49 protein-coding genes (1 of these 49 only partly in view) are annotated in these 55,926 nt (G+C 70.9%); 27 read left to right on the top strand and 22 right to left on the bottom strand.

Features of this window, described 5'->3' with window-relative positions; genetic code table 11:
* Positions 1-2,618, bottom strand: the 5' portion of a protein-coding gene (uvrA, locus tag SM757_RS14500) for an excinuclease ABC subunit UvrA (RefSeq protein WP_322466003.1). The gene continues 3,052 nt to the left of window position 1, outside the view; the window shows 2,618 of its 5,670 coding nt (coding positions 1-2,618); the start codon lies at positions 2,616-2,618; the stop codon falls past the left edge of the window.
* Between the two features lie 329 nt (positions 2,619-2,947).
* Between uvrA and SM757_RS14495 the strand changes: the two genes are divergently transcribed.
* The 4 genes from SM757_RS14495 to SM757_RS14480 all read left to right on the top strand — a co-directional run bounded on the left by SM757_RS14495 (position 2,948) and on the right by SM757_RS14480 (position 6,401).
* Positions 2,948-3,385 carry a response regulator gene (locus SM757_RS14495; protein ID WP_218011490.1) on the top strand — a complete coding sequence of 146 codons (438 nt, stop codon included), beginning with the start codon at positions 2,948-2,950 and terminating at the stop codon, positions 3,383-3,385.
* Between the two features lie 99 nt (positions 3,386-3,484).
* Positions 3,485-4,489, top strand: coding sequence for a Bug family tripartite tricarboxylate transporter substrate binding protein (locus SM757_RS14490; protein WP_322466002.1), 1,005 nt, complete (start codon positions 3,485-3,487; stop codon positions 4,487-4,489).
* A gap of 137 nt (positions 4,490-4,626) precedes the next feature.
* Complete coding sequence (locus SM757_RS14485; protein ID WP_322466001.1) at positions 4,627-6,174, top strand: malonate--CoA ligase; 1,548 nt, start codon at positions 4,627-4,629, stop codon at positions 6,172-6,174.
* 5 nt (positions 6,175-6,179) lie between these two features.
* On the top strand, positions 6,180-6,401 hold the full coding sequence (locus SM757_RS14480; protein WP_084267692.1) for a cysteine-rich CWC family protein: 222 nt from the start codon (positions 6,180-6,182) through the stop codon (positions 6,399-6,401).
* A gap of 18 nt (positions 6,402-6,419) precedes the next feature.
* On the opposite strand, the gene SM757_RS14475 is transcribed toward SM757_RS14480, so the two are convergent.
* From SM757_RS14475 to SM757_RS14455, 5 genes are all read right to left on the bottom strand, one after another.
* Positions 6,420-7,556: a hypothetical protein gene (locus SM757_RS14475; protein WP_322466000.1), complete on the bottom strand. Its 1,137-nt coding sequence runs from the start codon at positions 7,554-7,556 to the stop codon at positions 6,420-6,422.
* Positions 7,557-7,712: 156 nt separating this feature from the next.
* Complete coding sequence (locus SM757_RS14470) at positions 7,713-8,048, bottom strand: BON domain-containing protein (protein WP_066339059.1); 336 nt, start codon at positions 8,046-8,048, stop codon at positions 7,713-7,715.
* Between the two features lie 185 nt (positions 8,049-8,233).
* Positions 8,234-9,532, bottom strand: coding sequence for a glucarate dehydratase family protein (locus SM757_RS14465; RefSeq protein WP_322465999.1), 1,299 nt, complete (start codon positions 9,530-9,532; stop codon positions 8,234-8,236).
* Positions 9,533-9,700: 168 nt separating this feature from the next.
* Positions 9,701-10,675: a Bug family tripartite tricarboxylate transporter substrate binding protein gene (locus tag SM757_RS14460; RefSeq protein ID WP_322465998.1), complete on the bottom strand. Its 975-nt coding sequence runs from the start codon at positions 10,673-10,675 to the stop codon at positions 9,701-9,703.
* Between the two features lie 131 nt (positions 10,676-10,806).
* The gene (locus SM757_RS14455) at positions 10,807-11,835 is read right to left on the bottom strand and encodes a LacI family DNA-binding transcriptional regulator (protein WP_322465997.1); all 1,029 of its coding nucleotides are present in this window, start codon (positions 11,833-11,835) and stop codon (positions 10,807-10,809) included.
* Positions 11,836-11,942: 107 nt separating this feature from the next.
* On the opposite strand from SM757_RS14455, the gene SM757_RS14450 reads away from it, so the two are divergent.
* Positions 11,943-12,248, top strand: coding sequence for a hypothetical protein (locus tag SM757_RS14450; protein WP_066339050.1), 306 nt, complete (start codon positions 11,943-11,945; stop codon positions 12,246-12,248).
* Between the two features lie 17 nt (positions 12,249-12,265).
* Here SM757_RS14450 and SM757_RS14445 read toward each other — a convergent pair whose 3' ends face one another.
* Positions 12,266-12,856: an IMPACT family protein gene (locus tag SM757_RS14445; RefSeq protein WP_322465996.1), complete on the bottom strand. Its 591-nt coding sequence runs from the start codon at positions 12,854-12,856 to the stop codon at positions 12,266-12,268.
* 129 nt (positions 12,857-12,985) lie between these two features.
* Here SM757_RS14445 and SM757_RS14440 point away from each other — a divergent pair, with 129 nt between their 5' ends.
* Positions 12,986-13,147 (top strand): oxidoreductase-like domain-containing protein, encoded by a 162-nt coding sequence (locus SM757_RS14440; protein ID WP_066339084.1) that lies wholly within the window; start codon positions 12,986-12,988, stop codon positions 13,145-13,147.
* 92 nt (positions 13,148-13,239) lie between these two features.
* Positions 13,240-14,220, top strand: coding sequence for an MBL fold metallo-hydrolase (locus tag SM757_RS14435; protein WP_066339044.1), 981 nt, complete (start codon positions 13,240-13,242; stop codon positions 14,218-14,220).
* A 42-nt stretch (positions 14,221-14,262) separates the two neighbouring features.
* Here SM757_RS14435 and SM757_RS14430 read toward each other — a convergent pair whose 3' ends face one another.
* Together SM757_RS14430 and SM757_RS14425 are read right to left on the bottom strand one after the other, a co-directional pair.
* Positions 14,263-14,604: a hypothetical protein gene (locus SM757_RS14430; RefSeq protein ID WP_066339041.1), complete on the bottom strand. Its 342-nt coding sequence runs from the start codon at positions 14,602-14,604 to the stop codon at positions 14,263-14,265.
* A gap of 66 nt (positions 14,605-14,670) precedes the next feature.
* Positions 14,671-15,576: a trypsin-like serine protease gene (locus SM757_RS14425; RefSeq protein ID WP_322465995.1), complete on the bottom strand. Its 906-nt coding sequence runs from the start codon at positions 15,574-15,576 to the stop codon at positions 14,671-14,673.
* A 302-nt stretch (positions 15,577-15,878) separates the two neighbouring features.
* On the opposite strand from SM757_RS14425, the gene SM757_RS14420 reads away from it, so the two are divergent.
* The 3 genes from SM757_RS14420 to SM757_RS14410 all read left to right on the top strand — a co-directional run bounded on the left by SM757_RS14420 (position 15,879) and on the right by SM757_RS14410 (position 17,993).
* A complete protein-coding gene (locus SM757_RS14420) occupies positions 15,879-16,202 on the top strand; it encodes a hypothetical protein (RefSeq protein ID WP_066339031.1) in 324 nt (107 codons plus the stop codon).
* Positions 16,203-16,327: 125 nt separating this feature from the next.
* Positions 16,328-17,056, top strand: coding sequence for a carbonic anhydrase (locus SM757_RS14415; RefSeq protein WP_322465994.1), 729 nt, complete (start codon positions 16,328-16,330; stop codon positions 17,054-17,056).
* A gap of 19 nt (positions 17,057-17,075) precedes the next feature.
* A complete protein-coding gene (locus tag SM757_RS14410; RefSeq protein WP_322465993.1) occupies positions 17,076-17,993 on the top strand; it encodes an alpha/beta hydrolase in 918 nt (305 codons plus the stop codon).
* A gap of 37 nt (positions 17,994-18,030) precedes the next feature.
* On the opposite strand, the gene SM757_RS14405 is transcribed toward SM757_RS14410, so the two are convergent.
* The 5 genes from SM757_RS14405 to cobA all read right to left on the bottom strand — a co-directional run bounded on the left by SM757_RS14405 (position 18,031) and on the right by cobA (position 25,493).
* Positions 18,031-21,786 carry a ribonucleotide reductase N-terminal alpha domain-containing protein gene (locus SM757_RS14405; protein WP_322465992.1) on the bottom strand — a complete coding sequence of 1,252 codons (3,756 nt, stop codon included), beginning with the start codon at positions 21,784-21,786 and terminating at the stop codon, positions 18,031-18,033.
* 239 nt (positions 21,787-22,025) lie between these two features.
* On the bottom strand, positions 22,026-22,508 hold the full coding sequence (gene ubiT, locus SM757_RS14400; RefSeq protein WP_322465991.1) for a ubiquinone anaerobic biosynthesis accessory factor UbiT: 483 nt from the start codon (positions 22,506-22,508) through the stop codon (positions 22,026-22,028).
* On the bottom strand, positions 22,505-23,443 hold the full coding sequence (locus SM757_RS14395) for a U32 family peptidase (RefSeq protein ID WP_322465990.1): 939 nt from the start codon (positions 23,441-23,443) through the stop codon (positions 22,505-22,507). Before SM757_RS14395 ends, ubiT begins: the two co-directional genes overlap by 4 nt.
* A gap of 5 nt (positions 23,444-23,448) precedes the next feature.
* Positions 23,449-24,462, bottom strand: coding sequence for a ubiquinone anaerobic biosynthesis protein UbiU (gene ubiU, locus SM757_RS14390; protein ID WP_322465989.1), 1,014 nt, complete (start codon positions 24,460-24,462; stop codon positions 23,449-23,451).
* Between the two features lie 212 nt (positions 24,463-24,674).
* Positions 24,675-25,493 carry a uroporphyrinogen-III C-methyltransferase gene (gene cobA, locus SM757_RS14385; protein ID WP_322465988.1) on the bottom strand — a complete coding sequence of 273 codons (819 nt, stop codon included), beginning with the start codon at positions 25,491-25,493 and terminating at the stop codon, positions 24,675-24,677.
* Positions 25,494-25,646: 153 nt separating this feature from the next.
* On the opposite strand from cobA, the gene SM757_RS14380 reads away from it, so the two are divergent.
* The 12 genes from SM757_RS14380 (at position 25,647) to SM757_RS14325 (ending at position 42,267) form a co-directional block, all read left to right on the top strand.
* Positions 25,647-27,395 (top strand): cytochrome D1 domain-containing protein, encoded by a 1,749-nt coding sequence (locus tag SM757_RS14380; RefSeq protein ID WP_322465987.1) that lies wholly within the window; start codon positions 25,647-25,649, stop codon positions 27,393-27,395.
* 130 nt (positions 27,396-27,525) lie between these two features.
* Positions 27,526-27,840 (top strand): c-type cytochrome, encoded by a 315-nt coding sequence (locus SM757_RS14375; RefSeq protein ID WP_322465986.1) that lies wholly within the window; start codon positions 27,526-27,528, stop codon positions 27,838-27,840.
* A 14-nt stretch (positions 27,841-27,854) separates the two neighbouring features.
* On the top strand, positions 27,855-28,181 hold the full coding sequence (locus SM757_RS14370) for a c-type cytochrome (RefSeq protein WP_322465985.1): 327 nt from the start codon (positions 27,855-27,857) through the stop codon (positions 28,179-28,181).
* Positions 28,178-29,398 (top strand): cytochrome D1 domain-containing protein, encoded by a 1,221-nt coding sequence (locus tag SM757_RS14365; RefSeq protein WP_407655760.1) that lies wholly within the window; start codon positions 28,178-28,180, stop codon positions 29,396-29,398. Before SM757_RS14370 ends, SM757_RS14365 begins: the two co-directional genes overlap by 4 nt.
* A gap of 91 nt (positions 29,399-29,489) precedes the next feature.
* Positions 29,490-30,482 (top strand): siroheme decarboxylase subunit beta, encoded by a 993-nt coding sequence (gene ahbB, locus SM757_RS14360; RefSeq protein WP_322465984.1) that lies wholly within the window; start codon positions 29,490-29,492, stop codon positions 30,480-30,482.
* Complete coding sequence (gene ahbB, locus SM757_RS14355; RefSeq protein WP_322465983.1) at positions 30,475-31,554, top strand: siroheme decarboxylase subunit beta; 1,080 nt, start codon at positions 30,475-30,477, stop codon at positions 31,552-31,554. Before ahbB (SM757_RS14360) ends, ahbB (SM757_RS14355) begins: the two co-directional genes overlap by 8 nt.
* A gap of 2 nt (positions 31,555-31,556) precedes the next feature.
* Positions 31,557-32,762 carry a heme d1 biosynthesis radical SAM protein NirJ gene (gene nirJ / locus SM757_RS14350; protein ID WP_066338996.1) on the top strand — a complete coding sequence of 402 codons (1,206 nt, stop codon included), beginning with the start codon at positions 31,557-31,559 and terminating at the stop codon, positions 32,760-32,762.
* A 259-nt stretch (positions 32,763-33,021) separates the two neighbouring features.
* On the top strand, positions 33,022-34,602 hold the full coding sequence (locus tag SM757_RS14345; RefSeq protein WP_322466027.1) for a cytochrome D1 domain-containing protein: 1,581 nt from the start codon (positions 33,022-33,024) through the stop codon (positions 34,600-34,602).
* A gap of 173 nt (positions 34,603-34,775) precedes the next feature.
* Positions 34,776-36,050 (top strand): UDP-galactopyranose mutase, encoded by a 1,275-nt coding sequence (gene glf, locus SM757_RS14340; RefSeq protein ID WP_322466026.1) that lies wholly within the window; start codon positions 34,776-34,778, stop codon positions 36,048-36,050.
* 4 nt (positions 36,051-36,054) lie between these two features.
* Positions 36,055-38,235, top strand: a complete 2,181-nt coding sequence (locus tag SM757_RS14335; RefSeq protein ID WP_322465982.1) for a family 1 glycosylhydrolase — start codon at positions 36,055-36,057, stop codon at positions 38,233-38,235.
* A gap of 422 nt (positions 38,236-38,657) precedes the next feature.
* Positions 38,658-40,460 (top strand): methyl-accepting chemotaxis protein, encoded by a 1,803-nt coding sequence (locus SM757_RS14330; RefSeq protein ID WP_322465981.1) that lies wholly within the window; start codon positions 38,658-38,660, stop codon positions 40,458-40,460.
* A gap of 235 nt (positions 40,461-40,695) precedes the next feature.
* On the top strand, positions 40,696-42,267 hold the full coding sequence (locus SM757_RS14325; RefSeq protein WP_322465980.1) for a methyl-accepting chemotaxis protein: 1,572 nt from the start codon (positions 40,696-40,698) through the stop codon (positions 42,265-42,267).
* A 38-nt stretch (positions 42,268-42,305) separates the two neighbouring features.
* Here the strand turns inward: SM757_RS14325 and ccoG are convergent, their stop codons facing one another.
* From ccoG to SM757_RS14295, 6 genes are all read right to left on the bottom strand, one after another.
* Positions 42,306-43,727: a cytochrome c oxidase accessory protein CcoG gene (gene ccoG, locus SM757_RS14320; RefSeq protein ID WP_322465979.1), complete on the bottom strand. Its 1,422-nt coding sequence runs from the start codon at positions 43,725-43,727 to the stop codon at positions 42,306-42,308.
* A gap of 134 nt (positions 43,728-43,861) precedes the next feature.
* Complete coding sequence (locus SM757_RS14315) at positions 43,862-44,341, bottom strand: RrF2 family transcriptional regulator (protein ID WP_322465978.1); 480 nt, start codon at positions 44,339-44,341, stop codon at positions 43,862-43,864.
* Between the two features lie 4 nt (positions 44,342-44,345).
* Positions 44,346-45,551 carry an NnrS family protein gene (locus tag SM757_RS14310; protein WP_322465977.1) on the bottom strand — a complete coding sequence of 402 codons (1,206 nt, stop codon included), beginning with the start codon at positions 45,549-45,551 and terminating at the stop codon, positions 44,346-44,348.
* Positions 45,548-46,654 (bottom strand): hypothetical protein, encoded by a 1,107-nt coding sequence (locus SM757_RS14305; protein ID WP_238455711.1) that lies wholly within the window; start codon positions 46,652-46,654, stop codon positions 45,548-45,550. Before SM757_RS14305 ends, SM757_RS14310 begins: the two co-directional genes overlap by 4 nt.
* Positions 46,655-46,671: 17 nt before the next feature.
* Positions 46,672-47,028, bottom strand: coding sequence for a metal-sulfur cluster assembly factor (locus SM757_RS14300; RefSeq protein ID WP_066333717.1), 357 nt, complete (start codon positions 47,026-47,028; stop codon positions 46,672-46,674).
* Between the two features lies 1 nt (position 47,029).
* Positions 47,030-47,299 (bottom strand): DUF2249 domain-containing protein, encoded by a 270-nt coding sequence (locus tag SM757_RS14295; protein WP_066333714.1) that lies wholly within the window; start codon positions 47,297-47,299, stop codon positions 47,030-47,032.
* 191 nt (positions 47,300-47,490) lie between these two features.
* Here SM757_RS14295 and SM757_RS14290 point away from each other — a divergent pair, with 191 nt between their 5' ends.
* The 5 genes from SM757_RS14290 to SM757_RS14270 all read left to right on the top strand — a co-directional run bounded on the left by SM757_RS14290 (position 47,491) and on the right by SM757_RS14270 (position 53,281).
* Positions 47,491-48,486 carry a recombination-associated protein RdgC gene (locus tag SM757_RS14290; protein ID WP_322465976.1) on the top strand — a complete coding sequence of 332 codons (996 nt, stop codon included), beginning with the start codon at positions 47,491-47,493 and terminating at the stop codon, positions 48,484-48,486.
* A 48-nt stretch (positions 48,487-48,534) separates the two neighbouring features.
* Complete coding sequence (locus SM757_RS14285) at positions 48,535-49,863, top strand: erythromycin esterase family protein (protein WP_322465975.1); 1,329 nt, start codon at positions 48,535-48,537, stop codon at positions 49,861-49,863.
* Between the two features lie 201 nt (positions 49,864-50,064).
* Positions 50,065-50,457 (top strand): TraR/DksA family transcriptional regulator, encoded by a 393-nt coding sequence (locus tag SM757_RS14280; protein WP_066333708.1) that lies wholly within the window; start codon positions 50,065-50,067, stop codon positions 50,455-50,457.
* 244 nt (positions 50,458-50,701) lie between these two features.
* Positions 50,702-52,405, top strand: a complete 1,704-nt coding sequence (gene ybaL, locus SM757_RS14275) for a YbaL family putative K(+) efflux transporter (RefSeq protein ID WP_066333706.1) — start codon at positions 50,702-50,704, stop codon at positions 52,403-52,405.
* Between the two features lie 192 nt (positions 52,406-52,597).
* A complete protein-coding gene (locus SM757_RS14270; RefSeq protein ID WP_066333704.1) occupies positions 52,598-53,281 on the top strand; it encodes a PEP-CTERM sorting domain-containing protein in 684 nt (227 codons plus the stop codon).
* A 115-nt stretch (positions 53,282-53,396) separates the two neighbouring features.
* On the opposite strand, the gene SM757_RS14265 is transcribed toward SM757_RS14270, so the two are convergent.
* A complete protein-coding gene (locus tag SM757_RS14265; RefSeq protein ID WP_066333701.1) occupies positions 53,397-54,092 on the bottom strand; it encodes a Crp/Fnr family transcriptional regulator in 696 nt (231 codons plus the stop codon).
* A gap of 209 nt (positions 54,093-54,301) precedes the next feature.
* The coding region (locus tag SM757_RS14260) for a nitric oxide reductase activation protein NorD (protein ID WP_322465974.1) at positions 54,302-55,926 on the bottom strand (1,625 nt) is incomplete at its 5' end.

Genomic DNA, 55,926 nt, shown 5'->3' with positions numbered 1-55,926 from the left:
TCGGCCAGGAAGCCCGCCAGTTTCAGCCGCTGCGCCTCGCCGCCGGAGAGCGTGGGCACGGGCTGGCCCAGGCGCAGGTAGTCCAGGCCCACGTCCACGATGGGCTGCAGCGCGCGCGCCACCTCGCGGTCGCCGCGAAAGCGCTGCAGCGCCTCGCTGACGGTCAGCTCCAGCACGTCGGCCACGCTCAGCTCGCCGCCCGTCACTTCGGCGGGCAGGCGGCGCTCGATCTTCACGTCCAGGATTTCGGCGCGGTAGCGGCGGCCTTCGCAGTCCGGGCAGCGCAGGTACACGTCCGACAGGAACTGCATCTCCACGTGCTCGAAGCCGGAGCCGCCGCAGGTTGGGCAGCGGCCGTCGCCGGCGTTGAAGCTGAACATGCCCGCGCCATAGCCGCGCTCGCGCGCCAGCGGCGCCTCGGCAAAGAGCTTTCGGATCTCGTCGAAGGCGCCGACGTAGCTGGCGGGGTTGGAGCGCGCGGTCTTGCCTATGGGGCTTTGATCGACGAACACCGCGTCGGAGAGCATGTCCGCGCCGAGCAGCTGGTCGTGCTCGCCGGGCGCTTCGGTGGCCTTGCCGAAGTGGCGGGCCAGGGCGGGGTACAGCACGTCCTGCATCAGCGTGCTCTTGCCGGAGCCGGAGACGCCGGTGACGACCACCAGGCGCTGCAGCGGGAAATCGACCGTGACGTTCTTGAGGTTGTGCTCGCGCGCGCCTTCGAGGATGAGGCGCGGCGTGCTGTCGCTGACGAAGCGCTTGATGCTGCCGCCGACGTGCTTGCGCGCCCCCAGGTAGGCGCCGGTGAGCGTATCGGCCTGGCGGGCGGCGTCCGGCGTGCCGTCGAAGACGATGCTGCCGCCGCGCTCGCCGGGGCCGGGGCCCATGTCGATGAGGCGGTCGGCGGCCAGCATCACCGCCGGGTCGTGCTCCACCACCACCAGCGTGTTGCCCGCGTCGCGCAGGCGCTGCATGGCCTGCACGATGCGGTCCATGTCGCGCGGGTGCAGGCCGATGCTGGGCTCGTCCAGGACGAACAGCGTGTTCACCAGGGAGGTGCCCAGCGCCGTGGTCAGGTTGATGCGCTGCACCTCGCCGCCGGAAAGAGACCGGCTTTGCCGGTCCAGCGTCAAATAGCCCAGGCCCACGTCGCAGAGGTAGCGCAGCCGGGTGCGCACCTCGTCGAGCAGCAGCTCCATGGCGGCCTGTTCGGCCTGCGGCTTGTCCTGCACGCCGGCCTCGATGCCGTCGAAGAAGCCGCGCAGGCGCTGCAGCGAGAGCTGCATGAGGTCGTGCAGGTGCAGGCCCGGCAGCGCTTGGAGCTGCTCGCGGGTCCAGTCCACGCCCTTGGGCATGAAGCGCTTTTCAGGCGGCAGCACCGCGTCGGCCTGTGCCTTGGTGCCTATGCGCCACAGCAGCGCCTCGGTCTTGAGCCGCGCGCCGCGGCAGCTTGGGCACTCGGTGTAGCTGCGGTACTTGGACAGCAGCACCCGGATGTGCATCTTGTAGGCTTTGCTCTCCAGGTAGTCGAAGAAGCGGCGCACGCCGTACCACTGCTTGTTCCACTGGCCGTTCCAGTTGGGCGAGCCGCCCAGCACCCAGTCCTTTTGCGACGGGGAGAGCTGCGACCAGGCCGTGTCGCGCGGGATGCCGGCCTCGCCGGCGTACTTGATCAGGTCGTCCTGGCACTCCTTCCACGCGGGCGTCTGCATGGGCTTGATGGCGCCGCCGCGCAGCGTCTTGCGCTCGTCGGGGATGACCAGGCCCATGTCCACGCCGATCACGCGGCCGAAGCCCTTGCAGGTTTCGCAGGCGCCGAAAGGCGAGTTGAAGGAGAACAGCGAAGGCTGCGGCTGGGCGTAGCGGATGTCGCTCTCGGGGCAGTGCAGCCCGGTGGAGAACTTCCACAGCTCCTCGCCCCCGTCCTGGAGCACGTAGACGGTGAGCCGGCCGGTGCCGCGCTTGAGCGCCAGCTCGATGGCCTCCATGGCGCGCACCTGCTCCACGTTGCCGATGCGGAAGCGGTCGGCCACCACGTCCAGCAATTTCCGCTCGCCCACGGTGCGCTCGGCCTGCACTTTCGTGAAACCGCCGGCGGCCAGCCACTGCTCGACCTCCTCGGCACTGGTGTTGGCGGGCAGCTCCACGGGGAAGGTCAGGGCCAGGCGCGGGTCGCCGGACGTGGCGGCGCGGCGTTGCATCTCGGCGTAGATGGACTCCGGCGTGTCGTGGCGCACGGGCAGCGCGGTCTGCCGGTCGAACAGGTCGGCGGCGCGGGCGAACAGCAGCTTCAGGTGGTCGTTGAGCTCCGTCATCGTCCCGACCGTGGAGCGGCTGGTGCGCACGGGGTTGGTCTGGTCGATGGCGATGGCCGGGGGCACGCCCTCGACGCGGTCCACGGCCGGGCGGTCCATGCGGTCCAGGAACTGGCGCGCGTAGGCGCTGAAGGTCTCCACGTAGCGGCGCTGGCCTTCGGCGTAGAGGGTGTCGAACACCAGGCTGGACTTGCCCGACCCGCTTGGGCCGGTGACCACCGTCATCTCGCCGGTGCGGATGTCCAGGTCCAGGTTCTTCAGATTGTGCTGGCGCGCGCCGCGGATGCGGATGACTCCGGAACTCATGGATGGGTCTTTTCAGAAAAAGGCGGAAGATTCTAGGACTGTATAAAAAAACACCCCTGGGCAGGGTTGCCACGCAGGGCCCCAGAATTGCCCAGGAGAGCAATCCCGCGGCCTGATGGACGGGGACCGAATACAAGGTTTAACGTTTCGGCTTTTTTGCCGAAATGGACCTAAATGCTTGATGCGACAAGAAAAAACCTGGGCAAGCTTCCGGGGCCGTCAACAAGGGGGCCGGTGCTAGCATGGGCGCCGACTGCGTGCTTACGCGGTACGTGCCGGCAGACCAGGAAAGACCCCCGGCCATTTCGGGCACCCGCATGGAGAACTGCATGAATTCGGTGCCACAAGCGCCCGCCACTGATGCCGTTGGAACCTTGGCCGCCGGTCCGGTGCTGCTGGTCGAGGACCATCCGGTCAATCAGATGATTGCGCTGGAGATGCTCAAGGCGCTTGGGCTGGAAGTGCTCACCGCGGACGACGGCGCGCAGGCGCTGGAGCGCTGCGAGGCCATGCCGCCGCGCCTGGTGCTCATGGACCTGCAGATGCCGGTGATGGACGGGCTGCAGGCCACGCGCCGGCTGCGCGAGATGCAGCAACAGGGGCGGCTGCCGGGCTTCCCCATCCTGGCGCTCACCGCGCACGCCCTGGCCAGCGACCGCGAGATGGCCCTGGCCGCCGGCATGGACGACTACCTCACCAAGCCCATCGTCTTCGAAACCCTGCGCCGCGCCCTGGCGCGCTGGCTGCCGGAGCTGTCGGCCGGTTGATACGCCTGCATACACTTGCGGCCGCCGGGCCGCAGCCCGGCACCCCCACCCTCATTCCATGAAGCCTTTGCCACGCAGCAGGGCCGCCGGAGACAAACCATGACCACTGGACGCACGCGGCTGGCCTGTGCCGCCGCAGCCTTTTCCTGGGCCTGCCTGCCCGCTTGGGCACAAACCGCCACCTCGGCTGCCGGCCCAAGTGCCGGCTGGCCCACCAAGCCGGTGACGGTGATCGTCCCCTTCCCCGCCGGCGGCGGCACGGATGCCTTCGCCCGCCCGCTGTTCGCGCAGCTCAGCAAGCAGTTGGGCAAGCAGTTCGTGATCGACAACAAGGGCGGTGCCGGCGGCACCGTGGGCGCGGCGCTGGCGGCGCGGCTGCCAGCCGACGGCCACAGCTTCTTCATGGGCGGCGTGCACCACGCCATCGCCCCAGCCATGTACCCCAAGCTGGACTACAGCCTGGAAGCCGATTTCATTCCCGTGGGCCTGGTTTCCAGCGTGCCGCAGGTCATCGTGGTCAACGCAAGCAGGCCGGCAGCCTCCGACCTGCCCGGGCTGTTGCAGCGGCTGCGGAGTAAACCGGGCCAGTTGAACTACGGCTCGGCCGGCAACGGCACCTCGCACCACCTGGCCGGCGAGCTGTTCAAGCTGCAGACCAAGACCTTCATCACCCATATCCCCTACCGCGGCGCGGGCCCGGCGCTGCAGGACCTGATGGCCGGGCAGGTGGACATGATGTTCGACGGCCTGGGCAGCTCGGCCGCGCACATCCGCAGCGGGCGGCTGAAGGCGCTGGCCGTGGCCGGCGAGCGCCGCGCGCCCGGCTTCCCCGACATCCCCACCGCGCGCGAGCTGGGCGTGCCGGACTATGTGGTGAGCACCTGGTACGGCCTGTGGGCGCCCAAGGGCACGCCGCGCGAGTCCGTGGAGCGCATGCAGGCCGAGCTGAAGAAGGCGCTGGAGTCGCCGGAGCTCAAGGCCGCCTGGACCAGCTTGGGCAGCGAGACGCCCAACGTCTGGGGCGAGGCCTTCGGAGCCTACGCGGCCAAGGAAACCCGGCGTTGGGCCGATGTCGTGAAAAGCTCCGGCGCGCGCATGGAGTGATGGTTCAAACCGCCCCCGCCGGGCCGCCGCGGCGCGGTGCTTGGCATGATCGCGGGTTCGCCAAGTTCGCCGTCCGAGACGGGCCGGCGCTCCACAGGCGCCCGTCCCTGCTGCCCCCAGACCTGTTTTTCCAGACCATGAGCAACCTCTACGCCGCGCTGCGCGCGGGCTTTCCCGCCGACCTGGACCGCTGCGCCATCGAAGCGCTGGACGCCCCCGGCGGCCCGCTGCACTACACCTGGCGCGACATCGAGCGCGGCAGCGCCATGATCGCCAACCTGCTGCAGGGCCTGGACCTCGCGGCCAGCAGCGACGGCGTGCCGCCGCGCGTGGCCGTGCAGGTGGACAAGAGCGTCGAGGCGCTGATGCTCTACCTCGGCGTGCTGCGCGCCGGCATGGTCTACCTGCCGCTGAACAACGCCTACCAGGCGGCCGAGGTCGAGTACTTCATCGGCAATGCCGAGCCGGCCGTGGTGGTGTGCGCGCCGCGCAACTTCGGCTGGGTCAGCCGCACGGCCTTCAACGCGGGCGCCCAACACGTGTTCACCTTGGGCGAGGAGCGCGACGGCACGCTGCTGCAGCGCGCGTCGGTGCAAAGCGACGAGCAGATGCCCGTGGAGCGCGGCGCCGACGACCTGGCGGCCATCCTCTACACCAGCGGCACCACCGGCCGCAGCAAGGGCGCCATGCTCAGCCACGGCAACCTGCTGAGCAACGCGCAGGTGCTCAAGGACTACTGGGACTGGCAGCCCGGCGACGTGCTCATCCACGCGCTGCCCATCTTCCACGTGCACGGCCTGTTCGTGGCCTCGCACGGCGCGCTGCTCAACGGCAGCACCATGCTGTGGCTCAACAAGTTCGACCCGCGCACGGTCGTGTCGCTGCTGCCGCGGGCGACCGTCTTCATGGGCGTGCCCACGCTGTACGTGCGCCTGCTGGCCGACGCGGGCCTCACGCGCGAGGCCTGCAGCCGCATGCGCCTGTTCATCTCCGGCTCCGCCCCGCTGCTCATAGACACGTTCACCCAGTGGCAGCAGCGCAGCGGCCACACCATCCTGGAGCGCTACGGCATGAGCGAGACGGCCATGCTGACCTCCAACCCCTGCAAGCCGCAGGACGGCGAGCGCCGCGGCGGCACCGTCGGCCAGCCCCTGCCCGGCGTGGGCGTGCGCGTGATGGACGACGCAGGCAACCCCTGCCCGGCCAACGAGATCGGCCATATCCAGGTGCGTGGCCCCAACGTGTTCGCCGGCTACTGGCGCATGCCGGAAAAGACAAAAGAGGAATTCACCGCCGACGGCTGGTTCAAGACCGGCGACGTGGGGAAAATCGAAGCCGACGGTTATGTGGTGATCGTGGGCCGCAGCAAGGATTTGATCATTTCCGGCGGCTACAACGTCTACCCGGCCGAAGTCGAGAGTTTCATCAACGACTTCCCCGGCGTGGCGGAAAGCGCGGTGGTCGGCGTGCCGCACCCGGATTTCGGCGAGGCTGTCGTTGCGGTGGTGATTCCCGCGGCCGGCGCGGCGCTGGATGCGGCCGAAGTCATCACCAAGCTGAAAGCCGGCATCGCGGGATTCAAGGTGCCCAAGCAGGTTTTCATTTCGCCTGAGCTGCCGCGCAATGCGATGGGCAAGGTGCAGAAGAACCTGCTGCGCGACCAATACAAAACGCTGTTCGCCTGACCGCCATGAACGACGCCGCCGTGAATATCCCGCCGCTGGACGACCGCTGCCCGCGCTGCGGGGGGAGTTTTCATTGCGGCGTCAATGGCGCGGGGCCTTGCCCGTGCACGACGGTGCAATTGAGTGCGGAATTGCAGGCGACGTTGAGGCAGCGGTTCGAGGGCTGCCTGTGTGTTTCCTGCCTGGCAGCGCTGGCGGGCGGAGCGGCATTGGATAGGGCGGAATAAATTCCGCCATCAAATCCCTCACACCATCAAATCCACCTGCCCCACCGTTCCCGCGCCTTTTCCATCTTCCTGCAAATAAACCCCCGCCTGGCGCATCACGCCCTGCTCCACGTTATTTGCATCCTTGAATTTGAAAGGCGCAGCCGTGCTTTGCGTGGAAATGGCCCCTATGTTGGCCGCCAATAAACCCTGCAGGTGGTCCTTGCCGGCTTCGTCCTTGGTCCAGAGCTTCAGCTGGCTGAAGGCCGGGTCGTTCTCATCTACCCAGCCATTTTTGTCCACGTCCAGTTCAGCCAATTCTGCAAAGCCGTTGCCGGTTTTCGTGCCGAACAGTTCCTTGCCGTCGTTGGCCTTGTTGTCGTTGTTCTTGTCGAAAACCAGGAAACCGCTGCCTGACTTTACGAAACTGATTTTTTCCTTGTTGCCGTCGCCGTCCAGATCGAAATCGAATTTCGTGTCGGTCAATTCCGGGACTTGGCCGGGATAGGTGATGACCAGCGGGTCCTTGGGCGCCTGGCCGACCTGGAAATGCGTGCTCTCCGAGCTGGAATAGCTGCGCTGCATGTCCAGCGCCACTTGGAAAGATATTTCCTGCCCGTCGGCGGTCTTCACCACGCCCTGGGCTTCGAAATGCATTTGCTCGCTTTCCGTGTGGGTGACGGTCTTGTCGTAGCTCATGCCCACGGCCGTGGCGTTGTCGAGCCGGCGGGCGGCTTGGCCAGCCTGGGCGGTCTGGGCGGTCTGGGCGGCCTCAAGCGGGCGGGCATTGGCCAAGCGTATGAACTCGCCCAGCACCTTCTCCACCACGCTCTTGATCAGCTTCAGGCGCGGCGGCAGGTTGTCCTCGTCCTCCTCGCTGGTGCCTTCCGTCGCGGACGTGCCGGACGCAGGCGCGGTGGACTCGGAGGCCGAGGCCGACAGCGCCGCTTCCCGCAGGGAGGCCCGCGCCTCGGCCTGCGCGGCGGCGCGGCGTCCGGCCTCCGAAATCTCCACCGAGCTGGCTGCCACGCCCACGCCGGCACTGGCGTAGTGGCCTTCCAGGTTGAGGGTGCTGCGGCGGTTGCCGTTCCACGCCTGCATCGTCTCCTTCACGTCGGTCTGACGGCTTTCGGCATGCATGGAAGCCATTTGCAGGCTGGAACTGGCGATCTTCATGGCACCCCTCCCCGGGACTTCGTTGCTTGGAAGTAACGGCCGGTGCCTGGAAATCTTGAGGACTTCCCGTTGCGGACGCCCCAACGAAACGGCGCCGTCAATGGCGGCGCCGTCAGGAGCATGCGGGCCGGCATCGGCCCGCGCGGGAAGCGGAAATCAGCCGGTGATCATGAGCTGGTTGTCCACCGACTTGACGCCCTTGATGTCGCGCGCCATGGCCTCGGCCTTCTGGCGGGCGGCGAAGGTTTTCACCTCGCCGCGCAGGCGCACGAAGCCCTGCGTGGAATCGACGTTGATCTTGAGGGCGCTCAGGTCGCTGTCGGCGGCGTACTTGGCCTTGAGCTCGGTGACGATCTTGGCGTCGTCCACGGCTTCGCCCACGGTGCGGTGCGGGGCGCCGTCGGCGCGGTCGGGGCTGCCGGCCAGGGTGCCGCAGCCGGTCAGGAAGGCGGAAGCGATCAGGGCGGCGGGCAGCAAGTGCTTGGCATTCATGCGGGATGGTCCTCTAGAGGCTTGTTTTGTTCGGCACGGCCGGCCCAACGCACATCACTGGACGCGGGCCGCCGCTGCAAACGTCCACCGCGGCGGCTCATGGGAAACCGGCGCGGCGGGCGCCCGTCTTGGGCAAGCCGCGTGCCGCGTGGGGCGTGGTGCCCCCCTGCCACTGGGCCGGTGGCTCAGAAGCGCGGGCTCTTGCCGCTGAAGTCCGGCTGGTACTTGCGCATCTGCTTGAGGTCGTCGCGGTTGCGCACGCCGCAGGTGAGGTACTGCTCGTGCAGGCGGGCCAGGGCCTCGCGGTCCAGCTCCACGCCCAGGCCCGGCTTGGTCGGCACGGCCACGGCGCCGTCCTTGAAGGCGATGCGGCCGCCGGCAATCACTTCCTCTTCCTGCCACGGGTAGTGCGTGTCGCAGGCGTAGCTGACGTTGGGCACGGCGGCGGCTACATGGGTCATGGCCATCAGGCTGATGCCCAGGTGCGAGTTGCTGTGCATCGAGAGGCCCAAGTCGAACACCTCGCACATGCGGCCCAGCGCCTGCGTGGCGCGCAGGCCGCCCCAGTAATGGTGGTCGGACAGGATGATCTTCGTCTTGCAGCCCAGCTCCACGTTGCGGCGGAACTCGTCCATGGTCGTCACCACCATGTTGGTCGCCAGCGGGGACTTGCAGTGCCTGGAGAGCTCGGCCATGCCTTCCAGCGTGGGCGTCGGGTCCTCGTAGTACTCCAGCAGCTCGTCCAGCTCCTGCGCGGCCTGGATGCTGGTGGCCAGCGACCAGTTGGCGTTGGGGTCCAGGCGCAGCGGGTGATTGGGGAAGGCCTCGCGCAGGGCGCGGATGGTGGCGATCTCGTGCGCGGGCTCGAACACGCCGCCTTTGACCTTGATGCTCTTGAAGCCGTAGAGGTCCACCATGCGCTGCGCCTGCGCCACCATCTGCGCGGGGCTGAGGCCCTCGCCCCAGGCGTCCGGCGCGTAAGGCTTGTCCGCGTGCTCGGCGTACTTGAAGAAGAGGTAGGCGCTGTAGGCCACCGAGTCGCGCACGGCGCCGCCGAGCAGGTCCACGATGGGGGCGTTCAGCATCTGGCCCTGCAGGTCCAGCAGGGCCACTTCCAGCGCGCTGGTGACCTTGGCCGCGTTCTTGGCCGTGTGTGAGCCGGGGGCCAGGGTGAATTCCACCGCGCCGGCATTGAGCGCCGCCGTGGCGGCGGGCTTGAAGGCGGCGCGCACGCGCTGCTCCATCTCGTTCAGGTCGAAGGGCGACAGGCCCTCCAGCAGCGGCTTGGCCACGTCCAGCGCGCGCAGCATGGGCTCGTCGCCGTAGGTCTCGCCCAAGCCGACGCGGCCGTCCGTGGTCTCGATTTCCACGATGGCGCGCAGCGCCCAGGGCTCGTGGATGCCGCTGGCGTTGAGCAGCGGGCCGTCGCGGAAGGCGATGGGGGTGACGCGGACGTGGCGGATCAGGTTGTCGCGGTGCTTCATGGGGTGTTCAAAAATGTTGGTTGAGGCCGCTGAAGCCCCGCCGTCACACCCGCGGAAGCGGGTGTCCACGAACACCGGGCGGCATCCCGGCCGGCGTGGATGCCCGCTTTCGCGGGCATGACGAGGCTTTGTTTCAGCGTTGGGCGAAAGGAGCAGCCGGGAGGCGCGTCACTCGGCGCTGGCGCCGGTCTTCTTGACCAGCGCGCCCAGGCGCGGAATGTCGGTGCGCATCAGCGCGGCGAGCTGCTCGGGGCCGCCGCCCACCACTTCCATGCCGAACTGCTGCTCCAGCTTGGTTTTCACTTCCGGCATCTGCAGCACCTTGGCGATTTCGGTGGCCAGGCGCTGGGTGATCTCCTTGGGCGTGCCCTTGGGCGCGTACACGGCCTGCCAGGAAACGAGGTTGAAGCCGGGCATGCCGGCCTCGACCATGGTGGGCACGTCCGGCGCGAGCACGTTGCGCTTCTGCGAGGTCACGGCCAGCACCTTGAGCTTGCCGCCCTTGGCCAGGGGCAGGCCGGCGGTGAGCTGGTCGAAGAGGAAGGGCACGTTGCCGGCCACCACGTCCTGCAGCGCCTGCGGGCTGCCCTTGTAGGGCACGTGCTGCATGGGCACGCCCAAGGTGTCGGCCAGCAGCGCGCCAGTCAGGTGCGTGGAGGTGCCGGCGCCGGAAGAGGCATAGGACGCTTCCTTGGGATGGGCCTTGATCCAGGCGACAAGCTCCTGCACGGAGCTCACGCCCAGGCCGGCATTCACCATCAGCGCATTGGGCACGTAGGCGATGAGGCTGATGGGCTCGAAGTCCTTGACCGGGTCGTAGGGCAGGTTCTTGTAGAGCGAGGCGTTGATGGCATGGGTGCTGATGGTCCCGCCGATCAGCGTGTAGCCGTCCGGCGCGGCCTTGGCCACGGCCGAGACCCCGATCACGCCGCCCGCGCCGGCCCGGTTGTCCACCACCACGCCCTGCTTGAGCGCGGCCTGCAGGTGCTGCGCCACGGTGCGCGCCACCACGTCGGTGGAGCCGCCCGGGGCAAACGGGACGACCCAGGTGATGGGTTTGCTGGGATAGCCCTGCGCCTGCACGGCACCACAGGCGGCGGCGGCCAGGGTCAGGGCAAGCAGGGTGCGGCGCGTGTACTTCATGGCGGGGCTTTCTGATGCTGCGGCTGCCGGTGGAATCCAAACGGTAGCGCTACCAAATGAAGGCGCGATGGTAGCGCTACCGAATTGAATCCATGCTCGGGTTTACCCCTGCGCAGGGGCTTGAGACAGCCTCAGGTGCTCTCTCGCTGCACCACGCTGAAGCCCACGTCGATCACTTTTTCCCCCACCTCGCGCCCCTCCACGCGCTCCACGATGAAGCGCGCCGCATGCCGGCCTATGGCGGTGCCGTCTATGCGCATGGTGGTCAGGGCCGGGTGCAGAGAGGCGGCGAAGGGCATGTCGCCGAAGCCGGCCAGGGCGAGGTCCTGCGGCACGCGCAAGCCGCGGGACTGCGCCTCGGCCAGGGCGCCCAGGGCCAGCGCGTCGGAGGCGCAGAACACGGCCTGCGTCTGCGGCGCCTGCGCCAGCAGCCGGTGCAGGCCGGCGCGGCCTTCCGGCACGCCCGTGGGCGCGGGCAGTGCCAGCGCGGGCACCTCGCCGCAGCCCAGCGCGCGGGCCCGCTCGACGAAGCCGCGCTGGCGGCGCAGGGCGCGCGCGTCGTCACCGCCCAACACGGCCAGGCGCCGATAGCCGCGCGACACGAGGTGGTCGGCCATGGCGGCGGCGGCGGCCTCGTGCGAGAAGCCCACCAGCATGTCCACGGGCGAGCTCGTGAAATCCCAGGTCTCCACCACCGGCAGGCCGCTGGCCTGCAGGCGCCGGCGCGCCTGGGGCGAGTGCATGACGCCGGTGAGCACCAGCCCGTCGGGGCGGCGGCCCAGGATCTGTTCGAGCAGCTCGTCCTCGCGCGCGCCGTCGTAGCCGCTCTGGCCCAGCATGAGCTGGTAGCCCTTGTCGGCCAGGGCCTCGGTGAGGGCCTGCACCGTCTCCAGGAACACCGGGCCGGCGATGGAGGGAACGACGGCCGCCACCAGCCGGCTGCGCCGCGAGGCCAGGCCGCCGGCCAGCAGGTTGGGCACGTAGCCCGTGCGCTGCACGGCCTCGCGCACGCGCTGCAGCACCTGCGGCGACACCTGCGCGGGCGTGTTCAGGGCGCGCGAGGCGGTGATGGGCGCCACGCCCGCGAGGCGGGCCACGTCGCCCAGGGTGATGCCCCCGCCGCCGCGGCGCTTGCGGGGAGTGCTCGTCGTGTCGTCCATGGCGGGATTGTGCGCCGCGCGCCGCAGCCGATGGCAGCGCTACCACCTTCCCTGCCCCGCCGCACGGCATGGGGCTTGCCGCCCACGGGGCAACCACAGGAGTTGCCATGATCAAGTCCGACACCATCGCCAACCCGCCCGGCGAGACGCCGCCCAACGGCACGCCGGGGCCCGCGGGCAAGGCCGTGCCCGATACCACGAGCGCCGTGGGCAATACCGCGCAAGGCAGCAGCGGCGCGGGCGACGGCACCACGCAAAGCTCGGACTGGCTGGCCGAGGCCCGTGTAGGCGGCGCTGGCGGCACGGCCGGCGCGCCCGCTGCCGGCGAGCCCAAGGGCCCGCCCATGCGCTCCGGCAGCGGCGGCGCCGACCGCCAGGGGCACACCGAGGAATCGCGGCGCGGGCAGTACTGAGCCCGCGGCCCGCGGCGTCAATCGGCCCGCAGCCAGCCCACCTTGCCCTGGCCCATCTCGTTGATGCGGGCGACGAAGGCGGCAGTACGGTCCTCGGGGCCGCTGAAGCTGAGCTGCACCAGGCTGCCGTGGGCGACTTCGCCCAAGTTGAAGCCGGCGGCCTCGATTGCGCGGCGCAGCAGGCCTTCCAGCGCGTAGGGCACGGTGCAGCGCAGGGCCTGCAGGCGCTGCAGCTGCACCTTCTCGGCCTGCAGCAGGGCTTGGGCGACGCTGTCGGTGTAGGCGCGCACCAGGCCGCCGGCGCCCAGCTTCACGCCGCCGAAGTAGCGCACCACGGTGGCCAGCACGCCTTCGAGCTGTTGCCTGCGCAGCACTTCCAGCATGGGGCGGCCGGCCGTGCCGCCGGGCTCGCCGTCGTCCACCGCGGCGGACTGGCCGCCGGCCAGCAGTGCCCAGCACACGTGCGTGGCCGTGGGGTGCAGCGCGCGCAGCCCGGCCACGCGCACCAGCGCCGCGGCGCGGTCCGGCACGGGCTCGACGCAGCCGATGAAGCGGCTCTTCTGGATCAGCAGTTCGCTGTGGCAGGCGGCGGCAAGGGTGAGCGGCATGGGCGTGATTGTCCGTCCGCGCCGGGGCGGCATTGCCGGGCGTCGGACAATGGCGGCTTGCCTGGAGTAAGTCCCTTGAGCCGCGAACTCTTCACCGACCGCGACACCGCGCGCGCCCTCTTCGCTCACATGCAGCAGCGCGCCGCCGCGCTGGGCGTCACCTTGCCGGCCCCGCCGGAAGAGCCCACCACGTGCTGCGGCCGCGGCTGCAACGGCTGCGTGTGGGACGGCTTCTACGACGCCGCGGGCTACTGGTGGGAAGAGGCGGGCTGGCGGCTGGAAGACGCCTGACAAGCAGGCTTCGCGCTTCGTCAAGGCCCCCGGTTCGCGCGATGGGCGCGGCTATGCTGGCCGTCCCTGCGACTTTCGTTGAGACCTCCACGATGCTGCGTTCCCTGCTGGGCGGCCTGGCCGCCGCCGCTGTCCTCGCCCTGGCCCCGGCCCACGCCGCCGCGCCCCAGATCAAGACCCAGGCGCCCGGCTGGTACCGCATGGTGCTGGGCGACTTCGAGATCACGGCGCTGTCCGACGGCACCACCAACCTGCCGATGGACCAGTTGCTGCACGGCCGCCCGCAGGAGACACGCAAGCGCTTCGACCACGCGCGGCTGCCGCTGCCGGTGGAGTCGTCCTTCAACGGCTACCTGATCAACACCGGTTCCAAGCTGGTGCTGGTGGACACGGGCGCGGCCGGCAATTTCGGCCCCACGCTGGGCAAGCTGCTGGCCAACCTGCGCGCCGCGGGCTACCAGCCGGAGCAGGTGGACGAGGTCTACATCACCCACCTGCACGTGGACCACGTGGGCGGCCTCGTGGCCGACGGCCAGCGCGCCTTTCCCAACGCCGTGGTGCGTGTGGACAAGGCCGACGCCGACTACTGGCTGAGCACGGCCAACATGGAAAAGGCGCCCAAGGACATGAAGGGCTTCTTCCAGGCCGCCATGGCGTCGCTCAAGCCCTACGTGGACGCGGGCAAGTTCCAACCTTTCGAGGGGCCGACGGACCTGGTGCCCGGCGTGAAGGCCGTGCCGCTGCACGGGCACACGCCGGGGCACAACGGCTTTTTGGTGAGCAGCCAGGGTGAGCAGATGCTGGTGTGGGGCGACACCATGCACGCCGCGGCGGTGCAGATGCCGGATCCGGGCGTGACCATCCTGTTCGACACCGACCCCAAGGCTGCCGCGCCGCAGCGGCGCAAGGTGATGGCCGAGGCCGCGCGCCAGGGCACGTGGATCGCCGGCGCCCACCTCTCCTTCCCCGGCCTGGGCCGGCTGCGCCCGGCGGGCAAGGGCTACGAATGGCAGCCCATCAACTACAGCAGCCTGACGGTGGCGCCGGCCGCCGCGGCCCCAGCGGGGAAGTGATCGCGCCTTGAGCTTGCCCGGCGGCGCCCAACGCCGGCGCTGCTAGCGGATGTGGACCGAGATGACGCGCGGCTTGTTGAAGGCGCAGCCCGAGATGAGCATGCGCGTCTCCTTGCGGTTGAGGAAGGCGCCCAGCAGCATGGTGTGGAACAGGCTGTGGCCACTGTCGGCGGGGTTGGTGGCGTAGCCGGCGTTGGTGACGCTGCAGAAGTCCGGATTCACCAGCGGCGCGGAGTGGGCGATGGACATGGAGTCCACCGTCCAGCCCCCCTCCAGCGAGGTGACCGAGCCCCAGTCGGTGTAGGCCATCGCCGCCCAGGAGGGCGCGGCCGACACGGCGGCGGCCAGCAGCACGGCGGCTCGGCAGGCAGACAGGCTTGACATGGCAGACGCCTCCTTTTCGGAAATTGGCGGGCCTCGTTGAAACCCGCCCTGGATTTCAATCCACGCCTAATTCAGCAGCAATTCAAAAGCGGCCAATTCAGGCACCGCGCAGCCGGCAGAAACTCCGGCGCAGGGAATGACGCCTTCGCGAATCACGACCAGGATATTGGCTCGCTTGTCGCGCACGGCGGCGCTGGTGCAGTTTCTGAGGCCGGTGGCCCAGGTCCATACCTGGGGTTTGCCGGCCGCATAGGTCACACCGGAACAAAAGGAATGCACGCCGGCAATGCCGAGGTGGTTGCCGCTGGCGTCCAGCACCCAGTCGGGGCCGCCGCTGTCGCCGCCGGCAATGATCTGGCCGGCGGCATTGGGCGGGTAGGTATAGGCGGCCGCGGAGGCGGTGGTGGGCCGTATGTCGGCGTTGCGGTAGCGGCCATCGGAGACGGCCGGCGTGACCGTGCCGTTGGCCGCCACGGTGGCGAAGGCGCTGATGCCGCGCCCGTAGGCGCGCAGCGTCTGCGTGGTGGCCAGCACCGGCGCGTACAGCGCCTGCGTGGGCATGGACCCGAAGTCGCCCGCGCCCAGGAAGAGCAGTGCCAGGTCGCGCGGCGCCGTGCCGTTGGCGTAGCGCACCACGCGCGTGGGCGTGGCCGTGCGCGTCGTCCAGACGGCCGACACGCGCAGGTTGGCCAGCGGGGCCAGTGGGCCGTTGATGCTGCCGTTGGTGGTGACGCAGTGGTCCGCCGTGAGCACCCAGAAGCGGTTGAGCAGCGTGCCGCTGCAGCCGGTGGCCAGCGTGACCAGACCGCGCTGGCGCTGCACGCTTTGCGCCGTGAGCACGCCGCCGATGATGGGTGCCGAGAGGGGACAATCCGCCCCGGTGGCGCCCGGCGGGCACAAGCCCTGTCCCGCGGCCGGCAGGCTCATGAACAGTCCCCAAGCCAGCCCCGAGAAACCGGCGAAACGGCACATGTGTTTTGAAACCATGTTTTCCCCATTACCCGGCAAACAGGCATTCAAAGGCCAAAAAAACCACAGCCCGGCATGCTTGTGAATAGATTTCTGCGGCCCACAAAATATCCTTAAATATATCCACAAGCCAATAGACATAATTTGAATGAGTGGCGGCGTCATGGCTCGCAACGCCTATTTCCCGTATTTACTGGACAAATTGAGGAACCGCTACGGGCCGCGCGGTACGCCGCCTGCCCTCATCCCGCCATGCGCGCGGGCGCGTCCTGCCCGCGCTTGCCTCCTGCCGGAAAGCTGTACCCATGTCGGAACTGATTGACGCCCTGCAATGGCCGGCGATGGCGGCCACGCTGGTGGCCTCGTGGATGGTGGCTTCGCAACGCAAGCGCAAGCGCAACCTGGGGTTCTGGCTGTTCATCCTGAGCAACGTGCTGTGGCTGGCCTGGGGCTGGCACGCCAAGGCGTGGGCGCTGATGGCGCTGCAGCTTGGCCTGTTCGGCCTGAACCTGCGCGCGGCGCGCAAGAACGACCCGGAGCAGGAGGCGCCGGACGCGCCCTCCGCCGCCAGGGCTTCTCCCGGGACGAAGCCCGGGCACAGCGCGCAGCCGTCCTCCTCTGCCCGCTGACCCAGGCTTACGCGGCCCGCGCAAGCCGGGGGAATAAACACTTCGGTGCACTGTGGCTTGGCTCGCAGACACCTTTGGGCGCGGCCAGACTTGCCGCCCCCCGAAGGTGCAAAGGAGACAACACGATGAATGCCCCGCTGCTTCGCCCGTCCCGCCGCGGTTTCTTTCACCAGGCCTGCGCCTGCGGCGCCCTGGCAGCCACGGGCGCCTGGCCCCTGTCCGCCTGGACGGCCGAGGGCGCGCGCACCACGCTGACGGCCCATCAGGCGCTGGCTCGGCTCAAGCAGGGCAACGACGACTTCCTGGCCAACCGGCTGCCGCCTGATCCGCCGGACCACGCGCGGCGCCGCCTGGAGCTGGCGCGCAGCCAGACGCCGTTCGCGGTGCTGGTGGGCTGTTCGGACAGCCGCGTGCCGCCGGAGCTGTTGTTCGGCGCCGGCTTGGGCGAGCTGTTCATCGTCCGCAACGCCGGCAACACGGTGGACACCGTGGCGCTGGGCAGCATCCAGTACGGCGTGAACGTGCTGGGGGCGCCGCTGATCGTGGTGCTGGGCCACGAGCGCTGCGGCGCCGTGGACGCGGCCGTGTCGGTGGTGCAGAAGAACGCGGTGTATCCAGGCAGCATCGGCCAGATGATCGAGCCCATCATTCCGGCCGTGCTCAAGGCGCGCAGCGGCGGCGCCAAGGAGGATGAGCTGCTGGACCAGGCCGTGCGCGAGAACATACGCCGCACGGTGATGCGGCTGCGCGAGTCCGAGCCCTCGCTGATAGAGCCGCAGCGCGCGGGGCACCTGCGCATCGTGGGCGCGCGCTACGACCTGGACGACGGCAAGGTCGACTTCATCGTCGAGTGAGCCGCAGCGCCTGCCTCCCATGGTTGCCCCCGTCGTGGATCCGAGACTGCCGGTGCGCCGGCGCAAGCCCGACAGACGGGTGGCGCGCGGGATCGCGTGGCTGGCGGGGGTGGTGGCGCTGCTGGTGCTGGTGCGCAGCGTGGTGTTCGTGGCCGTGGAGTACGCGGCCTTCGACACCCCGCCGCCGGGCGCGCTGCGGCCGGACGCGCTGGGCGTGCCCTCGCAGCCCCAGGTGCTGAGCAGCGACGGCCGGCGGCTGCGCGCGAGCTGGGTGCCGGTGGACGACCCGCGCGCGCCGGCGCTGCTGGTGTTGCATGGCGATGGCGAGGAGCTCTCGCAGTGGGCCTCGGTGCAGGCGCGGCTGCATGCAGCGGGCATCGCCTCCTACGTGTTCGACTACAGCGGCTACGGCGCCAGCGAGGGGCGGCCGACGCTGGCGCGGCTGCGCCAGGACACGCTGGAAGCCTGGGCCCGCTTCGTGGCGCTGACGCCGCAGGCGGCGGGCCGCTTCGCGCTGGGCTTTTCCATGGGCTCGGCGGTGCTGCTGGACGCGGCGCCGCTGCTGGAGCCGGCGCCCAAGGGGCTGGTGCTGGGCGCGGGCTTCGCCTCGGCGCGCGAGATGGCGGTGCGCGTGGGCCTGGTGCCGCGTTGGGCGGCGTGGCTGCTGCCGGACCTGTGGAACGGCGAGCGCGGCATCGCGCAGGTGGCGCAGCCGCTGCTGATCGTGCACAGCCGCGCCGACGAGGACGTGCCCGTGGGCGACGCGCTGCGCCTGTGCCAGGCCGCCCGCGCCCCGCGCCAACTGCTGCTGCTGGACGGCCTCACCCACGACGCGCCGCTGGAGCCGGCGCAGTCGGCGCCGTTCTGGGACGCGGTGCTGGGATGGGTGAAGCAGGAGGGGCCGGCGCCTTCGCAGGCGGGCGGCTGCGAAGGCTGAGGCGGGGCGATCAGGCCGCCTTCACCGGTTCACCGGCTCACCCGCACACCCCCACGTACCCGCAAGCCGTGCAGAAGTCGCAGCCGTCCTTGTGGATGACGGTGGCGTTGCCGCACTCCGGGCAGGGCTTGCCGGCCATGGGTGCCACGCCCTCGCCGGCGGGCTGGCTGCGCGTGGGCGCCGGGGCGGCCAGGATACCCATCTCGCGCGTCGGATAGCCCTCCTCGTCCAGCAGGCCCAGCATGGCGTAGCGGTGGATGATCAGCCGCGCGATGTAGGCCACCGTGCTGGGCCACACCTGCTGGCGGCGCTCGCCGGGCACGGGGGCCATGAAGTGGCCCAAGGGCTCGCCCACGTTGAGCAGCTTGCGCAGCTTCATGCCTATCCAGGCCGGGTCCAGCACGCGCATGTCCAGCGACAGCAGCCGCGCCAGCCCGTCCAGCGCGCGCGGGTAGTTGCCGGCAAAGCCCACGGCGCAGGGCCGCGTGACGGCACCGCCATCGCCGCCGTCACGCGCGGCCAGCGTCACTTCCTTGAGCGTGAGCGTGAAGGTTTCGCCGGTGGCGGGGTTGTCCACGTCCACGGCCCAGGCGAGCGTGCCAGAGGTGCCGGTGCGCGGCTCCTCGCGGCTGAACATGGCGTCCAGCACGGGCGTTGGGCCCGCTTCGGCCGCCTCGCCCAGGGCGCCCAACTGCTCGCAGCGCCAGCGGATCACGGCGGCCGTGGCCGCCACCACGCCGGGGAAGAGACGGCGCTCGCCATGCGGCGGGAACGGCATCTCGAAGGCCCGCTCCTCGGCGACGGTGGCCAGGGCGTCCAGCTTGAGCTTGAGCCAGGCCGCGTCGTTGGCGCGCATGTCCATGGACAGCGTCTTGGCCAGCGCCGCCAGGCCGCGCGGCTGCTCGGCGCCGTTGACCCAGACCTCGAAGGGCAGCGTCTTGCCGAAGAGGCCCAGCCCCGGCCCCTCGGCCGGCAGCTCGCCCACGAAGAGCGCGAACTCGCCGTGAGGGTGCTTGATCATGAAGCTCCACGACGGGTTGCCCGCGGGCAGCTCCGGCCGGCCCGGCCAGCGCAGCGAGGCCAGCACGGGCGCGGGCAGCCGCTCCAGGCGCAGGCGCTGGTTCATGCCCGCGTCGCCCAAGAGCGGCTCCGGCTTGGCCGCGGCCGGCGCCGGCGCGCCCACGCTGAGCACGGCGCCCAGCACGTTGTTGGGCCGGTAGGTGGCCAGGCCCTTCAAGCCGGACCGCCAGGCGGTCATGTACAGGCCCTGGAAGTCCTCGTAGGGGTAGTCGGCCGGGACGTTGACGGTCTTGCTGATGGAGGTGTCTATGCACGGCGCCACGGCGGCGACCATGGCGGCGTGGGCCTCGGCGCTCATCTCCAGCGCGGTGACGAAGGCGCGCGGCAGCGGCGTGTCGGCGCCGTGCAGGTGGTGGAAGAGGCGCCAGGCGTGGTCCTCCACCGCGTACTCCTTGAAGCCGCCGTCGGCCATGCGCTTCTTGCGCGTGTAGCTCCAGCTGAAGGGCGGCTCTATGCCGTTGCTGGCGTTGTCGGCGAAGGCCAGGCTGATGGTGCCGGTGGGGGCGATGGACAGCAGGTGCGAGTTGCGCAGGCCGTGGGCGCGGATGCGCTCCTTGAGCGGCGCGGGCAGCCGCGAGGCGAAGCTGCCCTTGCGCAGGTAGAGGTCGGCGTTGAAGAGCGGGAAGGCGCCGCGCTCGCGGGCCAGCTCGACGGAGGCGCCATAGGCCGCGTCGCGCATGACCTCGCTGATGCGCCGTGCCATGGCGCGGGCGGGTTCCTCGTCGTAGCGCAGGTTGAGCATGGCCAGCGCGTCGCCCAGCCCCGTGAAGCCCAGGCCCACGCGGCGCTTGCTGGCGGCCTCCTGGGCCTGCTGCGGCAGCGGCCAGACGGTGACGTCCAGCACGTTGTCCAGCATGCGCGTGGCCACGGCGGACACGTCGGCAAAAGCGGCCTCGTCAAAGCTGGCCTGCGGCGTGAAGGGGTCGCGCACGAAGGGGGTGAGCGAGATGCTGCCCAGGCAGCAGCAGCCGTAGGAGGGAAGCGGCTGTTCGGCGCACTGTCCCGTGACCAGGCCGTTGAAGATGACGGTGTTGTGGTCGGCCTGCGTGGTGTCGAAGACCGGCTCGCGGCCCGCGGCCTCCACGCGGGTGACGAGGCTGGCGAAGCGCTGGGCGGCGCCGGGTTCGCGCCCCTTGGCCCACGCCTGGTACTTGCCGTTGTGCTCCTGCAGCAGGAAGCCGATGTCGCGCATGAAGGCGTCGCGCGAGGCGTCTTCCAGCGCCAGCACATGGGGGCCGGCGGCGTCCTGGCCCGCAACGATGGTGGCAAAAAGGCCGCAGTTGGCCAGCAGCGCCTGCACCTGCTGCAGGTAGGTGCGATGCGGGGAATGCAGGCGCACCGAGCAGGTATCGCCTTGCGCATGGACGGCGCCATCGAGCTGGAACTGCGCCTTCAGGTAGGCGTGCACGCAGCACTCGGTGCCGCGCCAGATTTCTTCAGGCACCGCAGCTGCGCCGGGCTGCGCGAGCTTCATGCCCAGCTCCGCATCGCCTTGCGGGCCGAACTGGCCCTTGGCCGACTGCACCCACAGCTCGTCGCCCGGCTGCAACTCGGAGAGCTTGAGCTTGCCGCGCGCCGTGTAGAAGTCGTGCCAGGCCGTGGCCTTGATTTCGTAGCCGTCCGCGGTCTCGACGCGGAACACCTCGGCGGCGGGCGAAGTCATGAAGGCCGGCACGGCGGGCCGCACGTCGGTGCCGCGCAGGGCTGCTTCGCCGCCCAATGCTCGCCGGTCCACGGTCACCTGCAGCGTGGCCTGCGCGGCATGCAGCTCGCCGATGGGGATCAAGCCGTACTGCGTCGCCAGCCGCGTATCCGCCGTCACGCAAGGATTCGTCGCCGCGATCGTTTCGCAGTACCCCAGGTTGTTGTCGACGTTGATGCGGTCCAGGAAGAGCACGCCGGGTTCGGCGTGATCGTAGGTGCTGCGCATGATCTGGTCCCACAGCGCGCGCGCGGGCAGCTTGCGGTAGACCCACAGCCCGTCGCCGCGCTGGTAAGCACCCGCCTCGCGCAGCTTCTCGCCCGGGGCGGCGCGGTGCACCAGCTCCACCTCCTGGTCCGCCACCACGGCTTCCATGAAGGCGTCGGTCACGCCCACGGAGATGTTGAAGTTGCGCAGGTCGCCCTGGTCCTTGGCGTGGATGAACGCCTCGATGTCCGGGTGGTCGCAGCGCAGCACGCCCATTTGCGCGCCGCGGCGGCTGCCGGCGCTCTCCACCGTCTCGCAACTGCGGTCGAACACGCGCATGTAGCTCACGGGGCCGGAGGCGTTGCTGCGCGTGCTGGCCACCCAGGCGCCGGCCGGGCGTATGCGCGAGAAGTCGTAGCCCACGCCGCCGCCGCGGCGCATGGTCTCGGCGGCCTCGGTCAGCGCGGTGTAGATGCCGGGAAAGCCGTCCTCGGCCGTGGCGATGGAGTCGCCCACGGGCTGGACGAAGCAGTTGATGAGCGTGGCCGAGAGGTCCGTGCCGGCGGCGGAGTTGATGCGCCCGGCCGGAACGAAGCCGCGGCGCTGCGCGTCCAGGAAGCGCTGCTCCCAGTGCGTGCGCTGCTCCGGCGCCTCCACGGCGGCCAGTGCCCGCGCCACGCGGGTGCGCACCTCGTCCACGCTGCGCTCGCCGTCCTTGGCGTATTTCTCCAGCAGCACTTCCTCGCTGATGGGCTGCGCTGGCAGGTTCTGCACGGTGGTTGGGCCGAGGATGGATTCGCTCATCGGGTACTCCGGTTCAGGCCCGCGCCGCGCCGCGGCGAGGGCCGGATGCATTCGTGGCGGCGAAAGTATGTCCGGCTGCCGTGCACACCAAAACCAGCAGCCGCCATGCCTGTTGCGATGATGCAAACAGGCTTGCCATGAAGAAAAAAGGGGCCGGCAAGCCGGCCCCATAACGCTTGCGCCACGCCGGCCGCAGCCGGCACACGATCAAGCCTTCGAGGACAACACGAAGAAGGTCATCAGGCGCCGCGGCGCCGGAAAGGGAATGCGGGCGGGCGCGGCAGCACCGAGGCATCGAGCTGCAGCGGGCCCACGGCGTCCAGCGTGTTCTTGAGCAGCAGCGCGTATTCGGTGTCGCCTTCGATCACCAGCGCCCGCTCGAAGAAGAGGCGGTCGGGGTCCTCCTGCCCGCGCAGCAGCCGCAGGTAGTCGGCCGCGCGGGCCTTGATGCGCACGCGCGGCGCCAGGGAGGACGGCGCGACCTCGAAGCCGGCCTGCGGGGCAATCCACACCCGGCCGCGCAGGCCCAGGTCGATCACCTCCACTTCCACCACGCTGCGCGCGAGCTCGTTGCGCTGCCACTCGTCCAGCTTGGGCCACAGCAGCCGCTGCAGGCCCAGCGCCAGCACCAGGCTGGGCGGCTGCCAGGGCAGCCGCGCCACCAGGCGGCGCAGCCCCTGCGGCATGGGCGGCAGCTTGTTCAACAGTTCGTCGGCCTTCATGCCGCTCTCCATTCCAGGCCCGCGCCACCCAGCGCGTAGCCGTTGACCAGCGCGCCCGGCAGGGACAGCGCATTCAATTCGCGCAGCGCCTGCGTCGCGTCCAGGCCTTCACGCAGCACGGCGTGGTGCAGCTTGAGCACCTCGATAAAACCCTGGGCGCAGGGCGACAGGCGCAGCCGCGTGATGCCCGCGCCGCGCAGCGCCGGCCCGCGGTCCAGCAGGCACTGCAGGCCGGCCGATTGCGTCTGTATGCCGTTGAGGACGAGGAAGTCCGCGCCCTCGGTGGATTTCAGCAGCAGCCCGTCCGGATCGGCCAGGCAGCGGAATTCGCACTCGTCCTTGGGCAGCTTGTAGTGGCGTGCCGTGAAGCAGCGGGCCGAGAAGGCCAGCGGCATGCGGCCGAAGCCGAAGATCTCCGTCTGCACGGCCTCGCCCGCCGGGGTACGCACGGGGTCGTCGGCCGGGTTGATGCGGGCGATGGTGGCGAGGTCCAGCTCCACCGGCGGCACCCAGCGCACCGCGCCCAGCGCGGCGTGCTCCTGCAGCGCCTCGCGGCTGTAGACGTTGACGTGCGGCGACAAGGTGAAGCGGCGGCCCTGCAGCCGGCGCAGCGCGGAGGCGTCGCCCGCCTCGACGAGAAAGTCGTCCTGCGCGCAGCGCTCGCGCAGGGTGCGCAGCTCGGCCTCGCTCTCGATCAGCGCCTGCGTGCCGAGAATGACTTCCTTGCCGGCCTGGCGCAGCTCCAGGGCGAGCGACAACCAGTCGGCGGCCTTGTATTCGCGGCGGCGCGAGCACACCACCTCGCCCAGCACCACGGTGTCGGCGGGGCTGTCGGCCACGTCGGCATAGAACTGCGTGAGCGACGCGCGGCTCCAGTGGTAGAGCACGGGGCCGACGGTCAGGCCCATGGGCGATGCGTTGTCCTGGATGGCCATGGCGCTCATCTCCAGGGCCGGCTGTAGGCGCCCAGCGTGTGCTGCTGGGCCTCGGCGTGGCGGGCCAGGCCGGCTTCCCAGGACGGGGCCATGTCGAAGTTCTCGGGGTCGGCGGCGCAGCGGTCTATGGCCTGGCGCCAGATGCGCGTGACCTGCTCGACGTAGCTGGCGCTGCGCTGGCGGCCCTCCAGCTTGATGGCCGAGATGCCCAGGGCCATGAGCTGCGGCAGCAGCGCCATGCTGTTGAGGCTGGTGGGCTCCTCGATGGCGTATTCGCGCCGGCCCTCCACGTCGAAGCGGCCCTTGCACAGCGTGGGGTAGCCGCGCGACTCGTTGGGCGCGTAGCGGTCTATGAGCACGCCGTTGAGCCGCGCGTCCACGCCGCGGGGCGTTTCCTCCCAGCGCACGGCCGAGGCGGGCGAGCACACGCCGGCGTTGTTGGGCGACTGGCCCGTGGCGTAGGAGGACAGCGCGCAGCGCCCTTCCACCATCACGCACAGGCTGCCGAAGCCGAACACCTCGATCTCCGCCGTGGTGTGGCGCGCGAGGTGGCCGACGTGGCTGAGCGTGAGCACGCGCGGCAGCACGGCGCGCTGTATGCCGTAGCGCTCGCGGTAGAACTCGATGGCCTCGTAGCTGGTGGCCGAGGCCTGCACGCTCAGGTGCAGGCGCAACTGCGGGTGCGACTTGCTGGCGTAGGCGAGCACGGCGGTGTCGGCGCAGATGAGCGCGTCGGCGCCCATGGCCACGGCCGTGTCCACGGCGCGGAACCAGCGCTCGCTGTCGCCGGCGCGGGCAAAGGTGTTGAGCGCCATCAAGACCTGGCGGCCGCGGGCATGGGCGTAGCGCACGCCCTCGCGGGCCTGGGCCAGGTCAAAGTTGAGGCCGGCGAAGTTGCGCGCATTGGTCGCGTCCTTCAGGCCCACGTACACGGCATCGGCGCCGGCATCCACGGCCAGCTGCAGCGCACGCAACGAGCCGGCAGGGGCCACCAGCTCGGGTTTGCGTAGGAAAGTCATCCCGTCGTTCCAAACATCGGATGGGGCATTGTCTGCATCAGGTTTCGCACGGGGTTGACCCACGTCCAGAAGCTGGCGAATTGCTGAAAAACATTGGATTGCTAGGGACATTGGCCCGCTGGCGGGCCGAACCGGTGGCCGCGAAGAGCGGCATCCCGCAGGGCGTTCGGCCCGCCAGCGGGCCTCCTACAGGCCTGCGGCCAGCGCTCCTTTCAAGCCGTGAGGGCCGTGCCGCGCGCAGCCAGTTGCGCGTGCAGCGCCACCACGCCGCCCACGATCAGCAGGGCCGGCGGGCGCACCTCGTGATGCCGCGCCAGCGCGGGCAGCGTCCGCAGCGTGCCCACCACGCGGCGGCAGCCGGGCTGCGAGGCGCGCTCCACCAGCGCCGCGGGCGTGTCCGCCGGCAGGCCGTGCCGTTGCAGTTGCGCGCACACCGTGGGCAGCGTGGACACGCCCATGTAGATCACCACCGTCTGGTGCGAGCGCGCAAGCGCCGCCCAATCCATGTCCACCGCGTCCTTGGCGCCGGCGCGGCGGTGGCCGGTGGCCAGGACGACGCTGGTGGCGTGGTCGCGGTGCGTGAGCGGCATGCCGGCCTCGGCGGCGGCGGCCTGCGCGGCGCTGATGCCGGGGACGATCTCGAAAGGCACGCCCGCGGCGGCCAGGGCCTGCGCCTCCTCGCCGCCGCGGCCGAAGATGTAGGGGTCGCCGCCCTTCAGCCGCACCAGCGCCCGCCCGCTGCGCGCCAGGCGGACCATGAGGGCGCAGATGTCCTCCTGCGGCAGCGTGTGGCGCGCGCTTTCCTTGCCGACATAGATCAAGTCCGCCCCATCGGGCACCAGGCGCAGCACCTCGCGCGAGACCAGGTGGTCGTAGAGCACCAGCGAGGCGCAGCGCAGCGCGCGCTCGGCGCGCACGGTGAGCAGCTCGGGGTCGCCGGGGCCGGCGCCCACCAGCGTGACGCGGGCCGCGCGCGGCGCGTCCTGCAGCGGCAGGCCGGCGAAGAACAGCGGTTCGTCCAAAACGCTCATGGCTTGATCGGGCTCGCTTCGGTTGCGTTGGCAGCCATGGTCCGCAGGCGCAGCGATTCCGTCCTTAAACCAGTTCAAGGACGCCTGCGCGGCGCGGGCAGAGCATGCCTCCCGGCTCAACGACAAGTTGCCGCAAGAAGAGGAGAAGCCCGCATGAGACCCCTGAAAGTTTCCACACTGGCCGCCGCCGCCCTGATGTCGGTGCTGGCGCTGCAGGCGCAGGCCCAGGACGCCCAGGCCGACGCCAAGCCCCACGCCACGGCCCCCGAGGCCGGCTACCAGGCCGGCGGCTCGCCCCTGGCCGGCGAGCCCATGTACCAGAGCGCCAATCCCAAGGCGCCGCCCATGACGCAGGCGGAGTTCGACAAGGCGCGCAAGACCTATTTCGAACGCTGCGCCGGCTGCCACGGCGTGCTGCGCAAGGGCGCCACCGGCAAGCCGCTCACCCCCGACATCACCCTGGCCAAGGGCACGGACTACCTGAAGGTGTTCATCGCCTACGGCTCGGCCGCGGGCATGCCCAACTGGCTGACCTCCGGCGAGTTCAACGACCAGGACGTGGACCTCATGGCCCGCTACATCCAGCAGGACCCGCCGCAGCCGCCGGAGTGGGGCATGGCCGAGATGAAGGGCACGTGGAAGGTGCTCATCCCGCCGGAGAAGCGGCCCGCCAAGAAGGAGAACAACTACAACATCGCCAACATCTTCTCCACCACGCTGCGCGACAGCGGCGAGGTGGCGCTCATAGACGGCGACACCAAGCAGATCGTCAACATCGTCAAGACCGGCTACGCGGTGCACATCTCGCGCACCTCCGCGTCCGGCCGCTTCCTGTACGTGATTGGGCGCGACGGCCGCGTCAACATGATCGACCTGTGGATGCCCAAGCCCGACAACGTGGCGGAGATCCGCATCGGCCTGGAAGCGCGGTCGGTGGACACCAGCAAGTACAAGGGCAAGGAAGGCGACTTCACCGACAAGCTGGCCATTGCCGGCGCCTACTGGCCGCCGCAATACGTGATCATGAAGGGCGACACGCTGGAGCCGCTCAAGATCGTGGGCACGCGCGGCATGACGGTGGACAAGCAGGAGTACCACCCCGAGCCGCGCGTGGCCTCCATCGTGGCATCCCACTTCAAGCCGGAGTTCATCGTCAACGTCAAGGAAACCGGCAAGACGCTGATGGTGGACTACTCCAACCTGGACGCGCTCAAGGTCACGGAAGTTGCCAACGCACGCTTCCTGCACGACGGCGGCTGGGACGCGAGCAAGCGCTACTTCATGGTGGCGGCCAACCAGAGCAACAAGGTGGGCGTGATCGACGCCAAGGAAGACAAGCTCGCCGCCCTGGTGGACGTGGGCAAGATCCCGCACCCGGGCCGCGGCGCCAACTTCGTGCACCCGAAGTTCGGCCCGGTGTGGTCCACCGGCCACCTGGGCGACGAGACCATCTCGCTCATCGGCACCGACCCCGTCAAGCACAAGCAGTACGCCTTCAAGGAGGTCGCCAAGATCAAGGGCCAGGGCGGCGGCTCGCTGTTCCTCAAGAGCCACCCGAAGTCCGAGCACCTGTACGTGGACACGCCGCTCAACCCCGATCCCAAGCTGTCGCAGTCGGTGGCGGTGTACGACGTCAAGAACCTCGACAAGGGCTTCACCGTGCTGCCCATCGCCGAGTGGGCGGGCCTCAACGACGGCGGCGCCATGCGCGTGGTGCAGCCGGAGTTCAACAAGAACGGCGACGAGGTGTGGTTCTCCGTGTGGTCCGCCAAGGACAAGCAAAGCGCCCTGGTGGTGGTGGACGACAAGACGCTCAAGCTCAAGGCCGTGATCAAGGACCCGCGCCTGGTCACGCCCACGGGCCACTTCAACGTCCACAACACGCAGCACGACATCTACTGAGTTGAGTGGGTGCGGCCACAACGGCCCGCGCCTTGGCCCCGGCCTGCTTTGCACGACCCCGCAGCCTCTTGGCCAGCGGGATTGGGCCGAGGGCTTTCACGCCAGCAGACCCAACCTGGAGAAGACCAGCATGAAATCCCTGCTCATGGGCAGCGCCGCCGCGGTGGCCGCGCTGCTGTCCGCGCCCGCCTTCGCCGACGTGGACGCGTCGCTGAACAAGGCCGGCTGCATGGCCTGCCATGCCAAGGACAAGAAGGTCGTGGGCCCGTCCTTCAAGGACATCGCCGCCAAGTACAAGGGCCAGGACGTCACCGCCCAGCTCATGGACAAGGTGTGCAAGGGCGGCGCCGGCAGCTTCGGCCCCATCCCCATGTCGCCCAACGGGCCGGACAAGATAGGCGACACCGAGCTCAAGGCGGCGGTGGAGCAGATTCTCAAGTCCTGAACGCCAGGCACCGCATGAGGCCGCAGCTTTTCGCCCTCGCGCTGGCCCTGGCCTGTGCCGGCGCCGCCGCACAGGACGTGCCCGCCGCGCGCCAGGCCGAGCTGCTGCGGCTGCTGCGCCAGGACTGCGGCTCCTGCCACGGCATGCGCCTGACCGGCGGCTTGGGGCCCGCCCTCACGCGCCAGGCGCTGGCGGCCCTGCCGCCGGACAGCCTGGCCGCCACCATCTACCACGGCCGGCCGGGCACGCCCATGCCGCCGTGGAACCGCTTCATGAGCGCCGACGAGGCGCAGTGGCTCGCCCGCCAGCTTCTCGCGGGCGTGCCGGAGGTTTCCCCATGATCCAACGCCGCCACTGGCTGCGGGCCGCCGCGGGCGGCGCCGCGCTGCTGGGCCTGGCCGGCTGCGCCTCGGCGCCCTCCCCGCTGTCGGCCCCATCGTGGGCCGCGCCCTCGGCCGGCACGGGCGACCTGGGCGTGGTGGTGGAGCGCGCCAGCGGCCGCCTGGCCATCGTCAACACCAGCGAGCCACGCGTGCTGGGCCGCGTGGACGGCCTGGGAGACCTCTCGCACGCCTCCGTGGTGTTCTCGCGCGACGCGGCCAGCGCCTTCGTCTTCGGCCGCGACGGCGCGCTCAGCCGCGTGGACCTGCTGCAAATGAAGCTCACCGGCCGCGTCATGCAGGCCGGCAACTCCATAGGCGGCGCCATCTCGCAGGACGGGCGCCTGGTGGCCGCGCAGAACTACCAGCCCGGCGGCATCAAGGTGTTCGACGCGCGCACGCTCGCCGCCGTGGCCGACATCCCGGCCGTGGGCGCCGACGGCAAGCCCTCGCGTGTGGTGGGCCTGGCCGACCTGCCGGGCTCGCGCTTCATCTACGCGCTCTTCGACGCGGGCGAAATCTGGATCGCCGACCTGTCCGAGCCCAAGGCGCCGCGCCTCACCAAATTCCGCGACGTCGGCCGCCAGCCCTACGACGCGCTGGTCACGCCCAACGGGCGGCACTACATCGCCGGCCTCTTCGGCGAGGACGGTTTATCTCTCATCGACCTGTGGGACGACGCGCCGCGCGCGCGCCGCATCCTGGCCGGCTACGGCCGCGGCGAGGCGCCGCTGCCGGTGTTCAAGATGCCGCACCTGCGCGGTTGGGCCGTGGCCGGGCGCCACGCCTACCTGCCCGCCATAGGCCGGCACGAGGTGCTGGTGGTGGACACCGAGACCTGGGCCGAGGTGGACCGCATCGCCGTGGCCGGGCAGCCGGTGTTCGTGATGGCGCGCCCGGACGGCCGCCAGGTGTGGGTGAACTTCGCCGTGCCGGACTACCAGCGCGTGCAGGTCATAGACACGCCCTCGCGCCGCGTGGTGCGCACGCTGGAGCCGGGCGCGGCCGTGCTGCACCTGGAATTCACGCCGCGCGGCGAGGCGGTGTGGATCAGCTCGCGCGACGCCAACCGCGTCTCCGTCGTGGACACGGCCAGCTTCCAGACGCTGGCCCAACTGCCGATGGAAGCGCCCAGCGGCATCTTCTTCACCAGCCGGGCCGGGAGGGTGGGATTGTGAAAACCACTTGCCAACCGGCGGCCGGGACAGCGTTCGTGGATGCCTGCTTTCGCGGGCATGACGGGGTGTTGCGGGCCGGAAAGGTGGCGCCATGAACGCCCGTTTGCACCTGCTCAACGACTGGCAGCACGGCTTTCCGCTGCTGCCCCAGCCCTTCGACGCCGTGGGCCGGCAACTGGGCTGCGGCGCCCGCGAGGTGCTGCAGCACTACCGCGCGCTGCAGGCCGAAGGGAGCTTGAGCCGCATAGGCGGCGTGTTCGCCGCGGGTGCGGGCGGCGCGGCGCTGCTGTGCGCCTATGCCGTGGAGCCCGTGCGGCTGGACGGGGTGGCCGCCGTCGTCTCGGCCCACCCCGGCGTCAACCACAACTACGAGCGCGAGCACCGCTTCAACCTCTGGTTCGTGATGACGGGCGTGGACGCGCAGGCCGTGGAGCGAGCCGTGGACGCGCTGGATGCCGACACGGGATTGCGCGCGCTGCGCCTGCCCATGCAGCGCGCCTACCGCATAGACCTGGGTTTTGACCTGCTGCAGGCGCCGCGCCCACGCCGCATGGCGTTGGCCCCTTCGCCGCTTTCCCCGGCGGCGCCCGTGGCCGACGCCGACCGCGCGCTGGCCGCCCTGGCCGGCGAGGGCCTGCCGCTGGTGGAGCAGCCCTATGCCGCCTGGGCCGCCGGGCTGGGCCGCGACACCGGCGCGGTGCTGGACACGCTGCAGGGCTGGCTCGCGCGCGGCACGCTGCGCCGCTTCGGCGTGGTGGTGCGCCACCACGAGCTGGGCATCAGCCACAACGCCATGTGCGTCTTCGACGTGGCCGACGAGCAGGTGGACGCCGCCGGCGCGCTGCTGGCGCAGCAGCCGGGCGTGACGCTGTGCTACCGCCGCCGCCGCGCCCAGGCCTGGCCCTACAACCTCTACGCCATGGTGCACGGCCGCGAGCGCGCACAGGTGCTGGCGCAACTGGCCTGCGCCGCCGCCGCGGCCGGCCTGCACGACGCGCCGCGCGCCGTGCTCTTCAGCCGCCGCCGTTTCATGCAGCGCGGCGCGCGCTACTTCGGCAGCCCAAAGGAGCTTCAACATGCATGAACCCGACTTCGCGGCGCCCCTGTGCGCCGCCGACGACGGCCGCGCAGAGGACGCCTTGCCCGCGCTCAGCGCCGCCGACATCCTGCTCATAGAGCACCTGCACGGCGGCTTTCCACTGTCCGAGCGCCCGTTCGCCGAGGTCGGCGCGCATCTGGGCATGGACGAGGCGCAGGTGCTGCAGCGGCTGCACCGGCTGCTGGCGCGCGGGCAACTCACGCGCTTTGGGCCGCTGTTCCAGATCGAGCGCGCCGGGGGCCTGTTCGTCCTGGCCGCCATGGAGGTGCCGGAATCGGACTTCGACACCGTGGCCGCACTGCTGCACGCCATGCCGGAGGTGGCGCACAACTACCGGCGCGAGCACCGGCTCAACATGTGGTTCGTCATCGCGGCGGAGACGCCCGCGGCGGCGCAGGAGGCGCTGGGCCGCATCGCCTTCGCCACGGCGCTGCAGGTGCACGCCTTCCCCAAGGAGCGCGAGTACCACGTGGAGCTGCGGCTGCCGCTGCGTGCCGGCGCCTGGGGCATGGACTTGCCCGCGGCCCAGCCCGCGCCGCAGCCCGCGCAGGTTGCGCACGCAGCGGCGTCGCGTCCCTTGACCGACTTCGAGCGCGCCCTGGTGGCGGCCACGCAAAGCGGGCTGCCGCTGGTGGAGCGCCCCTACGAGGCCGTGGCCGCCACGCTGGGCACGTCATCCGCCACCGTGCGCGCCGCGCTGCAGGACATGCTCGCGCGCGGCCTCATACGCCGCATCGGCGCCGTGCCCCACCACGTGCGCCTGGGCTTCACCGCCAACGGCATGAGCGTGTGGGACGTGGACGACGACCAGGTGGACGCCCTGGGCGAGGCCGTGGGCCGGCTGCCCGGCGTGAGCCACTGCTACCGCCGCCCGCGCCGCCCGGGCTGGCCCTACAACCTGTTCGCCATGCTGCACGGGCGCTCGCGCACCTCGGTGCACGCCCAGGCCGAGGCCGTGGCCGAGCTGTTGGGCGCGGCCTGCCGCAGCCACGACATCCTCTTTTCCAGCGCGGTGCTCAAGAAGACCGGGCTGCGCCTGCACCCGCAGGGGGTTTGACCATGTTCCGCATCTCCCACTACATGCACGCGCTGGCCCAGGCCGAGCGCACGGGCACCTATGCGCTGGCCGAGGGCCGCAAGCCGCGCGGGCCGGTCGTGATCTGGAACCTCATCCGCCGCTGCAACCTCACCTGCAAGCACTGCTACGCCCTCTCGGCCGACCACGACTACGCGGGCGAGCTGGACACGGCAGAAGTCTTCACGGTCATGGACGACCTGAAAGCCTTCGGCGTGCCGGTGCTCATCCTCTCCGGCGGCGAGCCGCTGCTGAGGCCGGACATCCTGGACATCGCCCGCCGCGCGCTGCAGCAGCGCTTCTACGTGGGCCTGTCCACCAACGGCACGCTGATCGACGCGGCGTGGGCCGAGCGCATCGCGCAGGTGGGCTTCAACTACGTGGGCATCAGCCTGGACGGCCTGCAGGCGGTGCACGACCGCTTCCGCCGCCTGCAAGGCGCGTTCGACCGCAGCTTGAATGCCGTGCGGCTGCTGCGCGACCGCGGCGTGCGCGTGGGCCTGCGCTTCACCATGACGGACATGAACGCCGCCGACCTGCGCCCGCTGCTGGAGCTCATGCGCGCCGAAGGCATCCCCAAGTTCTACTTCTCGCACCTGAACTACGCCGGGCGCGGCAACCTGCACCGCGGGCGCGACGCGCGCTTCGAGGCCACGCGCGAGGCGCTGGAGCTGATCTTCGACCGCGCCTGGGAGGACGCGCGCCGCGGCGGCGGCGAGGAGTACGTCACCGGCAACAACGACGCCGACGGGCCCTTCCTGCTGCGGTGGGCCGCCAGGCAGCTGCCGCACTGGCTGCCCCACCTGCAGTTGCACCTGCGCCAATGGGGCGGCAACGCCTCCGGCCTCAACGTGGCCAACATCGACAACCTGGGCCACGTGCACCCGGACACCATGTGGTGGCACCACGACTTGGGCAGCGTGCGCGAGCGGCCCTTCTCCGCCATCTGGAACGACCTGTCCGACCCGCTCATGGCCGGCCTCAAGCAGCAGCCGCGCGCCGTGCAGGGCCGCTGCGCGGGTTGCCAGTACCTGGACATCTGCGGCGGCAACACCCGCGTGCGCGCGCAGCAGCTCACCGGCGACCCGTGGGCCGAGGACCCGGGCTGCTATCTCGACGACGCCGAGATCGGCCTGGCGCAGCCGGGCAAGCGCGTGGCGATCACGCCGTTCAGCTACCAGCCGCACTGAGGGCGCCATGGGCACAAGAAAGTTGGGCCAACGCCGGCACGCCACACAAAATAGCTCGTCATGCCCGCGAAAGCGGGCATCCACGCGTGCCGAAACGGCAGCCCCGGACAAGCCATCGTCAGGCAAAGCCTCGCCAGGGGAACAGTCCCGTCGTTCGTGGATGCCCGCTTTCGCGGGCATGACGAAGTGGGGTTCGGCCGCCCTGGCTCACGGCAAGCGCTGGATCGGCCCCCTGGCGCTGGCCGCCGGCCTGGTGGCCATGGGCGTGGACCTGGCCCGCGCCGCCGAGGCGGGCGAGCCGGCCGACAACTCCATCCGCGCCGCCGCGCTCTACCAGGCGCACTGCGCCGCCTGCCACGGCGGGCAGCGCCTGGGCGGCATGGGCCCGGCGCTGCTGCCGCAAAGCCTGGAGCGATTGAAGCCCGCCGAGGCGCGCCAGGTCATCACCCACGGCCGCGCCGCCACGCAGATGCCGGCCTTCGGAGAAAAACTCGCCGCCGAGGACGTGCAGGCGCTGGCTGCCTGGATCTACGCCCCCGTCTCGCCCGCGCCCACGTGGGGCGAGGCCGCCATACGCGCCTCGCGCACCGCGGCGCCCAACGCGAAGGAGCTGCCCGCCAAGCCGGCATGGAAGGCCGACCCTATGAACCTGTTCGTGGTGGTCGAGGGCGGCGACCACCACGTGTCGCTGGTGGACGGCGACCGTTTCGAAGTCATCCACCGCTTCGCCTCGCGCTTCGCGCTGCACGGCGGGCCGAAGTTCAGCCCGGACGGGCGCTTCGTGTACTTCGGCTCGCGCGACGGCTGGATCACCAAGTACGACCTGTGGAACCTGCAGGTGGTGGCCGAGGTGCGCGCGGGCCTGAACATGCGCAACGTGGCCGTGAGCGGCGACGGAAAGTGGCTCATGGCCGCCAACTACCTGCCGCACACGCTGGCCCTCTTCGACGCGGCGCTGAACCTCGTCAAGACCTACGCCGCCACGACGCTGGACGGCCAGGCCAGCTCGCGCGTGTCGGCTGTCTACGACGCCGCGCCGCGCAAGAGTTTCGTCGTCGCACTCAAGGACATCCCGGAGCTGTGGGAGATCAGCTACGACCCCCAGGCCGAGCCCATCTTCGACGGCTACGTGCACGACTACAGACAAGGCGAGGCCATCGCCCAGCCCGGCACGTTCGGCATTCGCCGCACGCTGCTGGACGAGCCTTTGGACGACTTCTTCTTCGACCAAAGCTATGCCCATGCCCTGGGCGCGACACGCCCGCGCACCGCCGCCCCGGGCGACGCGCAGGCGCCCACGCAAGCCCCGCCCACGGCGCAGGTGGTGAACCTCGACATCCGCCGCAAGATCGCCGAGCTGCCCATTGCCGGCATGCCGCACCTGGGGTCGGGCATCACCTTCCCCTTCAAGGGCAGCACGGTGCTGGCCAGCCCCAACCTGCAAGGCGGCGCGGTGGACGTGATCGACATGAAGACCTGGCGGCCGCTGCAGCGCATCGCCACGCCGGGCCCGGGCTTCTTCATGCGCAGCCACGAGGCCACGCCCTACGCCTGGACCGATTCCATGATGAGCCCGGGCGCCCGGGACACGCTCACCCTCATAGACAAGCGCACGCTGCAGGTGGCCGCGCAGATACGCGAGCCCGGCCGCACCCTGGCCCACACCGAGTTCACCCGGGACGGCCGCTTCGCCCTGGTGAGCTTGTGGGAGATGGACGGCGCCCTCATCGTCTACGACGCGCAAACGCTCAAGGAGGTCAAGCGCCTGCCCATGAGCAAGCCCGTGGGCAAGTACAACGTGTGGAACAAGATCACGCGCTCGGAAGGGACGTCGCACTGAGGCGGCAGCGCGCCTTGAAAAAGCCGCCGGCAGCGCACCGCTGCGAGGCTGGCTTGGCGAGCGCCTGCCCTCGCAAGGTCCCTTGCCCTGGCCCCGGGAAATCCCCCCGGCACGCGCATTGCCGTCCAAGCCCTGTCTTTGTGAAGTCCTGACAGGAGATGCCCGTGGGTTCCATCAATACCAGCGGTCTGGCCGCCCAACCGCGCCCGGCCGCCGCGTCCGGCGGGTTCGACGTGCTCGTGGTCGGTGCCGGCTTTGCCGGCAGCGTGCTGGCCGAGCGGTTGGCCAGCCAGCTCGGACTGCGCGTGCTCGTGTGCGACAAGCGCCCACACATCGGCGGCAATGCCCACGACCGCTACGACGACGCCGGACTGCTCGTCCACCCCTACGGCCCGCACATCTTCCACACCAACTCGGCCGAGGTCTTCGACTACCTCTCGCGCTTCACCGAGTGGCGCCCCTACCAGCACCGCGTGCTCGCCAGCGTGGACGGCCAGCTGCTGCCCATGCCCATCAACCTCGACACCGTCAACCGCCTCTACGGCATGAACCTCACGGCGCAGCAGATGGAGGCCTTCCTCGCCTCCATGGCCGAGAAGCTGGAGAGCGTGAAGACCTCCGAGGACATGGTGGTCAGCAAGGTCGGCCGCGACCTCTACAACAAGTTCTTCCGCGGCTACACGCGCAAGCAATGGGGGCTGGACCCCTCGGAGCTCGACGCCAGCGTCACCGCGCGCGTGCCCACCCGTTGTAACCGCGACGACCGCTACTTCACCGACACCTTCCAGGCCATGCCGCGCGCGGGCTACACCCGCATGTTCGAGCGCATGCTCGCGCACCCGAACATCAAGGTGATGCTCAACACCGACTACCGCGAGATCGAGCACGTCTTCCCGTGGCGGCACATGGTCTACACCGGCCCCATCGACGCCTACTTCGACTACCGCCACGGCAAGCTGCCCTACCGCAGCCTGCGCTTCGAGCACCAGACGCTGCCGCAGGAGCACTTCCAGAGCGTGGGCACCGTCAACTTCCCCAACGACTACGCCTACACCCGCGTGACGGAGTTCAAGCACCTCACCGGCCAGGCGCACGCGCAGACCTCCGTGGTCTACGAGTTCCCCTGCGACGAGGGCGACCCCTACTACCCCGTGCCGCGGCCGCAGAACGCCGAGCTCTACCGCCTCTACCAGGCCGAGGCCGAGCAGGTGCCCAACGTGAGCTTCGTGGGCCGGCTGGCGACCTACAAGTACTACAACATGGACCAGGTCGTGGCCCAGGCGCTCACCACCTTCCGCAAGCTCAAGGCGCAGCTCGGCGGCGAGGCCGCCGAGCCGGTGGCGCTGGCGCCCGAGACCCTTGTGCCTGCGGCTTCCACGGCCGCGGGCCGCACGCGGCGCGAAGCCTCCTTGCCGCACGCGCCGCTCAACGGCAGCGCTGCCACCTGACGCGATGGCCGGGCTGGAGCTGTGGGCCGCCCCCGAGGCGACCGTCAACCGCATAGGCGATCGCTACATCGACCAGCTCGAATGCAGCGGTTTCAACCACCGCCTGGACGACCTGGACCGGCTGGCCTCCTTGGGCGCCAGGCGTGTGCGCTTCCCCATCCTGTGGGAGCGCACCGAGCAGGCCGACGGCACGCTGGACTTCACGTGGGCCGACGCGCGCATGGCGCGGCTGCGCGAGCTTGGGCTGGAGCCCATCGTGGGCTTGCTGCACCACGGCAGCGGCCCGCGCCACACCAGCCTGCTGGACGACGCCTTCCCGGGCAAGCTCGCCGCCTTCGCCCGCGCCGTGGCCGAGCGCTACCCCTGGGCCACGCTGTGGACGCCGGTCAACGAGCCCGTCACCACGGCGCGCTTTTCAGGCCTCTACGGCATCTGGTATCCGCACCGCGCCGACGGCCGCAGCTTCGTGCGCGCCCTCATGAACGAGGTGATGGGCACGGCCGCGGCGATGCGCGCGCTGCGCGAGGCGCAGCCCGCGGCCCGCCTGGTGCAGACCGAGGACATAGGCTTCATCCACTCCACGCCGCCACTGCAGTACCAGGCCCGCCACGACAACGCCCGCCGCTGGCTGGCCCTGGACCTGCTGGCCGGCCGCGTGGACGAGCACCACCCCCTGCGCGGCTACCTGCTGGACCACGGCGCCACGCCGCGGGAGCTGGACGCGCTGCGCGAGGCCCCCGAGGCCGACATGCTCATCGGCGTGAACCACTACATCACCAGCGAGCGCTTCCTGGACCACCGGCTGGAGCGCTACCCGGCGCACCTGCACGGCGGCAACGGCCGCGACCGCTACGTGGACACCGAGGCCGTGCGCGTGCTGGGCGCGCACGTGGGCGGCTTCGAGGCGCGGCTGCGCGAGGTGGCGGCACGCTACCCCGGGCACGAGCTGGCCATCACCGAGGTCCACATCGGCTGTACCCGCGAGGAGCAGATGCGCTGGCTGGCGCAGGCCTGGAGCGCCGCCCAAGCGCTGCGCTCGCGCGGCGTCAAGCTGCGCGCGCTCACGCTGTGGGCGGCCTTCGGCACCTTCGACTGGGACAGCCTGCTCACCCGGCCGCGTGGCCACTACGAAAGCGGCGCCTGGGACGTGCGCGGCCCAACGCCGCGCGAAACCGCGCTGGCCGCCCTGGCGCGCGACCTGGCCGCCGGGCGCGAGCCCTCGCACCCGGTGCTGCAAGGCGCGGGCTGGTGGCATCGCGAGGAGCGCCACGTCTACCTGCCCCACGGCGAGGTGCAAAGCCGGCGCTGCGGCGGGCCACCCGTGCTCATCGTGGGCGCGCGCGGCACGCTGGGCCAGGCCTTCGCGCGGCTGTGCCGCCAACGCGGCCTGCCCTACCGGCTGCTGCGCCGCGAGGAGCTGGACATCACCCGCGGCGCAGCCGTGCGCGCGCTGCTGCAATCCAGCGGCGCTTGGGCCGTCATCAATGCCGCGGGCTACGTGCGCGTGGACGACGCCGAAGACGACCCGCGCCAGTGGCACGACAACGCCCTGGGGCCCATGGCGCTGGCGCGCGCCTGCGGCCATGCCGGCGTGCCGGTGCTCACCTTCTCCAGCGACCTCGTCTTCGACGGCCGCCAGCAGCGCCCCTACCGCGAGAGCGATCCCGTCAACCCGCTCAACGCCTACGGCCGCGCCAAGGCCCGCGCCGAGCGGGCGCTGGCGCGCGTGCCGGGCTCGCTGGTGGTGCGCACCAGCGCCTTCTTCGGCCCCTGGGACCGCCACAACTTCCTGCACCTGGGGCTGGAGCGGCTTGCGCGCGGCGAGACCTGGACGGCGCCGGACGACCAGATCGTCTCGCCCACGTATGTGCCCGACTTGGTCAACGCCTGCCTGGACCTGCTGGTGGATGGGCAGAAGGGGCTGTGGCACGTGGCCAACCGCGGCGCGCTGAGCTGGTACGCGCTGGCCTGCGCCGCGGCCGAGGCCGCCGGCCACCCGTGCGCACTGGTGCGTGCCGTGGACAGCGGCTCGCTGGGCCTGCGCGCCGCGCGCCCGCCCTACAGCGCCCTCACCAGCGAGCGCGGCGAGCTCACGCCGCGGCTGGAAGACGCGCTGCAGCGCTTCCTGGCCGAAGCCCCGCAGCGGCTGCACGAGGGCGCCCCGGCGCCGGCCTTCGGCCTGTAAGCGCCCTGGGCCACCGCGGCGGCGGGCTGGCCGCTTTTTTGCCGGACGCCCCGTTGATCCCGTGGCGCCGCGGCGATCCGGCGTCCGCCCAACGGCCGCTTTCGCGCACGTTCTAAACGCGGATCGCTTTCAACAGCGTGACAAACGCACTTTTTCGCGCGGTGTGCGAACAGCAAGCAACACCGTGACACCCGCAAGAAATTTCTAGTTACATTGAAGCCAAACGGCAAACCGCGCCTGGTCGCGGAGTGCTTTTTTGCCCGTCACACCACCACAGCGGGCAGCGGCTTGTCCATGTGCGGGCCGGCCTGTCCAAGCCCCAGGAGGACGACCATGCCGGCCTGTTTGCCGCCCGTTGCACGCCGCTGCCGCACTGAAGCTGCGCCGCGGTTTTCGTTGCCCGCCACGCTGGAGCGCGGACTATGAGCGCGCGCAACCCCATATCGCCCGCGCGCATGACCGTGGCGCAGCGCCTGTCACTGGCCTTCGGCCTGGTGGTGCTGGTGCTGCTGGCGGTGGCGGGCGCCTCGCTCTACACCGCGCTGAAGCTGGAAGACGCGGAACGCACCAACACCCGCACCGGGGAGGCCGCCACCACGGCCGACGACATGCTGCGCGACATGCTGGCCATGCAGGGCGGTGCGCGCGGCTTCCTGCTCAGCGGCGACGAGCGCTTCCTGGCCGCCTGGGACGATGGCCACAAGTCCTTCGAGAAGCACCTGGCCGGGGCACGCGCCCTGGTGGCCGACGAGCCGGCCCAGCTCAAGCGGCTGGAGGGCATGGACGCCCGCCGCGTCGAGTTCGAGAAGGTGATCACGCCGCTGCTCCAGGAACGCCGCGAGATCGCCTCCGGCAGGGGCCTGCTGGCCGACCTGGTGGGCACCTTCATGGAAGGCCTGGACCAGGCCGCCATGGACAACTTCCGCGCCGTGCACGATGAATTCGACAAGGCGCAGCGCGAGGCCGCGGCCGCCAGCATCGCCACGGCCCAGCGCACGCGCGGCATCAACATGGTCGTGCTCATCGCCGGGCCGCTGCTGGCCATAGGCCTGGCGGTGGGCCTGGGCGTGTGGATCACGCGCAGCATCACGCGGCAGCTCGGCGGCGAGCCCGAGGAAGCCACGCGCGTGGCGCGCGACATCGCCCAGGGCGACCTCTGCAGCGACGTGGCCCGCCACGGCGCGGCCGAGGGCAGCCTCATGGCCGCCATGGCCGCCATGCGCGCGCAACTGGTGAGCACCGTGGGCGAAGTGCGCCGCAACGCCGAGGGCGTGGCCTCCGCCAGCGCCCAAATCGCCCAGGGCAACCACAACCTGAGCCAGCGCACCGAGCAGCAGGCCACGGCGCTGCAGCAGACCGCCGCCTCCATGGACGAGCTCGGCAGCACCGTGCGCCACAACGCCGACAACGCGCAGCAGGCCAACCAGCTCGCCCAGGGCGCCTCGGACGTGGCCGTCAAGGGCGGCGCGGTCGTGGCGCAGGTGGTGGACACCATGCGCGGCATCGAGGAGAGCTCGCGCAAGATCGCCGACATCATCAACGTCATCGACGCCATCGCCTTCCAGACCAACATCCTGGCCCTGAACGCCGCGGTGGAAGCCGCGCGCGCCGGCGAGCAGGGCCGCGGCTTCGCCGTGGTGGCCGGCGAGGTGCGCACCCTGGCGCAGCGCAGCGCCACGGCGGCCAAGGAGATCAAGGGCCTGATCACCGACAGCGTCAGCCGCGTGGACCAGGGCTCGGCACTGGCCGACCAGGCCGGCCACACCATGGAAGAAGTCGTGGCCGCCATCAAGCGCGTCACCGACCTCGTGGGCGAGATCAGCCACGCCAGCGTCGAGCAAAGCCAGGGCGTGGCCCAGGTGGCCGAAGCCGTCAGCGGCATGGACCGCGCCACGCAGCAGAACGCCGCGCTGGTGGAGGACAGCGCCGCCGCCGCCGAGCGGCTGCGCACCCAGGCCCAGCACCTGGTGGAGGCGGTGGCGGTGTTCCGCCTGGACGGCGGCGCGCAGTCCTTCGCCTACGGCGCGCCCACGGCCCCGGCGGCGGCCTACACGCCCATGGCGCCCTCCACGACGCCATACGCGACCAAGGCCAGGCCGGACGCGCCGGCACCCCGGGCCTCACGCCTGGCCCCGCCCGCGCAGCCTGCCCTGCCGGCCGGCCGCGACACGCCGTCGCCCCGCGCCATGCAAAGCGACGACAGCGCGGAGTGGACCTCGTTCTGACCCCGGCCGCCGTCTGAGCCCCGGCCCGCCGGGCCGCAGCGCCGCCAGCCCCCGCCGCCAGCACGGCCACGGAGCTGGCGGTTTTTTTTCGTCTCATGCGCATCTCATGCACACAGAAAATCCAAGCATGAAAACATCAGACATTTGTCAAGAGGTAAAACACAAGTGTTACTAAGCTTGATGTAAAGTTCTGTGACTAGATTGCATCGGATCGCACGCACCCCCGTCGCATCCCATGAAACTCGTGAATTTCCGCATTGGCCAGCGCTTGGCCGCCGCTTTTGGCGTGATCGTGGCCATGGCGCTGGCTTCAGCCGCGCTGGGCGTCCACCAGCTCGCCCGCATACAGGACAACCTGGACCGCGTCGTCGAGGACAGCAACGTGAAGATCGCGCTGTCGCACGAGATGAACGACGCCATCCACCGGGTGCTGCGCTCCATGCGCACGCTCATGCTGCTGGAGGACAAGGCCGCTGTGGAGGCCGAGGTGACGCGCATCGCCGAGTACCGCAGCGCCTACGACGCGGCACGCCAGGCGCTGGACGCGCTGCCCGCCGACGAGGAGATCAAGGCCCGCTTCGCGCAGGTGGACGAGGCGCGCAACGCCACGCGCGGCATCAACACCCAGGTGGTGCAACTGGCGCTGGCCGGCCAGCGCCAGGAGGCCCTGGCGCTGCTGCTGACCGAGTCGCAGCCGCGCACGCAGCGCTGGCAGGACCTGCTGCAGGACAGCATCCGGCTGCAGGAGGCGGCCAATGCGCACAGCAACGCCCAGGCGCGCGAGGCCTACGCCTGGGCGCGCAACGAGCTCGTGAGCGGCGCGCTGCTGATGCTGGCGGCCTCGGTGCTGCTGGCCTGGCGCATCACGCGCTCCATCACCGTGCCGCTGCGCCGCGCCTGCGAAGTGGCGCTGCGCGTGGCCGAGGGTGACCTGACCCAGGGCGTGCGGGCCGAGGGCCGCGACGAGGCCGCGCAGCTCCTGGGCGCGCTGGCTGTCATGGAGGATCGCCTCACCAGCACCGTGGCCCACGTGCGGCGCAACGCCGAGGGCGTGGCCACGGCCAGCGCCCAGATCTCGCAGGGCAACCTGGACCTGAGCCAGCGCACCGAGGAGCAGGCCTCCTCGCTGCAGCAGACCGCCGCCTCCATGGACCAGCTCGGCGGCGCCGTGCGCCACAACGCCGACACCGCGCAGCAAGCCAACCAGCTCGCGCAGGGCGCCTCGGACGTCGCCGTCCAGGGCGGCCAGGTCGTGGCGAAGGTGGTGGACACCATGCGCGGCATCGAGGAAAGCTCGCGCCGCATCGCCGACATCATCGGCGTCATCGACGGCATCGCCTTCCAGACCAACATCCTCGCGCTCAACGCCGCGGTGGAAGCGGCACGCGCCGGCGAGGCCGGCCGCGGCTTCGCCGTGGTGGCCGGCGAGGTGCGCGCCCTGGCGCAGCGCAGCGCGGGGGCCGCGCGCGAGATCAAGGACCTCATCGGCGTGAGCGTGCAGCGCGTGGGCGAAGGCTCGGCGCTGGCCGACCAGGCCGGGCAGACCATGCAGGACGTGGTCAGCGCCATCAAGCGCGTGACGGACCTCATGGGCGAGATCAGCCACGCCAGCCTGGAGCAAAGCCAGGGCGTGTCCCAGGTCGGCGAGGCCGTGGGCCAGATGGACCGCGTCACGCAGCAGAACGCCGCGCTGGTGGAGGAAAGCGCCGCCGCGGCCCAAAGCCTGAGCTCGCAGGCGCAGCGCCTGGTGGAGGCGGTGGCGGTGTTCCGCCTGGCGCAGCACGCACCGGCGCTGGCGGCGGCCTGAGCCGCCGGCGCGGCCCCGCGCGGGCCGCGCCGAACGCCTCAGCGCGGCACGACGAAGGTGGTCTTTTCGCTCACGGCCTGCCGGCTGCCGTCCGGCAGCAGCCGCGAGACTTCGATCACCACGGGGCTGGAGCGGCCCTGCCGCTGCATCGCCTCTTCGGCCGGCAGCTGCAGCCGCAGCGGCAGCGAGCCGATCTGCGCGGGCGCCACCTCCAGCTCGGCCGGGCCCACCAGCATGAGGCCGGGCAGCCCGCTGGCGCTCACGCTGAAGCGGCCCGCGCTCTCGGAGCCGTTCATGAGCTGCAGCCGGTAGACGTTCTCCACGCGGCCGTCCTCGACCTGGCGGGCCAGGATGTTGCGGTCCTTGATCAGGTCCACGTGGAAGGGGCTGCGCAGCGCCAGGCTGGCCACGAAGGCGATGCCCACGGCCGCCAGCAGCGCGCCGTAGATGAGCACGCGCGCTCGCAGCACGCGCTTGAACATCTGCCCGCGCGAGAGCTTTTGCGTCACGCCGTTCTCGGTGGAGTAGCGGATGAGCCCCTTGGCGTAGCCCATCTTGTCCATCACGCCGTCGCAGACGTCGATGCACGCGGCGCAGCCAATGCACTCGGCCTGCAGCCCGTTGCGGATGTCAATGCCCGTTGGGCAGACCTGCACGCACAGCCCGCAGTCGATGCAGGAGCCCAGGCCCATGGCCTTGGGGTCGGCCTTCTTGGAGCGCGAGCCGCGCGGGTCGCCCCGGCCCGCGTCGTAGGTGATGATCATCGAGTCGCGGTCGATGAGCGCGCTCTGGAAGCGGGCGTAGGGGCACATGTAGCTGCACACCTGCTCGCGCATGAAGCCGGCGTTGCCCCAGGTGGCAAAGCCGTAGAACAGCACCCAGAACGCCTCCCAGCCCGTGAGGCTGGCCGTGGCCAGCTCGGCCGCGAGCGTGCGTATGGGCGTGAAGTAGCCGACGAAGGTGAACCCGGTGACGAGGGCGATGGCAATCCAGGCCACGTGCTTGCTGCCCTTGCGCAGCAGCTTCTGGCCGCTCCAGGGCGCCTTGTCCAGCTTCATGCGGGCGATGCGGTCGCCCTCGGCCTTGCGCTCCACCCACATGAAGATCTGCGTGTAGACCGACTGCGGGCAGGCGTAGCCGCACCACAGCCGCCCGGCCACGGCGGTGAAGAAGAACAGGCCCAGGGCCGAGAGCACCAGCAGCGCGGTGAGGTAGATGAGGTCCTGCGGATGCAGCACCAGGCCGAAGAGGAAGAAGCGGCGTTGCTCCAGGTCGAACAGCAGGGCCTGGCGGCCGTTCCACTGCAGCCAGGGCGCGCCGTAGAAGAAGAGCTGCGTGAGCCACACCATCACCCAGCGCCAGCGCGCAAACCAGCCGTCCACGGACTTGGGATAGATCTTGGCCTGCTTCTGGAAGAGGGACGCCGGCTGTATCGGAATGACGGTGGGGCTCTTGCTCACGGGGACTGCCTTCAGAGATGCGCGCGCAATGTATCTTTGTATGGATGCCGCAGCGTCCCGCCCGGCGTTGCGCGCACCGCGGCGGCGTGACGACTTGCCGCCCGCCCGGCGGCAAAGGCACTAGTGCGAAAGAACTAGCCCGGCACGGGCACGGCCGGGAGGGCGCGCACCAGGCGTATGGGCTGCGGCGCGGCGGCACCGGTGCCGGGCAGCACGTCGGCCAGGCAATGGGCGTCCAGGTGCTGCATGAAGCGCTGCAGCGCGCCGTCGAGCACGCCGGTGAGCGCGCAGCGGCCGTGCAGCAGGCAACCCGACGGCGCCTCGGCCGCGGCCGCGTCCAGGCACTCGACCAGGGCGAAGTCGCTTTCCATGCAGCGCACCACGGTGCCCAGCGGGATGTCCTGCGGCGGCCTGGCCAAGCGCATGCCGCCGCCCTTGCCGCGCACGGTCTCCAGCCAGCCGCCCAGGGCCAGGCGGTGCGTGACCTTCATGAGGTGGGCCTCGGAGATGCCGTAGGCGCGCGCCACCTCGGCGATGGTGCAAAGGCGGTTCGGGTTCTGCGCCACGTGCAGCAGCAGCCGCAGGGCGTAATCGGTCATGGCGGTCAGTCGCATGGCGTCATCCTGCCTTGCCGTCCAGGCGCGCGCGGGTGAGCGCGCTCCAGTAGCGCACGGCGTAGAGGCCGAAGCCCGCGCTCCACAGCGCGGCCGAGCACCACAGCGCGTGCACGTACAGCGCCGGCCACAGCAGCGGCAGGCCCACGCGCACGGCGCCGGCGGCCAGCACCAGCGCGTAGCAGGCGACGTCGAAGCGGTCGGCCCGCAGCGCGCGCCCGGTGTGGCCGCGGGCGGTGCGGGTCATCATGGCGATGGTCAGGCCGCCGATGGCGCCCACCGTGAGCGCGTGCGTGGCGAAGGTGCTGGGCAGCAGGTCCAGCGCCGTGGCCGCGCGCAGCGCCAGGTGCAGCGGAATCCACAGGTAGGCCGCGTGCAGCGCCCACACCAGCGGCACGCGCCGGGTCAACAGCGGCTGCCACAGCAGCAGCCGCGCGCCGTGCAGCAGTGCGGCGGCCGCGGCGATGGCGAACACCACCACGCCGGAAAGGCCCAGCGCATCGGCCGCCAGCAGCGCCAGCAGCGTGCCCAGGGCACCCTGCTCCACGCGCGGATGGCGCACGGCCTTCACGCCCGGCACGCCGTTGTTGGTGAACATCGGGATCACCCGGCCGCCCATGACGGCCATCATGAACAGCACCACGTCCAGCGCCACCTGTATGCCGGCCCAACCCGGCAGCGGGCTGAAGCCCAGCCGCTCGGCGTGCACCAGGCCCGCGCCCAGGGCCATCACCACCAGCAGGGCGGCGAAAAAGTAATTGCGCTGGTTCTTGCCGCGGCGCAGCGCCTGGAACAGCGCCCAGGCCGACAGCAATGGGAAAGCCACGTTGGCCACGGCTGCGGCCCAGGCCCAGGGCGTGAGCAGCAGCACGCGCGCTGTAAACCACAGCGCGGCCAGTGCCATGAGGCCAGCGCCGCTGGGCGTGTCCTGCCCCGCCCAATTGCGCCCGGCGGTGAAGAGAAAGCCCACCACCACGGCCAGCGTGAAGCCGAACACCATCTCGTGCGCGTGCCACAGCGGCCCGGGCAGGTAGGGGTGCGGCAGCAGCCCCGTGGACTGCAGCGCCCACAGCGCGATGGACAGCGCCGCGAACGCGCTGGCCAGCAGGTAGAAGGGCCGGAAGCCCAGCGCCCACAGGGCGAAGCCGGGCGGACGCGGCGCGGGCGCGGCGCCGCGCGGCGCCTGCTCCAGTTGCATGATCCTCTTCATGAGCGGGCTCTTTCCATGGCGCGCCAGCGCAGCGCGGCGCGCACCATCACCAGGGCGAACAGCGCCATGGCCATTGCGTTGAGCACGGCGCCCGTTGGGCGCCATGCGGGGCCGGCCAGGCGCAGCACGAGCGAGGCGTGCAGCAGCGCCAGCGGCAGGTAGAAGGCGGCATCGAACTGCACCTTGATGCGCGCCACGGCGGGCAGGATCACGGGGGCATGCCCCATGACCATGCAGAAAATGAACCCCAGGCCCAGCGCGTGCAGCGCCGCGTCGCGGCTGGCCCAGCCCAGCGACAGGCCCAGCCAGGCCACGCCGGCCACGGCCAGCCAGGCGTAGCCGCCCAGCAGGCACAGCGCCATGTAGCGGGTGAGCCCCTTGGCGCGCACCGTCTGGCGCGCGATGTCGAAGCTCATGAACCACAGCGCCAGCGCCACCAGCGCCACGCCGAAGAGCGCGCTCCACAGCGCGGCGCCGGCCAGCAGCGCGCACAGCACGGCCACCAGCAGGGGCTGCGCCGCGGCACGGCGGCGCATGAGCCGCGTCATCTCCAGCCGCTCCGCGGCGATGGTGATGACGAGGAAGGCGAACCACGAGGCCAGCATGGCGTCGTCGTGCAGCCCAACGGTCAGGCGCACGTTGCCCGTGAGCCAGGCCAGCGCCGACACCAGCAGCACGATGGTGTGCGGCGCGGCCTGCCGGTGGACGATGGCGAGGTTCACGCCCGTGAAACCCAGCGCCGCGGCGGTGAACGCCAGCGCGCCGGCTTGCGGCCAGCCCGCCAGCAGCGCCAGGCCGCCGGCCAGGGCCAGGAGCGGCACGGCGAAGGCCGCGCGCGCCTTGAGCGCCACGGCCCGCTCCAGGCTGACCACGGCGCCGAAGAAGCCGCAAATCATCAGCGCCGCGTGCTGCGCGGCGGCCTGGCCGACCAGCACGCCGCCGCCCACGGGCAGCCCCGCGCGCAGCAGCCCGCCGGCCACGGCCAGCAGCAGCAGCGACGCGAGCAGCGGCACCAGCAGCAGGCGGCCCACGCGCAGCGCGCGCGAGGGGCCGGGCTTGCCGGCGCTGCCGCGGCGGCGGGGTTTGGGCAGGACGGCGGCCATGGCGGGGCAGCCTTTCATCACCAGCGCATGAAGCGTCGTGCGCTTTCGCTCATGCGCTCAGGCGTCCACGGCGGCTCGTAGGTGATTTCCACTTCCAGCGGCAGCGCCGCGGGCAGCACCCGGTCGAGCTCGTCCTGCACGTCCTCGACGATGACGTCCGTCACCGGGCAGGCCGCGGAGGTCATGGTCATGAGCACGTGCACGCCCTCCTGCGTGACGCGCACGCGGTAGATCAGGCCCACGTCCACGATGGACAGGGCCACCTCCGGGTCCACCACGCGGCGCAGCGCCTGCGTGACGGGCCCGCGCAGGGCCTCGTCGCCCTCGTAGTCGAAGCGCGGCGCGGCGTCCGCGCCCTGCCCTGCGGTGTCCATGTCAGCCTCCGCAGCAGCCGCCGCAGCAGTGGTCGCGCCGCGCCAGCTTGGTGATGTGCACGCGCCAGGCGGCGGGTCCGCTTTCCACGGCGGTCCAGGTGAAGAGGTTGGGCACCAGGGCGTCGAACTGGCGGCGCAGCGGCTGCGGGTCGTGGTCGTTGACCAGCTCCAGCGTGCCGTCCGCGCCCAGCGCGTCGAAGCTGGAGAACACGCGCAGGTGGCGCTCCTGCGGCGGCAGGCTGCGCAGGTCCAGGGAAACGGCTGAAGGCATCGGGATTTCCAAAGATGTACGAAAGATGCATCTATGGTGCCGGCCGCCCTCCCCGAGCTCCTTGACTTAGCGCAAACCGGGCCTTTTGGACGGGGCCGTGCCGCCGCGGCGTGGACAATGCGCCCCCTTGCGCCGCGACGGCGGCGCGCCGGAAGTCCTTTCCCCCGTCCCTATTTTTCTGGTCCTGGCCCATGTTCAAGAACCTGCATCTGCTGCGCATCGCCCCCGGCTGGAACGCCGACGCGGCGCAGGCCGAGGAGCGCCTGGCGCGCGAACCCTTCACGCCTTGCGGCGCCACGCAACCGGAGAGCGCCGGCTGGGTGCCGCCGCGCGGCACGCCGCACGCGCCGCTGCTGGAGGTGGTGCAGGGCCAGTGGCTGCTGGCGCTGATGACGGAGCGCAAGATGCTGCCGGGCTCGGTGGTCAAGGAGCGCAGCGAGGAGATCGCCGTCCGCCTGGAGCAGGAGCGCGGCTACAAGCCGGGCCGGCGCGAGGCCAAGGAGATCAAGGAGCAGGCCACGCAGGAGCTGCTGCCCCTGGCCTTCACCAAGCGCGCGCGCACGCTGGTGTGGATAGACCCGAAAGCCGGGCTGCTGTGCGTGGACGCCGGCGGCACGGCGCAGGCCGACGCGGTGGTGAGCCTGCTGGTCAAGGCGCTGGACGGTTTCAACGTGCTGCCCCTGCAGGCCAAGCAGTCGCCGGCCGGGTGCATGGCGGCGTGGCTGGCCGAAGGCGAAGCGCCGGCGGGCTTTTTCCTGGACCGCGAGTGCGAGCTGAAATCGGCCGACGAGATGCGCTCGGTGGTGCGCTACGCACGCCACGCGCTGGACACCGATGAAGTGAAGCAGCACATCGCCGCGGGCAAGCGGCCCACGCGGCTGGCGCTGTCCTGGGGCGAGCGCGTGGCCTTCACGCTCACCGAGGGGCTGCTGCTCAAGAAGATAGAAATCCTGGACGTGGCCCTGGAAGGCCGCGACGGCGTGGCCGAGGACGAGGCTTTCGATGCCGACGCGGCCATTGCCACCGGCGAGCTGCGCGGGCTCATTCCCGACCTGCTGGAAGCGTTGGGCGGCGAGCAGGACGGCACGGAGGGTGCCGCCGCGGCGCCCACGCCGGCCCCGGTGGCGGCCCCAGCCCCGGCCGTACCGGCCACCGCCGTGGCGAGCAGCGACGAGGCACCCTGGTAAGCCGTTGAGCGGGGCCCACGGGCGCGGCGCTTGCCGCCCCCGCTGGGCATGAGACACGACCCTGCCCTGGACCCGGTGCGCCGCGCCGCGCGGCCGCTGGACGACCTCGACGACGTGGGCGCCATCGCCCGCGCCGCGGCCAATGCCCACATCGTGCTGCTGGGCGAGGCCTCGCACGGCACGCGCGAGTTCTACGCGCTGCGCGCGGCCATCACGCGAGAGCTCATCGAGCGCCACGGCTTCGACGGCGTGGCGCTGGAGGCGGACTGGCCCGACATGCTGCGCGCCCACCGCTGGGTGCAGGGCGGCCTGCAGGACGCCAACGCGCGCCAGGCGCTGGAGAACTTCAAGCGCTTTCCGCAATGGATGTGGCGCAACCGCGAGTTCCTGCGCCTGGTGCAGTGGCTGCGCAGCTACAACGACCTGCAGCCCATGCACAAGCGCGCCGGGCTTTACGGCCTGGACCTCTACAGCCTGCACGGCTCGGTGCAGGCGGTGCTCACCTACCTGGAGGCGCACGAGCCGCACATGGTGGACGAGGCGCGCCGGCGCTACGGCTGCTTCGACCACTTCCTGGAAGAGCCCCAGCGCTACGGCCAGGCCCTGCACTTCGGCCTGAGCGAGGGTTGCCAGCGCGAGGTGCTGCAACAGTTGCAGGCGCTCATGGCCGAGTCCGCTCGGCAGACCATGGGCGGCAGCGCGGCCGACGAGCTGTTCCACGCCCAGCTCAACGCGCTGGTGGTGCGCAACGCCGAGCGCTACTACCGGCTCATGTTCCAGGGCTCCACGGCCTCGTGGAACCAGCGCGACCGCCACATGCACCAGGTGCTGGAGCGCGTGCGCGAGCACCTCACCCGCACCCGCGGCCACCCGGCGCGGCTGGTGGTGTGGGCGCACAACTCGCACCTGGGCGACGCGCGGGCGACGGAGTTCGGCGGCCTGGGACAGCTCAACCTGGGCCAGCTCGTCCGCGAAGCCGCCGCCCCCGCCGAAAGTTTTACGCTGGGCTTCAGCACGGACCATGGCAGCGTGGCGGCCGCCCCGGACTGGGACGAGCCGGTGCAGTTCATGCGCGTGACGCCCGCGCGGGCCGACAGCTGGGAAAGCCTGCTGCACGACACGGGGCTGGACCTCTTCCTGCTGCCGCTGCAAGGTGAGGACGTGCAGCGGCTGCTGGCCCCGCCGCGGCTGCAGCGCGCCATCGGCGTGATCTACCGGCCGGACACCGAGCGGCAAAGCCACTACTACGACGCCTCGCTGTCGCAGCAGTTCGACGCCGTGCTGCACGTGGACCGCAGCCACGCCCTGCACCCGCTGGACGGCGCCGCGCCGCCGCAGCTGCTGGAGGAGCCGGAAACCTTCCCCAGCGGCCTTTGAGCCGCGCTGCGGACGCCTGGCCCGCACGCCGGATGCGTGGGGATTACCCCGCCCTACAGGGCTAATCCCGGCAGCCGCCATCAAGCGGAATTTGAAAATCGGCGGTACTTCGGTGCACCCCGGCGCGCGGCACATGGCTTGCCGCCGGGGTGGTTCAGCAACACACGGCCGCTGCGCCACAGCAAACCCCAGGAGGTACCCATGTCCGCCCTGACCCCCGAACAACTGCAGGCGCTGCAGGCGCTGCTCTCACAGCGCGAAGCCGAGCTGGGCGCCGAGCTGCGCGAGGCGCGTGAGGCGCGCGAGGAGCGGCCCAGCGCGCAAGGCCCGCAGGTGGACGACCAGGTGGCGCAGGGCGAGGAGCGCCTGCGCACGGGCCTGGAGCACATCGAGATGGAGCGCGACCAGCTGGAGCTGCGCGACATCGACGACGCGCGCACCCGCCTGGCCGACGGCAGCTACGGCGAATGCGTGGACTGCGGCTGCGACATCCCCTACGAGCGGCTGCACGCGCAGCCCACGGCCGCGCGCTGCGTGGACTGCCAGGAGCGCTGGGAAAAGACGCACGAGACGGTGCCGCGGTACACGGCCTGAGTTCGGCTGAAGTTCGGCCTGAGACCGGCGCCATGCCGGTCCCGCCGCGGCCTGCGCGGCCTGGGCGCTTTCGCCCAACTTTTTTCACCCCCCGGGTGAACCCGGGCGCCCCCAGCCGCTCTACCTTTTTCCTGCGACTTCCCATCCCCTGAACAAGCGCTCCCCGGCCAGGGCGGCGCGCCGTGCTTTTCCCATGAAGCGCGGCGCCCGCGCGTGGCCGCCAGGCGCACCGACCACACTGCCGATGCACGCACCCGTCCCCCTCATTGCCACCCTCGCCGCCGCCTTTGCCCTCTCGCTTTTGCTGGGCTTCCTGGCCGTGCGCCTGAAACTGCCCGCGCTGGTGGGCTACCTGGCCGCGGGCATCCTGCTGAGCCCGGCCACGCCGGGCTACGTGGCCGACATGAAGCTCGCCGCCGAGCTCGCCGAGATCGGCGTGATGCTGCTCATGTTCGGCGTGGGCCTGCACTTCTCGCTGGACGACCTCATGGCCGTGCGCCGCATCGCCGTGCCGGGCGCGGCGCTGCAGATCGCCGTGGCCACGGCCATGGGCGCGGGTGTCGCATTGAGCTGGGGCTGGAACTTGGGCGGCGCGCTGGTGTTCGGCCTGGCGCTGTCGGTGGCCTCCACCGTGGTGCTGCTCAAGGCGCTGGAGGCGCGCGGGGTGCTGGACAGCGTCAACGGCCGCATCGCGGTGGGCTGGCTGGTGGTGGAGGACCTGGTGATGGTGCTCGTCCTGGTGCTGCTGCCGGCGCTGTCGCCGCTGCTCGGCGGCGCGGCCGACACGGACGGTGCCCACGCCGGCGAGGCCCTGTGGCTCACGCTCGTGCGCACGCTGCTGGCCGTGGGTGCCTTCGTGGCGCTGATGCTGGTGGTGGGCCGGCGCTTCTTCCCCTGGCTGATGTGGCAGGTGGCGCGCACGGGCTCGCGCGAGCTGTTCACGCTCAGCGTGGTGGCGGCGGCCGTGGGCATCGCCTTCGGCGCGGCGCAGCTCTTTGGCGTGAGCTTCGCGCTGGGGGCCTTCTTCGCCGGCATGGTGCTGCGCGAGTCCTCCTTGAGCCACCGCGCCGCCCACGAAAGCCTGCCGCTGCGCGACGCGTTCTCGGTGCTGTTCTTCGTCTCGGTGGGCATGCTGTTCGACCCCATGGTGCTCGTGGAGCAGCCGCTGGCGGTGCTGGCGGTGGTGGCCATCATCGTGCTGGGCAAGTCCATCGCCGCGGCGGCGCTGGTGCTGCTGCTGCGCTACCCGCTGGGCACGGCGCTCACGGTGTCGGCCAGCCTGGCGCAGATCGGCGAGTTCTCCTTCATCCTGGCCGGACTGGGCATGCAGCTTGGGCTGCTGCCGGCCGAGGGGCAAAGCCTCATCCTGGCCGGCGCGCTCATCTCCATCGCGCTCAACCCGCTGGTGTTCTCCGCCATCGAGCCGGTGATGCGCTGGCTGCGCCAGCGCCCGGGCCTGCTGCAGCACCTGGAGCGCAGCGACGACCCGCTGTCGGAGCTGCCCATGGACACCGCCCACCAGTACCTGGAGAAGCAGGTGGTGCTGGTGGGCCACGGGCGCACGGGCCAGCGCATCGCCCACGCGCTGCGCGAGGCCGGCATCCCCTGCGTGGTGGCCGACGAGAACCGCGAGACCGTGGAGCGGCTGCGCGCCGAGGGCCTGCCCGCCGTGTGCGGCGACGCCACCGACGAGGCCACGCTCATCCAGGCCCACATCGCGCGGGCGCGCATGCTCGTCATCGCCGTGCCGCAGGCCGTGGACGTGCTGCCCATGGTGGAGACGGCGCGGCTGCTCAACCCGGACATCGAGGTCGTCCTGCGCGGCCACGACGAGGACGAGGCCGGCTTCCTGAAGCGCGCCCAAGCCGGCGCCGTGTTCTCGGCCGAGGAGGCCTTGGGCGAAGTCATGAGCGCCCACGTGCTGCAGCGCCTGCGCACCGCGCACTGAGGAGCCCGCGCGGGCCCGCCGCGGCACGGCCCTAACCCTGTCGGGTTTTTTTACAGTGGCGCCACCAAGCGCCCTGAAGTCCGCTGCAAGCGTTTGTCGCGAAACGGTTTTTTACATTTGGCACACCCCTTGCATGCGGGAGCGCGGCGTCCCATCGCGTCGCAAGAACCACCAATTTCCAGGGGTAAGCAAATGAAGAAGATCGCAGCCGCGCTTGCAGCCGTCGCTTTGTGCGCCGGCGCGCAAGCCGCCACCGTGTCCGACAGCTTCACCAACACGCTGCAGCACACGGACTTCACCAACCAGACCGGCACGCTGGACCTGTTCAACACCGCGCTGGGTACGCTGACGGGCGTGTCGCTGACGCTGTACGGCCAAAGCGTGACGGACCTGGTGCTGACCAACACGTCCAACTCGGTCTCCGAAGCCAGCGCCAGCACCCGCACCCGCCTGACCTTCTCCAGCAGCATCGGCGCGCTGAGCTCGCTGATCGGCGGCTCCTACAAGATCCAGCTGCTGCCCACCACCGACGACACGACGCTGAACCCCGGCCAGTCCGCGACGTTCAACGACGTCAGCGACAACAGCAGCTACGTCGTCACCGGCCTGAACGCCATCCTGTCGGCCTTCAACTCCTCCGCCGGCCACAACACCTTCACCATCAGCTGCTCCTCGGCCACGCGGCTGCTGACCTCGGTGTCCGGCGGTAACTCCGACGCCACCCAGAACACCGAAGCCGGCTGCGGCGCCTCGGTGGTCTACACCTACACGGCCGCCCCGACGCCGCATCCCACGCCCGAACCCGCCTCGCTGGCGCTGGTGGGCCTGGGCCTGGCCGGCGTGGGCGTTGCCCGCCGCAAGGCCAAGCGCGCCTGAAGCCGCGCGGGCTCCAGCCGGCCACGGCCGGCGTGAGCCTCACGCATGAAAAAGCCGGGGGAGGACCCCGGCTTTTTCTTTGGCGGCGCGCGCCGCGGTGTGTGGCCGCGCCGGCCTACTGCAGCGGGTAGCGGGCCAGGCGCTGCGCGTCGAGGATGCGTATGTCGCGCTTGTCCACCTCGATGAGCCCCACGGTTTCCAGCTCGCCCAGCACGCGCGAGAAGTATTCCGGCGTGATGGACAGCCGCGAGGCGATGGTGGCCTTGCTCACGGGCAGCGAGACGGTGGCCGTCGCGTCGCCCTCGCCGTCGCTGTGCTGCTCGCGCAGCAGGTAGCCGATGACGCGCTGCATGCCGCTGTGCAGCGCATAGGCCTCCACGTCGTTGATGAGCCCGTGCAGCCGCCGCGACATGCCCGCGAGCATGCGCAGCGCAAAGCGCGGGTCGCGCGAGATCTCGCCGAAGACGGCCTCCTTGCGCACGCCCAGCAGCAGCGAGTCGGCCAGTGCCGTGGCGTTGACGATGCAGGGCCGGTCGCTGAACACCAGCGCCTCGCCGAAGCTGTTGCTTGGGCCGACCAGCTCAATGACCTTTTCCTGCCCCGCCGGCGAGATGGCGTGCAGTTTCACTTGCCCGGTGACCACGACGTGGAAGGCCTCGCAGGGATCGCCGCAGCGGAACACCGGCTCGCCGCGCGCGTAGCGGCGCAGTTGGCAGCCCTCGGCCAGGTTCTGCAGCTCGGCGGGCCGCAGGTCGCTGAACAGCGGCAGCACCGACAGGTAGCGCGGGGTATCGAACTGGCGCAGGTCCATGGGGCTGTCTCCTGATGCTCGGGTTGTGGCGGCTTTGGGGGGCGGATTGTGGGTGGCGAAGGACGGCTTGGGCTTGATGGGAATCAAGCGAAAAGGCTTGCTTCGCTCAAGCCGCGGTGCGCTGCGCGTGAGCCTCCGGCCGGCACGCTTGTGCCCCAACCCGCGCAATGCTGCGCCCTCACAGGCGTCACCCGGCAAGGCCACCAGCCCTATCGGGTCAACGTCGCATACACCTGCGCCAGCCGCCCAACGAGCTCGGTGGCGCGATGCACCTGCGCGTAGCCCTTGGTGCCGAAGAGCATGGGCAGGTAGTCGTGGCCCTGGTCGTCGATGCTCACGCAAAAGGGCACCAGCCCGGCCGCGCGCGCAGCCTGCACGGCGTGGCGCGTGTCCTCCAGGCCGTAGCGGCCCTCGTACTGGTCCAGGTCGTTGGGCTTGCCGTCGGTGAGCAGCAGCAGCAGCCGCTGGCGCTCGCCGCGGCGCTGCAGCCGCTGCGTGGCCAGCCGTATGGCCGCGCCCATGCGCGTGTAGTAGCCCGGCTTGACGGCCCCCACCCGCGCGCGCGGCGCCGCGCCCCAGGGCTCGTCGAAGCCCTTGAGGCAGTGCATGCGCACGTGCTGGCGCCGCACCGAGCTGAAGCCCAGCATCTCGAAGGCATCGCCGCCGGCCGACAGCGCCTCGCCGAACACGAAGAGCGCGTCGCGGATCACGTCGATGATGCGCGCCTCGTTCGTTGCATAGGCATCGGTGGACAGGGAAAGGTCCGCCAGCAGCAGCGTGGCCAGGCTGCGCTCGGCCTTGACGCGGCGCGCGTGCACGGCCGGCGCCTCGCTGCGCGCGCCGGCGTCGGACTGCAGCCGCACCCAGGCGTCCAGGTCCAGCTCCTCGCCGCTGACCTCGCCGCGCTGCCAGCGCGGCGCCGCGCGCAGCAGCTCCAGGCGCCGTCGCACGCGCCGCGCCGTCGCCTTCAGGGCCGGCGGCGGCACGAAGGGCTCAGCGGGCCGCGACACCAGCATCTGCGCCGCGCAGTAGGCGGGGCGCAGCACGCCGGCCTTGTAGTCCCACTCCGGGAGCTGGATGCCCGGGCCCAGCGGGATGTCGTCCGCGCTGGCGCTGGGCAGGTCCAGGTCGAACTTCACCCGCGCGGCCAGCGTCTGGCCGTCGGGGGCGATGGACAGCTTCTCCATGTCGTTGGCCGCGGCCAGGGCGTTGCCGTCGTCGCTGTCGTCGTCGCCGCGGTTGACCTTGACGTGCTCGCTCCACGACAGCAGCGCCTCGGCGCGGAACACCAGCAGCAGGGGGTTGCCGTCGCGCTCGTCCACGGTGCGCTGGGCGGCGCGGCGCTTGGCATCGGTCACGCCGGGCGGGCGCTGGGCCTGCGGCTCGGCCTCGCCGGCGTCCGGGCGGGCGGGCGCGGCAGCAGCGCCGGCGGCGTGCTCCACCCACAACCACAGCGGCGACACCTCGCCCGGCAGCACCGGCGTGGCGGGCAGCGCCACGTCGCCGCCGTCCACGCTGGCGCGCAGCGCGGCCTGCACGGCGGCCTCGGCCTCGGCGGCCCGCCCTTTGAGGCGCTGCGGGCGCGGGCGCTGGGCGAGGTGGGCGTCCACCAGTTGGGCATGGCGTTCGCGCAGGCCCGGGAAGCGCTGCAGGGCCAGCCGCGTGGCGGCGAGGTTCAGGGCGATCCAGCCTTGGGCGGCGCCCTCCGGCGTGGCCGCGATCTCGTCCACCGCGGCCGACAGCGCGGCCAGCCACAGGTACAGGGCGCGGTTGAGCGCGGCCTCGGGGAACACGGCCAGGCGCGGCGGCAGCGCCAGCACTTCGCTGTCTCTTA

Source organism: Azohydromonas lata, from assembly GCF_034427735.1.
In the GTDB taxonomy this organism is placed as follows: domain Bacteria; phylum Pseudomonadota; class Gammaproteobacteria; order Burkholderiales; family Burkholderiaceae_C; genus Azohydromonas; species Azohydromonas lata.
This window is presented reverse-complemented; position numbering and strand designations above follow the sequence as displayed.

What these genes read in the sequence shown, in the direction of transcription:
- SM757_RS14370 (WP_322465985.1), top strand. Translation starts at nt 27,855, where the DNA reads ATGAGGCCGCAGCTTTTCGCCCTCGCGCTGGCCCTGGCCTGTGCCGGC.
- SM757_RS14450 (WP_066339050.1), top strand. Translation starts at nt 11,943, where the DNA reads ATGATCAAGTCCGACACCATCGCCAACCCGCCCGGCGAGACGCCGCCC.
- cobA (WP_322465988.1), bottom strand. Translation starts at nt 25,493, where the DNA reads ATGAGCGTTTTGGACGAACCGCTGTTCTTCGCCGGCCTGCCGCTGCAG.
- SM757_RS14365 (WP_407655760.1), top strand. Translation starts at nt 28,178, where the DNA reads ATGATCCAACGCCGCCACTGGCTGCGGGCCGCCGCGGGCGGCGCCGCG.
- ubiU (WP_322465989.1), bottom strand. Translation starts at nt 24,462, where the DNA reads ATGACTTTCCTACGCAAACCCGAGCTGGTGGCCCCTGCCGGCTCGTTG.
- SM757_RS14395 (WP_322465990.1), bottom strand. Translation starts at nt 23,443, where the DNA reads ATGGCCATCCAGGACAACGCATCGCCCATGGGCCTGACCGTCGGCCCC.
- SM757_RS14420 (WP_066339031.1), top strand. Translation starts at nt 15,879, where the DNA reads ATGTCGGAACTGATTGACGCCCTGCAATGGCCGGCGATGGCGGCCACG.
- SM757_RS14455 (WP_322465997.1), bottom strand. Translation starts at nt 11,835, where the DNA reads ATGGACGACACGACGAGCACTCCCCGCAAGCGCCGCGGCGGCGGGGGC.
- SM757_RS14440 (WP_066339084.1), top strand. Translation starts at nt 12,986, where the DNA reads ATGCAGCAGCGCGCCGCCGCGCTGGGCGTCACCTTGCCGGCCCCGCCG.
- SM757_RS14335 (WP_322465982.1), top strand. Translation starts at nt 36,055, where the DNA reads ATGGCCGGGCTGGAGCTGTGGGCCGCCCCCGAGGCGACCGTCAACCGC.
- SM757_RS14445 (WP_322465996.1), bottom strand. Translation starts at nt 12,856, where the DNA reads ATGCCGCTCACCCTTGCCGCCGCCTGCCACAGCGAACTGCTGATCCAG.
- SM757_RS14330 (WP_322465981.1), top strand. Translation starts at nt 38,658, where the DNA reads ATGAGCGCGCGCAACCCCATATCGCCCGCGCGCATGACCGTGGCGCAG.
- ybaL (WP_066333706.1), top strand. Translation starts at nt 50,702, where the DNA reads ATGCACGCACCCGTCCCCCTCATTGCCACCCTCGCCGCCGCCTTTGCC.
- ubiT (WP_322465991.1), bottom strand. Translation starts at nt 22,508, where the DNA reads ATGAAGGCCGACGAACTGTTGAACAAGCTGCCGCCCATGCCGCAGGGG.
- nirJ (WP_066338996.1), top strand. Translation starts at nt 31,557, where the DNA reads ATGTTCCGCATCTCCCACTACATGCACGCGCTGGCCCAGGCCGAGCGC.
- SM757_RS14305 (WP_238455711.1), bottom strand. Translation starts at nt 46,654, where the DNA reads ATGGCCGCCGTCCTGCCCAAACCCCGCCGCCGCGGCAGCGCCGGCAAG.
- ahbB (WP_322465984.1), top strand. Translation starts at nt 29,490, where the DNA reads ATGAACGCCCGTTTGCACCTGCTCAACGACTGGCAGCACGGCTTTCCG.
- SM757_RS14345 (WP_322466027.1), top strand. Translation starts at nt 33,022, where the DNA reads ATGGGCGTGGACCTGGCCCGCGCCGCCGAGGCGGGCGAGCCGGCCGAC.
- SM757_RS14280 (WP_066333708.1), top strand. Translation starts at nt 50,065, where the DNA reads ATGTCCGCCCTGACCCCCGAACAACTGCAGGCGCTGCAGGCGCTGCTC.
- SM757_RS14405 (WP_322465992.1), bottom strand. Translation starts at nt 21,786, where the DNA reads ATGAGCGAATCCATCCTCGGCCCAACCACCGTGCAGAACCTGCCAGCG.
- SM757_RS14285 (WP_322465975.1), top strand. Translation starts at nt 48,535, where the DNA reads ATGAGACACGACCCTGCCCTGGACCCGGTGCGCCGCGCCGCGCGGCCG.
- SM757_RS14270 (WP_066333704.1), top strand. Translation starts at nt 52,598, where the DNA reads ATGAAGAAGATCGCAGCCGCGCTTGCAGCCGTCGCTTTGTGCGCCGGC.
- SM757_RS14495 (WP_218011490.1), top strand. Translation starts at nt 2,948, where the DNA reads ATGAATTCGGTGCCACAAGCGCCCGCCACTGATGCCGTTGGAACCTTG.
- ahbB (WP_322465983.1), top strand. Translation starts at nt 30,475, where the DNA reads ATGCATGAACCCGACTTCGCGGCGCCCCTGTGCGCCGCCGACGACGGC.
- SM757_RS14415 (WP_322465994.1), top strand. Translation starts at nt 16,328, where the DNA reads ATGAATGCCCCGCTGCTTCGCCCGTCCCGCCGCGGTTTCTTTCACCAG.
- SM757_RS14465 (WP_322465999.1), bottom strand. Translation starts at nt 9,532, where the DNA reads ATGAAGCACCGCGACAACCTGATCCGCCACGTCCGCGTCACCCCCATC.
- SM757_RS14375 (WP_322465986.1), top strand. Translation starts at nt 27,526, where the DNA reads ATGAAATCCCTGCTCATGGGCAGCGCCGCCGCGGTGGCCGCGCTGCTG.
- SM757_RS14485 (WP_322466001.1), top strand. Translation starts at nt 4,627, where the DNA reads ATGAGCAACCTCTACGCCGCGCTGCGCGCGGGCTTTCCCGCCGACCTG.
- SM757_RS14380 (WP_322465987.1), top strand. Translation starts at nt 25,647, where the DNA reads ATGAGACCCCTGAAAGTTTCCACACTGGCCGCCGCCGCCCTGATGTCG.
- SM757_RS14430 (WP_066339041.1), bottom strand. Translation starts at nt 14,604, where the DNA reads ATGTCAAGCCTGTCTGCCTGCCGAGCCGCCGTGCTGCTGGCCGCCGCC.
- SM757_RS14480 (WP_084267692.1), top strand. Translation starts at nt 6,180, where the DNA reads ATGAACGACGCCGCCGTGAATATCCCGCCGCTGGACGACCGCTGCCCG.
- SM757_RS14290 (WP_322465976.1), top strand. Translation starts at nt 47,491, where the DNA reads ATGTTCAAGAACCTGCATCTGCTGCGCATCGCCCCCGGCTGGAACGCC.
- SM757_RS14265 (WP_066333701.1), bottom strand. Translation starts at nt 54,092, where the DNA reads ATGGACCTGCGCCAGTTCGATACCCCGCGCTACCTGTCGGTGCTGCCG.
- SM757_RS14315 (WP_322465978.1), bottom strand. Translation starts at nt 44,341, where the DNA reads ATGCGACTGACCGCCATGACCGATTACGCCCTGCGGCTGCTGCTGCAC.
- SM757_RS14475 (WP_322466000.1), bottom strand. Translation starts at nt 7,556, where the DNA reads ATGAAGATCGCCAGTTCCAGCCTGCAAATGGCTTCCATGCATGCCGAA.
- SM757_RS14310 (WP_322465977.1), bottom strand. Translation starts at nt 45,551, where the DNA reads ATGAAGAGGATCATGCAACTGGAGCAGGCGCCGCGCGGCGCCGCGCCC.
- SM757_RS14410 (WP_322465993.1), top strand. Translation starts at nt 17,076, where the DNA reads ATGGTTGCCCCCGTCGTGGATCCGAGACTGCCGGTGCGCCGGCGCAAG.
- SM757_RS14295 (WP_066333714.1), bottom strand. Translation starts at nt 47,299, where the DNA reads ATGCCTTCAGCCGTTTCCCTGGACCTGCGCAGCCTGCCGCCGCAGGAG.
- SM757_RS14435 (WP_066339044.1), top strand. Translation starts at nt 13,240, where the DNA reads ATGCTGCGTTCCCTGCTGGGCGGCCTGGCCGCCGCCGCTGTCCTCGCC.
- SM757_RS14470 (WP_066339059.1), bottom strand. Translation starts at nt 8,048, where the DNA reads ATGAATGCCAAGCACTTGCTGCCCGCCGCCCTGATCGCTTCCGCCTTC.
- SM757_RS14460 (WP_322465998.1), bottom strand. Translation starts at nt 10,675, where the DNA reads ATGAAGTACACGCGCCGCACCCTGCTTGCCCTGACCCTGGCCGCCGCC.
- SM757_RS14490 (WP_322466002.1), top strand. Translation starts at nt 3,485, where the DNA reads ATGACCACTGGACGCACGCGGCTGGCCTGTGCCGCCGCAGCCTTTTCC.
- SM757_RS14425 (WP_322465995.1), bottom strand. Translation starts at nt 15,576, where the DNA reads ATGTGCCGTTTCGCCGGTTTCTCGGGGCTGGCTTGGGGACTGTTCATG.
- SM757_RS14300 (WP_066333717.1), bottom strand. Translation starts at nt 47,028, where the DNA reads ATGGACACCGCAGGGCAGGGCGCGGACGCCGCGCCGCGCTTCGACTAC.
- SM757_RS14325 (WP_322465980.1), top strand. Translation starts at nt 40,696, where the DNA reads ATGAAACTCGTGAATTTCCGCATTGGCCAGCGCTTGGCCGCCGCTTTT.